Source organism: Brumicola pallidula DSM 14239 = ACAM 615, from assembly GCF_000428905.1.
In the GTDB taxonomy this organism is placed as follows: domain Bacteria; phylum Pseudomonadota; class Gammaproteobacteria; order Enterobacterales; family Alteromonadaceae; genus Glaciecola; species Glaciecola pallidula.
This window is the reverse complement of sequence record NZ_AUAV01000008.1, coordinates 1-57,671: the sequence shown is the minus strand read 5'-3', so window position 1 is coordinate 57,671 and position 57,671 is coordinate 1. Positions and strand designations below refer to the sequence as shown.

52 protein-coding genes and 1 pseudogene (1 of these 53 running past the window's edge) are annotated in these 57,671 nt (G+C 41.6%); 29 read left to right on the top strand and 24 right to left on the bottom strand.

The window, feature by feature from the left end; all coding sequences use genetic code 11:
• The 4 genes and pseudogenes from G399_RS0101875 to G399_RS19955 all read left to right on the top strand — a co-directional run.
• On the top strand, positions 1-663 hold the 3' portion of the coding sequence (locus G399_RS0101875; protein ID WP_006014135.1) for a Zn-dependent hydrolase. Its footprint begins 567 nt before the window's first position; the window shows 663 of its 1,230 coding nt (coding positions 568-1,230); its start codon lies off the left edge, out of view; the stop codon is at positions 661-663.
• 18 nt (positions 664-681) lie between these two features.
• Positions 682-2,112: an aldehyde dehydrogenase family protein gene (locus tag G399_RS0101870; protein WP_006014133.1), complete on the top strand. Its 1,431-nt coding sequence runs from the start codon at positions 682-684 to the stop codon at positions 2,110-2,112.
• A 139-nt stretch (positions 2,113-2,251) separates the two neighbouring features.
• Complete coding sequence (locus tag G399_RS0101865; protein ID WP_006014131.1) at positions 2,252-3,451, top strand: pyridoxal phosphate-dependent aminotransferase; 1,200 nt, start codon at positions 2,252-2,254, stop codon at positions 3,449-3,451.
• A gap of 93 nt (positions 3,452-3,544) precedes the next feature.
• A pseudogene (locus tag G399_RS19955) lies at positions 3,545-3,928 on the top strand (VOC family protein); the annotation flags it as partial.
• Here G399_RS19955 and G399_RS0101855 read toward each other — a convergent pair.
• From G399_RS0101855 to G399_RS0101810, 9 genes are all read right to left on the bottom strand, one after another.
• Entirely contained in the window at positions 3,923-4,246 is a 324-nt protein-coding gene (locus tag G399_RS0101855; protein ID WP_006014127.1) for a 2Fe-2S iron-sulfur cluster-binding protein, read from the bottom strand. The pseudogene G399_RS19955 and the gene G399_RS0101855 overlap by 6 nt on opposite strands.
• 2 nt (positions 4,247-4,248) lie before the next feature.
• Entirely contained in the window at positions 4,249-5,472 is a 1,224-nt protein-coding gene (locus G399_RS0101850; RefSeq protein ID WP_006014126.1) for an NAD(P)/FAD-dependent oxidoreductase, read from the bottom strand.
• Between the two features lie 210 nt (positions 5,473-5,682).
• On the bottom strand, positions 5,683-6,825 hold the full coding sequence (locus G399_RS0101840; protein WP_006014124.1) for an aromatic ring-hydroxylating oxygenase subunit alpha: 1,143 nt from the start codon (positions 6,823-6,825) through the stop codon (positions 5,683-5,685).
• A 103-nt stretch (positions 6,826-6,928) separates the two neighbouring features.
• Positions 6,929-8,302, bottom strand: a complete 1,374-nt coding sequence (locus tag G399_RS0101835) for a YjiH family protein (RefSeq protein ID WP_006014123.1) — start codon at positions 8,300-8,302, stop codon at positions 6,929-6,931.
• A complete protein-coding gene (locus tag G399_RS0101830; protein WP_006014122.1) occupies positions 8,299-9,279 on the bottom strand; it encodes a 2-hydroxyacid dehydrogenase in 981 nt (326 codons plus the stop codon). The genes G399_RS0101835 and G399_RS0101830 overlap by 4 nt, the downstream gene beginning before the upstream one ends.
• Positions 9,280-9,290: 11 nt before the next feature.
• Entirely contained in the window at positions 9,291-10,907 is a 1,617-nt protein-coding gene (locus G399_RS0101825; protein ID WP_006014121.1) for a 5-guanidino-2-oxopentanoate decarboxylase, read from the bottom strand.
• A gap of 94 nt (positions 10,908-11,001) precedes the next feature.
• On the bottom strand, positions 11,002-11,853 hold the full coding sequence (locus G399_RS0101820) for a hypothetical protein (protein WP_006014120.1): 852 nt from the start codon (positions 11,851-11,853) through the stop codon (positions 11,002-11,004).
• A 2-nt stretch (positions 11,854-11,855) separates the two neighbouring features.
• On the bottom strand, positions 11,856-13,469 hold the full coding sequence (locus G399_RS0101815) for a tetratricopeptide repeat-containing sulfotransferase family protein (RefSeq protein WP_006014119.1): 1,614 nt from the start codon (positions 13,467-13,469) through the stop codon (positions 11,856-11,858).
• 40 nt (positions 13,470-13,509) lie between these two features.
• Positions 13,510-15,945: a TonB-dependent receptor gene (locus G399_RS0101810; RefSeq protein ID WP_006014117.1), complete on the bottom strand. Its 2,436-nt coding sequence runs from the start codon at positions 15,943-15,945 to the stop codon at positions 13,510-13,512.
• Positions 15,946-16,241: 296 nt separating this feature from the next.
• On the opposite strand from G399_RS0101810, the gene G399_RS21155 reads away from it, so the two are divergent.
• Together G399_RS21155 and G399_RS0101795 are read left to right on the top strand one after the other, a co-directional pair.
• Positions 16,242-17,147, top strand: coding sequence for a LysR substrate-binding domain-containing protein (locus G399_RS21155; protein WP_006014115.1), 906 nt, complete (start codon positions 16,242-16,244; stop codon positions 17,145-17,147).
• Between the two features lie 23 nt (positions 17,148-17,170).
• Positions 17,171-17,965: a helix-turn-helix domain-containing protein gene (locus G399_RS0101795; RefSeq protein WP_006014113.1), complete on the top strand. Its 795-nt coding sequence runs from the start codon at positions 17,171-17,173 to the stop codon at positions 17,963-17,965.
• A 23-nt stretch (positions 17,966-17,988) separates the two neighbouring features.
• Here the strand turns inward: G399_RS0101795 and G399_RS21150 are convergent, their stop codons facing one another.
• Positions 17,989-18,540 carry a tetratricopeptide repeat protein gene (locus G399_RS21150; RefSeq protein ID WP_006014111.1) on the bottom strand — a complete coding sequence of 184 codons (552 nt, stop codon included), beginning with the start codon at positions 18,538-18,540 and terminating at the stop codon, positions 17,989-17,991.
• 8 nt (positions 18,541-18,548) lie between these two features.
• On the bottom strand, positions 18,549-18,686 hold the full coding sequence (locus tag G399_RS21880) for a hypothetical protein (RefSeq protein WP_006014109.1): 138 nt from the start codon (positions 18,684-18,686) through the stop codon (positions 18,549-18,551).
• 193 nt (positions 18,687-18,879) lie between these two features.
• Between G399_RS21880 and G399_RS0101780 the strand changes: the two genes are divergently transcribed.
• From G399_RS0101780 to G399_RS0101755, 6 genes are all read left to right on the top strand, one after another.
• Positions 18,880-21,213 carry a TonB-dependent receptor gene (locus G399_RS0101780; RefSeq protein WP_006014107.1) on the top strand — a complete coding sequence of 778 codons (2,334 nt, stop codon included), beginning with the start codon at positions 18,880-18,882 and terminating at the stop codon, positions 21,211-21,213.
• A gap of 161 nt (positions 21,214-21,374) precedes the next feature.
• Positions 21,375-22,358: an ABC transporter substrate-binding protein gene (locus G399_RS0101775; RefSeq protein ID WP_006014105.1), complete on the top strand. Its 984-nt coding sequence runs from the start codon at positions 21,375-21,377 to the stop codon at positions 22,356-22,358.
• Positions 22,340-23,113, top strand: coding sequence for an ABC transporter permease (locus G399_RS0101770; RefSeq protein WP_006014103.1), 774 nt, complete (start codon positions 22,340-22,342; stop codon positions 23,111-23,113). Before G399_RS0101775 ends, G399_RS0101770 begins: the two co-directional genes overlap by 19 nt.
• A 1-nt stretch (position 23,114) precedes the next feature.
• Entirely contained in the window at positions 23,115-23,861 is a 747-nt protein-coding gene (locus G399_RS0101765) for an ABC transporter ATP-binding protein (protein ID WP_006014102.1), read from the top strand.
• A gap of 175 nt (positions 23,862-24,036) precedes the next feature.
• Entirely contained in the window at positions 24,037-25,197 is a 1,161-nt protein-coding gene (locus G399_RS0101760) for a porin (protein ID WP_026843358.1), read from the top strand.
• A 190-nt stretch (positions 25,198-25,387) separates the two neighbouring features.
• The gene (locus G399_RS0101755) at positions 25,388-26,053 is read left to right on the top strand and encodes a response regulator transcription factor (protein WP_026843357.1); all 666 of its coding nucleotides are present in this window, start codon (positions 25,388-25,390) and stop codon (positions 26,051-26,053) included.
• A 38-nt stretch (positions 26,054-26,091) separates the two neighbouring features.
• Here the strand turns inward: G399_RS0101755 and G399_RS0101750 are convergent, their stop codons facing one another.
• The 7 genes from G399_RS0101750 to pedF all read right to left on the bottom strand — a co-directional run bounded on the left by G399_RS0101750 (position 26,092) and on the right by pedF (position 37,196).
• Positions 26,092-28,638 (bottom strand): hybrid sensor histidine kinase/response regulator, encoded by a 2,547-nt coding sequence (locus tag G399_RS0101750; RefSeq protein ID WP_006014099.1) that lies wholly within the window; start codon positions 28,636-28,638, stop codon positions 26,092-26,094.
• Positions 28,631-29,770 (bottom strand): nitric oxide-sensing protein NosP, encoded by a 1,140-nt coding sequence (gene nosP / locus G399_RS0101745; RefSeq protein WP_006014098.1) that lies wholly within the window; start codon positions 29,768-29,770, stop codon positions 28,631-28,633. Before nosP ends, G399_RS0101750 begins: the two co-directional genes overlap by 8 nt.
• Positions 29,771-29,866: 96 nt before the next feature.
• On the bottom strand, positions 29,867-31,987 hold the full coding sequence (locus G399_RS0101740; RefSeq protein ID WP_006014096.1) for a 4Fe-4S binding protein: 2,121 nt from the start codon (positions 31,985-31,987) through the stop codon (positions 29,867-29,869).
• Between the two features lie 118 nt (positions 31,988-32,105).
• Positions 32,106-33,626: an acetaldehyde dehydrogenase ExaC gene (gene exaC, locus G399_RS0101735; protein ID WP_006014094.1), complete on the bottom strand. Its 1,521-nt coding sequence runs from the start codon at positions 33,624-33,626 to the stop codon at positions 32,106-32,108.
• A gap of 303 nt (positions 33,627-33,929) precedes the next feature.
• A complete protein-coding gene (locus G399_RS0101730; RefSeq protein ID WP_006014092.1) occupies positions 33,930-35,726 on the bottom strand; it encodes a PQQ-dependent methanol/ethanol family dehydrogenase in 1,797 nt (598 codons plus the stop codon).
• A 173-nt stretch (positions 35,727-35,899) separates the two neighbouring features.
• Positions 35,900-36,769, bottom strand: a complete 870-nt coding sequence (locus tag G399_RS0101725; protein WP_034895822.1) for a substrate-binding periplasmic protein — start codon at positions 36,767-36,769, stop codon at positions 35,900-35,902.
• A complete protein-coding gene (gene pedF / locus G399_RS0101720) occupies positions 36,762-37,196 on the bottom strand; it encodes a cytochrome c-550 PedF (protein WP_006014089.1) in 435 nt (144 codons plus the stop codon). Before pedF ends, G399_RS0101725 begins: the two co-directional genes overlap by 8 nt.
• Before the next feature lie 163 nt (positions 37,197-37,359).
• Here pedF and G399_RS0101715 point away from each other — a divergent pair, with 163 nt between their 5' ends.
• The 6 genes from G399_RS0101715 to G399_RS0101690 all read left to right on the top strand — a co-directional run bounded on the left by G399_RS0101715 (position 37,360) and on the right by G399_RS0101690 (position 42,825).
• Positions 37,360-38,538, top strand: a complete 1,179-nt coding sequence (locus tag G399_RS0101715; RefSeq protein ID WP_148277465.1) for a type 1 periplasmic-binding domain-containing protein — start codon at positions 37,360-37,362, stop codon at positions 38,536-38,538.
• Positions 38,539-38,612: 74 nt separating this feature from the next.
• Complete coding sequence (locus G399_RS0101710; RefSeq protein ID WP_006014086.1) at positions 38,613-39,614, top strand: PQQ-dependent catabolism-associated beta-propeller protein; 1,002 nt, start codon at positions 38,613-38,615, stop codon at positions 39,612-39,614.
• A complete protein-coding gene (locus tag G399_RS0101705) occupies positions 39,614-40,342 on the top strand; it encodes an ATP-binding cassette domain-containing protein (RefSeq protein ID WP_006014084.1) in 729 nt (242 codons plus the stop codon). Before G399_RS0101710 ends, G399_RS0101705 begins: the two co-directional genes overlap by 1 nt.
• Positions 40,342-41,115 (top strand): ABC transporter permease, encoded by a 774-nt coding sequence (locus G399_RS0101700; protein WP_006014082.1) that lies wholly within the window; start codon positions 40,342-40,344, stop codon positions 41,113-41,115. The genes G399_RS0101705 and G399_RS0101700 overlap by 1 nt, the downstream gene beginning before the upstream one ends.
• Before the next feature lie 98 nt (positions 41,116-41,213).
• Entirely contained in the window at positions 41,214-42,404 is a 1,191-nt protein-coding gene (locus G399_RS0101695) for an iron-containing alcohol dehydrogenase (protein ID WP_006014078.1), read from the top strand.
• A complete protein-coding gene (locus G399_RS0101690; protein ID WP_006014077.1) occupies positions 42,397-42,825 on the top strand; it encodes an acyl-CoA thioesterase in 429 nt (142 codons plus the stop codon). Before G399_RS0101695 ends, G399_RS0101690 begins: the two co-directional genes overlap by 8 nt.
• Here the strand turns inward: G399_RS0101690 and tmpT are convergent.
• The 3 genes from tmpT to G399_RS19940 all read right to left on the bottom strand — a co-directional run bounded on the left by tmpT (position 42,805) and on the right by G399_RS19940 (position 44,461).
• Entirely contained in the window at positions 42,805-43,449 is a 645-nt protein-coding gene (tmpT, locus tag G399_RS0101685; RefSeq protein WP_006014076.1) for a thiopurine S-methyltransferase, read from the bottom strand. The two genes, G399_RS0101690 and tmpT, sit on opposite strands and share 21 nt — an antisense overlap.
• A 76-nt stretch (positions 43,450-43,525) precedes the next feature.
• A complete protein-coding gene (locus tag G399_RS0101680; protein ID WP_006014075.1) occupies positions 43,526-44,131 on the bottom strand; it encodes an acyl carrier protein phosphodiesterase in 606 nt (201 codons plus the stop codon).
• Between the two features lie 60 nt (positions 44,132-44,191).
• Complete coding sequence (locus G399_RS19940; RefSeq protein ID WP_006014074.1) at positions 44,192-44,461, bottom strand: DUF1294 domain-containing protein; 270 nt, start codon at positions 44,459-44,461, stop codon at positions 44,192-44,194.
• Between the two features lie 58 nt (positions 44,462-44,519).
• On the opposite strand from G399_RS19940, the gene G399_RS0101670 reads away from it, so the two are divergent.
• Positions 44,520-45,356, top strand: coding sequence for a phytanoyl-CoA dioxygenase family protein (locus tag G399_RS0101670; protein ID WP_026843355.1), 837 nt, complete (start codon positions 44,520-44,522; stop codon positions 45,354-45,356).
• Positions 45,357-45,634: 278 nt separating this feature from the next.
• On the top strand, positions 45,635-46,816 hold the full coding sequence (locus G399_RS0101665) for a benzoate/H(+) symporter BenE family transporter (RefSeq protein WP_006014070.1): 1,182 nt from the start codon (positions 45,635-45,637) through the stop codon (positions 46,814-46,816).
• Positions 46,817-47,009: 193 nt separating this feature from the next.
• On the opposite strand, the gene moaB is transcribed toward G399_RS0101665, so the two are convergent.
• Complete coding sequence (gene moaB / locus G399_RS0101660) at positions 47,010-47,522, bottom strand: molybdenum cofactor biosynthesis protein B (RefSeq protein ID WP_006014066.1); 513 nt, start codon at positions 47,520-47,522, stop codon at positions 47,010-47,012.
• A gap of 143 nt (positions 47,523-47,665) precedes the next feature.
• On the opposite strand from moaB, the gene G399_RS0101655 reads away from it, so the two are divergent.
• On the top strand, positions 47,666-48,244 hold the full coding sequence (locus tag G399_RS0101655) for a tRNA-uridine aminocarboxypropyltransferase (protein WP_081585841.1): 579 nt from the start codon (positions 47,666-47,668) through the stop codon (positions 48,242-48,244).
• 128 nt (positions 48,245-48,372) lie between these two features.
• Here G399_RS0101655 and G399_RS0101650 read toward each other — a convergent pair whose 3' ends face one another.
• Positions 48,373-49,248, bottom strand: a complete 876-nt coding sequence (locus tag G399_RS0101650) for an EamA family transporter (protein ID WP_006014059.1) — start codon at positions 49,246-49,248, stop codon at positions 48,373-48,375.
• Positions 49,249-49,376: 128 nt separating this feature from the next.
• On the opposite strand from G399_RS0101650, the gene G399_RS19935 reads away from it, so the two are divergent.
• The 8 genes from G399_RS19935 to G399_RS0101615 all read left to right on the top strand — a co-directional run bounded on the left by G399_RS19935 (position 49,377) and on the right by G399_RS0101615 (position 57,287).
• Positions 49,377-50,834 carry an aminotransferase-like domain-containing protein gene (locus G399_RS19935; protein ID WP_006014057.1) on the top strand — a complete coding sequence of 486 codons (1,458 nt, stop codon included), beginning with the start codon at positions 49,377-49,379 and terminating at the stop codon, positions 50,832-50,834.
• A gap of 355 nt (positions 50,835-51,189) precedes the next feature.
• Positions 51,190-52,143 (top strand): prolyl aminopeptidase, encoded by a 954-nt coding sequence (gene pip / locus G399_RS0101640; RefSeq protein ID WP_006014055.1) that lies wholly within the window; start codon positions 51,190-51,192, stop codon positions 52,141-52,143.
• A gap of 109 nt (positions 52,144-52,252) precedes the next feature.
• On the top strand, positions 52,253-52,324 hold the full coding sequence (pqqA, locus tag G399_RS22835; RefSeq protein WP_081585846.1) for a pyrroloquinoline quinone precursor peptide PqqA: 72 nt from the start codon (positions 52,253-52,255) through the stop codon (positions 52,322-52,324).
• A gap of 71 nt (positions 52,325-52,395) precedes the next feature.
• A complete protein-coding gene (gene pqqB / locus G399_RS0101635) occupies positions 52,396-53,313 on the top strand; it encodes a pyrroloquinoline quinone biosynthesis protein PqqB (RefSeq protein ID WP_006014053.1) in 918 nt (305 codons plus the stop codon).
• Positions 53,314-53,478: 165 nt separating this feature from the next.
• A complete protein-coding gene (gene pqqC / locus G399_RS0101630; RefSeq protein ID WP_006014051.1) occupies positions 53,479-54,234 on the top strand; it encodes a pyrroloquinoline-quinone synthase PqqC in 756 nt (251 codons plus the stop codon).
• On the top strand, positions 54,231-54,506 hold the full coding sequence (pqqD, locus tag G399_RS0101625; protein ID WP_026843354.1) for a pyrroloquinoline quinone biosynthesis peptide chaperone PqqD: 276 nt from the start codon (positions 54,231-54,233) through the stop codon (positions 54,504-54,506). The genes pqqC and pqqD overlap by 4 nt, the downstream gene beginning before the upstream one ends.
• The gene (gene pqqE / locus G399_RS0101620) at positions 54,496-55,632 is read left to right on the top strand and encodes a pyrroloquinoline quinone biosynthesis protein PqqE (protein WP_006014049.1); all 1,137 of its coding nucleotides are present in this window, start codon (positions 54,496-54,498) and stop codon (positions 55,630-55,632) included. Before pqqD ends, pqqE begins: the two co-directional genes overlap by 11 nt.
• The gene (locus tag G399_RS0101615; RefSeq protein WP_006014048.1) at positions 55,629-57,287 is read left to right on the top strand and encodes an insulinase family protein; all 1,659 of its coding nucleotides are present in this window, start codon (positions 55,629-55,631) and stop codon (positions 57,285-57,287) included. Before pqqE ends, G399_RS0101615 begins: the two co-directional genes overlap by 4 nt.
• Before the next feature lie 43 nt (positions 57,288-57,330).
• On the opposite strand, the gene G399_RS0101610 is transcribed toward G399_RS0101615, so the two are convergent.
• The coding region (locus tag G399_RS0101610; protein WP_026843353.1) for a response regulator transcription factor at positions 57,331-57,671 on the bottom strand (341 nt) is incomplete at its 5' end.

Sequence of the window (57,671 nt, the reverse complement as noted above, 5' to 3'; positions counted from 1 at the left end):
ATAGAACAAGGGCCTATTCTGGAATTAATTAATAAACAGATAGGTGTGGTTAAAGGCGTACAGGGAATGCGCTGGTACGATTTAGTGATACATGGGCAACCGGTGCATGCAGGCCCGACCCCTATGGATCAGCGCAAAGACCCAGTGAAAGCAGCAGCGCAAATTATTGCTCAACTGTATGCGCTCGCAGATGAATATGCACCTCAAGCAAGGGCAACCTTTGGTGATATCAACGTCACTCCGGGTTCGCGTAACACAGTGCCAGAAACATTAACGTTAACAGTCGACTTACGTAATCCTAATCAGGGTATATTGCAACAAATGGATCAGAAATTTAGACAGATTTCTAAGCAAGTTTGTGCTGCTTGTGATGTCGATTTTGAAATTTTGGATGAGTGGAATTCACCTGCAGTTGAGTTTGATAAAACCTGCATTGATGCAGTTCGAGAAGCGGTTGAAGAAACGGGCATAGCCTACGAAGAAATGTTCTCTGGCGCGGGCCACGATTCTGTCTATGTCTCTCGAGTTGCCCCTACATCGATGATCTTTGTGCCGTGTGAAAAAGGAATTAGCCATAACGAAGCTGAAAATGCCAAACCCGAAGACATTGCTGCAGGTTGTCAGGTTTTATTAGGCGCGGTATTAAAATTAGCTGCTGAGTAACGGTAAGTGTGGTGTTAAATGAAAAAATTTGAACAGCTTTATATTGATGGTCACTGGGTAAATAGCCACAGTGACGCACAACTTGAGGTGATAAATCCTGCTAATGGTGAACTCTATGCGAGTGTGCCATCTGCCGATGTGCAAGACGTAGATAATGCCATTAGAGCTGCAAGTAAGGCATTTAGCTCTTGGTCTGAACAACCTGCTAATTTCAGAGCTGCGATTATTAACGAAATAGCCGACGGCATGCAAGCACGTATCGATGAACTCACAGAAGTGATAGTAGCATCGATGGGTTGCCCCCTTTCTTTGGCTTCTGAAATACAAGTACAGGGCGCTATTGATGCATTGCGCAGCTTCGCACCTTTAGCTAGTGAAATGGATAAACAGCAGGTACACGCTAATCATATTGTTGTTACTGAAGCTGTTGGCGTTTGTGTATTAATCAATCCTTGGAATTACCCTTTATCGCAATTAGTAGGTAAGTTAGGTCCAGCACTGGCTGCAGGTTGCACCGTGGTAGTTAAGCCCGCTGAACAAACACCGTTGCAAGATTTGATTTTAGCTGAAATTATTCATCAAAGCAGTCTACCACACGGTGTATTTAATTTATTGACCGGAGTAGGCAGCCAAATTGGTGAAGCGTTATGCAGCCATGCGTTGGTTGATATGGTGTCTTTTACCGGCTCAACCTTGGCGGGCGTAAAAGTGGCGCAAGCAGCCGCACCAACGGTAAAAAGAGTGTGCCAAGAACTGGGTGGGAAATCACCTTATATCATCGCTCAAGGTGCCGATTTGGCTGCCGCTGTGCGTTATGGTGTAGAAGACGTGATGTTAAATTCGGGGCAAACATGTTGCGCGCTGACGAGAATGTTAGTACCCGCTGAACAACTAGCTGAAGTTGAAGAGATAGCCAAATACGCTGCTGCAGAATGGCAGTTAGGCGATCCGATGTTAGCCGCCACAAATATGGGGCCACTTAGTTCTAGGCAACAGCAACAACGCGTATTGAGCTATATCGAAAAAGGCATAGAAGAAGGCGCTAAGTTACTCTGCGGTGGCACACAACTACCTGAAGCATTGCGTAAAGGGGCATATGTGATGCCCACAATTTTTTCGGATGTCAGGAATGATATGATTATTGCTCAGGAAGAAATATTTGGTCCCGTGTTATGCATTATTCCTTACCAAAATATTCAACAGGCAATTGAACTAGCAAATGAGACGCCATTTGGCTTGTCATCCGCCGTGTTTGCTGCAAATCAAACTGCGGCAATTAACATTGCCAGCAAATTACGAGCCGGTCAATGTTATATACAAGGTGCTCTATTCAATACTGATAGTCCTTTTGGTGGGTATAAACAATCGGGTAATGGTCGAGAGTGGGGTCTCGAGGGACTAAAAGAATATACAGAAACTAAAGCCATGCTTATTAATGCTGCTGATTAACCTCTATTGGCTTCTATTAGCATCTATTGGCCTTTATTAGCTTGTATTAGCTTGTACTGGCCGCTTTTAGGTCATATTTATTGTTGTCGCTTTGCCTTAACAAAATCACTATTACTTCCGGTAAACAGGAATGCACACTATGCGTTATGCGCCACTCACTCAAGCTATTCAAGGCGAAACTGTGGATGCTTGGGACATCCATTTTAAAGCAACATCCCTCAAAGAACGCGATCCAAGCGTTATTATTTTAAGCATTGGCGATCCCGATTTCGACACACCTGCCTCTGTAGTCGACAGTGCAATAACTAGTTTACGCAGCGGCGATACACATTACGTTGAAATTGAAGGACGTGGCTGTTTACGTGAAAAAATTGCCGCTAATCATCAAGCGAGTTCTGGTCAAACAGTCACAAAAGACAATGTCATCATGTTAGCAGGAGCGCAAAACGCTTTGTTTGCTAGCTCTTTATGTATTTTAGAGCCGGGAGATGAAGCGATTGTATTGCAGCCCAATTATATTACATACGAAGCGTGTATTGAGTTAACTGGCGCTACATTAGTGCCGGTTGCGATGGATACGCAAAATCATTTTCGTTTAGACAAAGCCACTCTGAGCGCTGCCATCACGACGCATTCCAAAGCTATTTATTTTGCGACGCCAAGCAATCCAAGCGGAATGATGTTGCGCAAAGATGAACTGCAATTTATTGCTGAACTAGCCATTACGCATGATCTTTGGGTGGTATCTGATGAGGTATATAGCCACACTGTTTTCGAAGGTGAACATGTCAGTATCTCTGGCTTAGATGGCATGGCTGAACGTACAATCACCATAAACAGTTTATCTAAATCTCATGCAATGACGGGTTGGCGAGTGGGTTGGGCCATCGGACCAATAGAATTAATTAAACACTTAAGTAATCTGTCATTATGTATGTTGTATGGCCTACCGGGATTTGTCCAACAAGCCGCATATACTGCATTGACCGATCCCGACGCATTGGCAGAGTCTGAAAAAATGCGCCTAACTTACCAACGACGTCGAGACCGCTTAGTTAAGTGCTTTGCTAAACATCCACAGTTAAGTTGCATACCGCCACAGGCATCCATGTTTTTATTGGTCAATGTGAGCCAAAGCGGGCTTAACGCACAGCAGTTTGCCGACGCTTTATTCGAACAGAAAAAAATTAGCGTATTACCCGCTACCGCATTTGGTAAGTGTACCTCTGACTTTATTCGCATTTCTTACGTGGTGGATGATGTTCAACTGGAAGACGCATGTAATCGAATTGACAGCTTCATGCCGCAATTTTTACATTTGCGGACTCTGCAGCGGTGATACGTTCATTAATGTCATAAAATATTCCAACGCATTCAAAATACAAGATAACATAGTCACTTATGGTTTTTACAGAGTAAATAGGAGACTAATATGAGTCGTCATTTTGACCAAGCACAAGGCTTAATAGAGTATCACGATCCAGCTACCCATGAGTTTGTGTTTAATCAAACCATGTTTAGAATTAAAGATCCCGAACGCACGCTCACGTTTTATACTGACGTATTGGGCATGACGCTGACAACACGATTAGACTTTGATGAAATGAAGTTCACGCTATATTTTCTGGCTTGTATCTCACCAGAGCGTCACAGTGATTGGTCAAGGGATGACAATCAACGCATGGTGCAAACCTTTGGTCGCCCAGCTATGTTAGAACTTACTCACAATTGGGGTGATAAGAGCGACGACAGTGTGTCTTATCATAGTGGCAATGAGCAACCGAAAGGCTTTGGTCACATTGGTTTTGCATTACCAATCACTCTCTGGCACGTGTACCACTAGTCCATCATGTTCTTTGCTTAAAAATATCTGACAAGCCAGGCGGCTGTTTTCTTGCATATTATCAATAGCACCTTCTAATAGCTCTGTTTCCATATCATCAGCAAGGAGCATTTTATCTTTCCACTTGTCATCAATAAAACAATGGCAAGTTGCGCATGAGCAACAACCACCACAATCACCACTGATTTGTTCTATGTCGTTGTCTACTGCGGTTTGCATCAAACTGTCACCTTCATTGGCGGCGACGGTAATTTTATTTTTATCGGGTAAAATGAAGGTTATATTAAGCATAGTCATACTCCTGCTATTTCAGTGAAAGCACTATTAAGATCTTGGTTTTTGTCGGCCAGTATTATTTTGTTAACTTTAGGCAAATTATGGATATATTTACGACTGATCATAAATGATTTTGGCTGATTAATCGTGTCCACGGCAATTAGCTGGTTTTGGGCTAAATAGAAAACGGCCAGGCTTTTTTCTGTTTCTTGACGTATCACGATTTCGTCATAGCCCTCAGATAAACCAGCAGTTTGTAACTTGTCATCATACTGATCAGACCAAAACCAAGCCGTTGCAGAATAAGGCACGAACTGCCCACAAATAGCGGTGCTTGCGGTTTTTGCTTGATCCGTTGCATTTTGTACCGATTCAATACGTAATTGTTTTTGATAGACCGGATGGTAAAAGCTACTGCAGTCACCAATCGCAAAGATATTATGGTCTGAGGTCTGCATATACTCATTTACCCGAATACCGTTATTAACTTCTAGTCCGCATTGTTCAGCAAGTTGTTGTTCCGGGACAACACCAATACCCGCTATGACCATGTCAGCTTGGTAACGTTGACCATTTTGGGTCTCTACCGCTAGCACTTTATCAACACCTATAATTTCTGTCACTACGACATTTAGTTGTATATTGACCCCATGTGTAGTGTGTCGTTGAGTCAAATAATCACTCACCACATTACTGGTTATATGACTCAGAGGGCGGTCATGTTTAAGCAACAAGGTCACATTTTTACCTAATTTTTGCAGTGACGCTGCCACTTCTAAACCAATATAACCACCACCAATAACCACTACATTATTAGCGTGTTTTAAGGAATCTCTAATACCGATAGTATCTTGATAATCACGTAAATAATGCACCCCAGATAAATCACTGCCCGGCACGGTTAAACGACGAATAGACGCCCCTGTAGCGATAATTAATTTGTCATAGGATAGGCACTGCATGTCATCTAATGAGACGGTTCTCTGGTCTCGGTCAATATTAGTGACACGCTTACCTAACATCAAATCAATGTCTTTTTGTTGATAAAAAGTGTCGGGGCGCAGCCATAATTTTTGTTCGGGTAACACATTTTGTAAAAATGCTTTTGATAAAGGTGGACGTTGATAGGGCAAAACATTGTCAGCACTTATCAGTGTGACTTTGCCTGCATATCCCTGACGACGTAAATTAGCCGCTGCTTGCACTCCAGCGTGGCTGGCTCCAATAATAATACAACTCATGGCGTTAAGATTTCTCCAACTGTATCTAACAATGAGCTAAGTAAACGTTCAAACTTATCTACACCTTCATTTGCATCCGTATCAGGCATAGTCAAGACAGGAAAAATAACGTATTACATTGCTGTTTTTGCATTAGGTTATACGACTGATTAACAATATCGCTAGCGTTTTTCAGTAATCGGATATTTTCTAATCGAGTCATTGGAATACCTATTGAGCTGAAGGTTGAGCGCGCATTTTTTTCAGCCACATTTGATGAAATGTCATATTCACTTGATCCCAAGCTGCATTAAGATGGCCTTGGTTGGCTATCTCATTACTGCGAGTGACTTGTAATTTGTCAAGCAGTTCAATATCTTGCTGATTCACCTCATTTAGTATCTCATGTAAGGTGGTCTGCTCTGCTGCATATTCGTCACTTGCCGCCTCATCATTCACTACGTAAATACTTAATGATTCGGCTGTAGTGGTTTCGCCCATAGGTTTAATTACTATGGTTTGTACCCAACAAGGATCAACAAAGAATAATGTATTCGGGAAAATACCAAACCATTGCTGTGTTCCGCGCTTTTCTTGCGGTAAACCAGTAAAGTGTGGCAGTTGTTTAGCTGTTTTGGCCTGCTTAGCACTGGCACCATTGGCTAGGCGTAAACCCACAATATTCTCGGATAGCAGCAAATCATCTTGCTCGAGGACCGATTCTAAAGAGCATGCTTGAGAGTGAACAAAAGGAACATGATAACCATCAAGGAAGTTATCTACTGCTAATTTCCAGTTAACTTCACCGGAATAGTCGGTAGTGCTTATCTTACGGATATCATGTTGAGGATAAGAGGCTAACAACTCATCGAGTGGTTGGATAAAATCCCCAAAGGGTTCTGCTTGACCGTCAATATTGACAAAAATAATGTCCCACCAAATGGCAAAACGAACACTAATGAGGCTTTTGTCAGCTTTATCTTCTGCAGACATGACTTTATTTTCATTGCCAAAGTAACTCGGAGCGCTGAGCAGGTTACCGTCAATTTTGTAGGTCCATTTATGATATGGACATACAAGGCTGCGCTTATTGCAAGGTTCATCAACTAATGGGGCTCCTTTGTGGCGACATATATTGTGAAAAACGCCAATCTCACCATTTTTATTACGAATAGCAATTAACGAATGACCGGCGATTTTAACCGGCAGAATATCACCAGGCTTACTTATTTGTTGACCACAACCAATACTGGCCCAGCCATTAGTAAATAACTTTTCACACTCTAGTTGATAAGTGTCTTTGTCTTTAAATGCAGCAGCGGGAAGTCCGTGTGCAGTAATATGCTCGCTTGTAATTTGTGTTATATCGATCATGTTTGACTCCAAATTATTGATACTCATTTATCTATCGGGTATCTAATCACAGCTCAGCAATGCATAACATACGAAGAATGTTATGTTATTGAGTTTATTACGCCTAAAACAGCATATGTGCAATAACTACCAGTATCGGAAAAGCGATAACAGTGCGAATAATAAATATTGTTACTAGCTGCGTAATGGTTATCGGGATTGCCGAGCGCATTATCAAAATGGCGGTTTCGGCGAAGAATATCAGTTGTGTAAGTGACAGTCCGGCGAGCACAAATTTAGTGATAGGCGAGTTTAAATTACCCGCGATGATAGTGGGTATAAACTGATCCATTAAACCGATAAATAGGCCCGGAGCAGCCAGTTCAGCTTCTGGAATATGCAACAGCTCTAACAACAACGACAGCGGATAACTAATCGTTTGCAATATGCTTGTATTGTAATAAACCGCTAAGGTCAAAAACTCAATGGTCATGGCTGCTGGCATCATCATCAAGTAAATATCAATCATTGACCAAAAGCCTTTTTTAATTGATTTAGCTGGCGATGGAGAGCTCGTTGCTGTGGCTATTGCTCTATGAGCGGCCCATTTTAAGCGACTCTCACCGCTAACAACATCTTCGTTAAGTTGTTTGCCTTTGCCGTCGTAATATTCATCTTTAAATGACGATAATGGGGGTAGTTTAGGGGTAATAACCGCGCATAGAATGCAGATAAACAACATACTGGCATACAGTTGTAAGAAGTAATCTTCTAAGCCAGCTATTTGTGCTGTCAGCAATACAAAAGGAATCGATACAACTGAGAAGTTGGTCGCAATAACTGCAGACTCTCGTGTACTGTAAAAACCCTGTTTGTATTGATAGTTAGTCATCACTATAGCAATACTCGACGACCCAACCCAAGACGTTAATGTGTCTATAGTGGCTCGACCTGGTAAGTTAAATATTTTTTGGAAACCTTTTTGTAACAAGGTGCCGATAAAGTCTAATAACCCGTAGTCGGTCAAAAAAGGCAAAAATAGGCAGCCGAGACCTATTAATAAAAAAATCGCACCAGCCACATCAATATAGGCCGTGACGCCGGTTTCTTTAGCGATCACCCATGCTGGACCTATTTGGAAAAAAGTCATTACTGAGGTCACTCCTCCAATAATGGCGAGTGCGGTCCACAACCAATGAGAAGCGATAAATTTTTCGCTCCAAGGGAGTTTCTGAGCAAATGATTTAGGGCTTAAATTATAAATAATAGCGACTACTGCTCCGATAAAAAATATGCCGCAGGTGAATATTTTCATATCCTCAGCAATCAGCTGAGTGAGCAGTTTTGATACCAAACCAAGACTAATTGTCCAGGTGCCTTCATGTACAAAAGGCACAAGGAAAAAGGCGATACCGAATAGCGAACAGCCGACTAATTTTAGCCATGTCACTAAGGTAATAGATTGTTCTTTTTGGATGGCGTAGTCGTTTTCTATCATGATGAAATACCTCGTGGCGAGTTCACAGGAGTTACTGGTTTGTTATTGTTCAAACAACCAATAATATTGTCTGCAACGAGATTGGTCATTGCGGTATAGGCTTCTCTTTCAAAGTTGGCGAAATGCGAGGTTAAGGCTACATTTTTAGCGGTAATGTTATTGACTTTATCTGTGTACACATCGAGTCCAGCACCATGCAATTGGCCCGCGTTTAAACGGCAGATCAAGGCTTCCTCGTTAACTAGACCGGCGCGGGCAGTGTTGATTAATACTGCGTCGGGTTTCATTAGAGCCAGCATTTTTGCGCTGACTAAATCATAAGTATGTTCTGACAACGGCATGTTAACGCAGATGAAATCGGCGTTACTCATTAATTCTGCGAGCTCTACTTTTTTCGCGTTGACTGCTTGCCCCATTGCTTTATTTAGCGATAGATCATAATAGATAATAGTGTTGTTAAAGCCATGATGCATCATTTGCGCGACTCGAGAACCGATTCGACCCAAACCAATTATACCGGTAATTTTATTGCGGATAGAGACGGCTGTCGGGCGTTGAAAAGATGGCGCCGGATCGGCTTTCATTGCTTTACGTTCTGCACTTAATGCTGGAATTTGACGAGCAATAGAGACGAGTAAAGCGACGGTCGCTTCAGCCGTCGCATGAAATGCTTCCTCGGTAGGGGTGTTTGTTACTTGGATCCCTTTTTCTGCCGCCGCGACAACGTCAATATTAGAAAAACCAATGCCATAGTTGGCAATCAATTTGACTGTTGAAGGCATTTTTGCGATTAAGTCTGCGTCAATATCATCTTCTGTATGGGTTAATATCGCCGCGACATTTTGCATTTTTTCGAGCAACTCAGTCCGGTCACAAATATCATCTGAATCTGCAACGATTAATGTGATGCCGGCTTCACTCAGGCGAGCTTTTAACAGTGATGAGTTGAACAAGGGACGAGTAAGAAAAACATTCATAGTATAGTCCTCTAAAAGGCATACCCGCAATCAAGAGCAGATTCATCTAATTCAATTAAAAAGGGAGCGCCATGCGATTTTGCTTTAGTTAGGGCCGCCTTCAATTCTGCCAAGCTATCGGCATGAGTGGCTTGACAACCCATCGCTATGGCTAAGGCCACATAATTGGGAGGAATAATATCGACGCCCGTTTTCTCAACCTTTGCATCATCCATAAAACGTCGAATTTCGGCATGGCCTTGGTTATTCCAGACGATATAAATAACCGGGATATTGGCATCTACTGCACTAATAATTTCATTTAAACTGAATTGGCCACCACCGTCACCAGTTAAGCCAATAACCGGTAAGTGGGGAGCACCAATAGCCGCTCCAATCGCCGCCGGAAATGCGTAACCTAATGTTCCATAGCCCGTTGTTGAATGAAAATAACGGGCTGTATGACTCGTTTCGTAATACGCTTGAGCGTAGTAAGCAGGCTGTGTTGAATCCCCTACAATTATACAATCACCTAAGGTTTCGGTAATGGTTTTGAAAAAGTCGCTATACGCAGATTTTTTCATGTCTTGGGTGTCGGCGCGTAATTTGCTGCAGCGTGCGTAAACTGGATCGGTATTGCGGTGACTGTTTATTGGCAATTGTTTGTTTATTGCGTCTAATGCTTGCTGGGCTTCCGACATAATTGGTAGCGTTGGTTTGTGATTACGCATCAACTGTGCGCTATCAATGTCAATACGAATGAGCTTGCCTTGTATGTTCAAATCGCCCAAGAAGAAAAAGTCATAGTCTGTTTCGGCAAGTTCAGTGCCCACTGCTAATACGACATCAGCCTGCCTTTCAATTTCTTCGCGGATTGCTGGATGTGATGGCGTTGAGCCTATTGCTAGTGGATGATCAGGCGGCATTATACCTTTACCATTACAGGTGTTTACTACCGGCATATTTAGTTTTTCAGCTAAGGTTTGAGCCACTGAATCCACATTTTTAGCACCGCCACCTAAAATCATTATAGGTCGTTTAGCTTGGCTTAATAATGTAACCGCTTGTTGGATACTGCTGGCTTCTGGCGCAGGTGGTTTAGGCATTGGCCATGGTTGCATATCTAAGTGACTGGCATCTTGCGCCAATATATCAATCGGGATTTCTATGTGCACTGGACCCGGGCGTTGACTGCTAAATATGGTAAATGCTTGTGCTAGCACTTTGGGTAGATTGTCTACACTGAGCAAAGTATGACTGAATTTAGACACTTGCGAGGTAATGGCTAATTGATTAGGAAGCTCATGTAATCGCCCTTCGCCCATTGCCAATTGTTGAGTACGATTAACCGATGAAATAACCAGCATCGGGATCGAGTCCTGCATTGCTTGGCCCATAGCGGTGATAATATTCGTCATGCCCGGCCCGGTGATGATAAAACACACCCCAGGTTTTCCCGTTACGCGTGCATAACCATCAGCCATAAATCCAGCGCCCTGCTCATGACGTGGCGTAATATGTTTAAGTGTTGCACCTTTTAGTCCCCGATATAACTCTATGGTATGCACCCCTGGAATGCCAAAAACTGTATCGACAGCATATGCCTGTAATAATCGAGTCAGTGCTTCACCACATGTTTGTTGTAACATAAAAATTGTTTACCTTTGTATTTCGTAATAATGTAAATTTTCGTTTGCATAAATAAGTCTTATAACAATTTATTGTTAATAAAGAAGCCTACGTTTACTTAATCGCTCGCTGCCAGAGCTGCTCTGCAGTTTCTTTCATCACCAGTGCTTCCTGCCAACGATCACTCAATTCTTCTCCGTCGGCCGCGGTAATAGCGTAAACAGGAGGACCCAGTTCACACACGAAAACGCATGCATCTTGGCTTTCTTTACCATGTCGACTAATCCAATTGTCGAAACCTTCTGACCACCACTGTTGAAATAATTCAAACCAAGGTTTGTTTTGTGGGAACAAAAATGGAATTTGCACTTGCTCTCTTGAACCAACACGGCCATGGAATGCTTCTGCACGGGTAAGAAACTCAGAGATACGTTGATTAGCGAGATCATGTAAAGGTAAATAATACTCTTGGTTGACTAAGGTATGCGATAAGTCTGCGACCATCAATAATTCAGGTACTTGCTCCATTAACTGCAGGGTAAATAACAAGTCGTTGGTCATGCAATTACGGTGGATCTCTACGAGAGAGGTAATACCCGCCTTCTCACTTATTGCCATCCATTCTTTGGTTATGGCAGATATTTGCTCTACATTCCAAGCTTCAACTTGACCTATGATGGCAATGAAACGGGGTTTGATTGGTTGGCTAGAGGCAAATTCGATGATGTCTGCGTAATGCGCTGAATTTTTTACAAAAGCGTTATAAACTAAGTCTAAGCCATGTTCCTGCATTAGAGGCATAGCTTCACTGATGACGTCTAATGTATGGTAACCAATATCAAAACTCACGCCTTTAAATCCGGCCGCTGAAATTTTCTTAATTTTCTCTTCAAGGCTCAATTCAAAACCATCGGGTCTCTTATATTCCATTGCCCACATAGATTGGAAAACATCTAGTTTTGGCATAATCAATCCTTATTGTCGTTCGGCTTGATGCCGTGTTTTGCAAAGGTATCCAGTAACGGCGTTAGTTGTGTTTCGAATTTACGCCATAAATCAACGGAGCGGCTATAAATAGGCTCCCGCACTTGGCTCGCACTCGCTGTTTGGCTAGCACTGTTATTTTGGTGAAAATTAAGACACTCTGGATCCCAATCTAATTCGCAGAACGCCAGTAATTTGCGAGTTTGCTGTTCTTGGGAAGTCACCAAGTGCTCATATTCTATGCTGTATATTTGCTCTGGAAAACGTGACTTCCATTGCAGCATTAATTGATTGTATGCTGCGATGAAATCAGCAGTGTCTTTCAGGCAGTATGAATATTCGTAACCACGGTCGAATAACATTTTAAAATTACTCAAGGCTGCATCAAAGGGGTTGCGATTAACATGCACAATTTTAGCATTAGGAAAAGCGTGAAGAATTAGGCCGCAATACAAAAAGTTGTAGGGTAGTTTATCCACAAAACTGGGTGCTTCATTGACATAATTATTAGCTAATTGCAGATAGCGTGATGCCAGATCTTTCAATGTTTCAGGCGTTAAGCTTTTTACTAAATTTTGGTCGAGTCCTTCTAACCCGGCAGCGATGGGTTTACCCCCAGCTTCAAGCAATGCCATTGGAAAAGCGTTAAGCTCGCCGCCGCTGACTACCTTAGAATGACTTGCAAGAATACGTTCCACTAGGGTGGTGCCGGTTCTTGGTAAACCTACGATAAAGATAGGTGTTTGCTCATGAGTTTCAGGAGGGGATGGATGTAATGCTGGCTGAGCATCAGAAAACTCAACCACTGTTTTCATTAATCCCAAGTCTTGGGAAATATTATAAGGGCGTTGTTGACGTTTTATTGCGGCGCCTTGGCTATAGTGATCGAAAGCTTGGTTATAATTGCCGATGTCTTCATGTATTTTGCCAATCGCATAGTGCAGCATGATGTGACCATTGTCCCCAGACGTTAGTTGTTGCTGACATCTTTCGAGCAATTTTATTGGCGCTTCCGACGCCTTAAATCTACGTAATTGCGACAGGCTATAACATGCTTGGTAATTATTGGGTTCTAGTTCAATGACTTCGCGATGCAGCTTTTCGGCACCGGTAATGTCCCCCTTAAAACGCAACAAAGCGGCTAATTGATTACGACTACTTAAACTATCAGGCTGTATTTTTAACGCGTTTGAATGGGCCAATACAGCAAGATCAAGTTGATTAGCCATGTAACGCAGCTCGCCGTATTTATTCCACTGTTGGGCATTGCTATGCACGTTTAATAAATCGCTCGCGCTATCAAGTGCTCTGATCGCAGGTCGAAAAACCTGTAAGTGCAAATAACAGCCAGCTAGCTGAAAAACATGCCAAACATTGTTTGGTTCACAGTCAATGGCCTTCAATATTGCATTGATGGCCATTTTATTTTGCCCCGTGCGGATGCTTATTTCAGACAGGTCTGACCATAGCTGCGCATCGCTTGGATATTTTGTCAATCCATCAGTACAAATACTAGCCGCTTTATCAATATTATTTGCGGCTAGGCTTGTCTGCACCATTTGATGGTAGTCTGAGTTGTATTGATTCAAAATATCCATTCTCATCTATGCTTAAACTTTATTAAAAACGGTTATTACCTTAGAACTTATAACTAATAGAGGCACCGATAGTGCGCGGACGAACGCGGTACAATTGGTCACCCAGCTGTGTTGTGCTGTATTGTTCCCCAGCCTTCACTTCACCTGCAGCAGCATCGATAATATATTTGCCATCACCGTCAGAAGCCGTCGCATCATCTGCATTAAATAGATTTTCTGCGAATACAGTGAAGGTCCAGCTGTCGACGTCAAATTTAACGCTGGCGTTCCATAACGTTGAGGCGGGGATCTCGTCATATCCTACCTCATAAAAAATTGAGGGTTCAAGAAAACCAGTAGTAAATTCCGCTTTGTATGAAACACCCAGTTGAGCGCTCATCACAACATCTGCAAACTCTTTTCGATAATGCAGTGAGCTAATAAACGTAGACTCCGGAACGCCAGGTAACGCTTCCCCCTCTGCAGCGCCAAAGGCACCATCAGGTATAATAAAATCTTCTGTCAGCTCTGCATTGGTATAGGTGTAACCAACGTTAAGTTTTAGGTCATCCGTCAATCTTGTGTTTAGTTCAAGCTCAATTCCTTTAGATTCCGCGCTTTGCGCATTGATCATAGCTGGAAAACCGCCCGCCGGTGATTGTACTAACAGAATTGGGTTTTCCCAGTCAATGTAATAGGCAGTTGCACTGTAATAAAGCGAACTATCCAGTAGGTTACCTTTGATCCCAAGCTCATAGTTGGTGGTTTTGTCGGGTTCAAAAAATAGGTAATCGTCACTTTCGCCAAAAATGCCTGTGGTTGGTAAGCCATTAGCACCACCATGACGAGTACCTTGAGAAATATTTAAATAAACCTTGGTATCAAGATCGATATCGTAAGCGGCATTGAAACGATACAGCAAATCACTGAATTCTTTTTCATCTTCACCAGCTGCATACCCTCGAGGATCGATACCGGATGACGTTGTATCACCACAAGCGAAGAAACCCAGCGTGGTATTCCAAAATGTTTCACATGCAGGTAACAGTACTTCTTGTTTGGCATAAAAATCTTGTTCAAAATAACGCAGGCCGACAGTGATGCTGAGTTGATCTGTTGGATAATAAGTTAGTTCACCAAATATTGCGTAGTCTTCAAACTCAGTTTCTTGTATGTTGGCGTAACCAACATCTGTACCCACAGGGTTGGTGATGTTAAAAGCGGCATCTAAACCATATACATAATCATAAGCGTCAGCGGAAAAATCCACCGAGTTGTAATACACGCCTAACAACCAATCAATATCATTATTAGTTGACCCGGTTAAACGAAATTCTTGGGTGATTGTGTCAGTTTTATAATTTTTCTTACCGACAATGACTTCAGAGGCCGGAGATATTCCGCCAGTGTAACCGTAATAAGAGACATAATAAGGTCCCCACCAAGTTGAATGACCATAGTTATAACTTTGGTCGTACTTGCTTTTTGCTTCGTTGCTGGTAATCGAAGTAGCCGACGTTAAGTCAGCAAAACCTAAGTCATGCTCTATTACCAATGAAGTAATACTGGTTTCACGTTCAAATTTTTCAATAATTTTAGCGGCAGACTGATAGCCTTCTAACCCTTCTGACGTAGCTGAAGAACCGTTTACATTGTCTTTCTGCATATTGTAGGTAAGCAACACTTCGGTTTTGTCGGTAGGTAACCAACGAGCAGACAAGCGAACCATAGATACGTCTTCATCATTAATATCTTCAGCACGTAAATATTCGCCGGTTGGTTGCAGATTTCCATCTAACCCAGCAATATAATCGCTATCGATGTAACCTGCATTTTCAAGCTGTGTAACCACAGCACGAACCGCAAAATTTTCACTAATAGGTACATTTAAGGTGAATTCAAGGTCATGGTTTAGACTTCCAGCCTCATCAGTGGCGGACATTTTTGCTTGGGCTTTGCCTGACACTTTGTCAAATTCTGGTTTATTCGGAATGTAACGCAAGGTTCCACCCAAAGAGCCTGAACCATACAAGGTCGATTGTGGGCCTTTTAATACTTCAACTCGATTCATATCGCGTAATTCAAGATTAGCAAACAGGGGAGTTTCACCTAAATAAACGGAAACAACAGGATCCGTTGTCATGGCAAAATCTTCTTGAGCACCGCCAGTAAGATTAAGGCCACGCATAATAATCCCTGAAGATATACCATTTTTACCACGGCCAACGTCCGTTAACGTTAGGCCTGGTATAGATCTGGCTAAGCTAGAAAAGTCTGTAATACCGGCATCTGATAACGCTGTGCCACTATAGGCTGAAATACTATACGGTACTTCCTGAATGCTGGTTTCGCGACGAGTAGCTGTGACTGATATTTTTTCAATATCGTTTATTTGAGGCTTTTTGGCGTCAGTAGACTCCGTTTGTGCCAAGCTGTATAGCGGAGAACCGAAACAGGCGCAGCACACTGCGACTTTTAACTTGCTTAGTTTGAACATCACAATACTCCGTAGGATTAAATCTTATAGTAACTATAATAAGTGTGTATTTTGTTAAGCTGAGTTGCATACTATTAATTTGGGTTTTAACCCGCAAACGACCAAAATTACTGGCGGTATTCCAAAATGTAATGGTTTGTGAAATAATCTCCAGACTGAAGGAAGAAATGTTTTTATGTTCTGATGGTAAGTCTTGATGTATTTATCAAGGGGCAGTGTTTATGCTGCAATCAGCAAGTACTCTAATGAAATTGAGCTCGTAGAACAAGTTCGTGTTAATGGCTAAGGTGCGTTGAGTGAAAGGAAAACTTCCTAGTATTATTTCTTTACAGTGTTTTGATGCGGTTTGCCATCATTTGAATATGACTTACGCTGGTGAGGCTTTGTTCTTGACACAAAGTGCAGTTAGTCGACAAGTTAAAAATCTTGAAAGCTTAATTGGCAGAAAGCTTTTTTATCGACAGGACAATCAATTAACGTTAACTCCTATCGGTGAGCAATATGCTGAAGAGGTACACAAGATATTAAGCAGTCTTCGTGCGGTCACTCAAAAAATATCCTCTAACACTAAAGATACCAAAACTATTAAATTAAAAGTGGTGACCGAGCCCACTTTTGCAATTGCTTGGCTGATGCCGAAATTACACGAGTTTTATATTAATTACCCTGATATTGAAATTGATTTAGGCACCGATTTCGAAGCCGTTACCCGCAATACTCGCCGTTGTGATTTCGCTATTTTATGGGGAAATGGTAGCTGGCCTCATTATTACGCTGAACCATTACGCCACGATACATTTTTGGCTGTTTGTACTCCTCGGTATTTAAGAGGTAGAAAACCAGTAAAAACGATGCGAGAGGTAGCAAATTTTGATTTCATTCATCAAAGTAGTGCTATGTCGACCACCGATGAGTGGTTTTTAAAAGCAGGCATGACTGAAAAAGAAATATCTATGATCGGTGGGCAACACTTTGACTATTTCATTTATTTATTACAGGCAGTGAAAAACAATATTGGAGTATCAATACTCCCTGAATATCTCGTAAAGGATGCAATTATAGAAGGTGAATTAATTGTAGCCTGCGAAGAGAGTTTAAAACCGAGTCAACGATTCCATATACTTTATGATAAAGAAAGACAGGATGATTATGCCATTCGTCAATTTAGAAAATGGTTGTTGAGTCATAAAAATGATATGTAATTTATATGCAGGACAATTACCTCATGTCTACTAATAGTTTAACTCATCAGGTGGCCTTAATAGACGCTTTGGGCACAAACAATTTTTTTTCAGTGCTGGTCAAGCTATTTGAATCTCAGTTACCGGTAGATAGTAGCTCGGTTATTTTTTATAACAAAAATATGCCACCCGAGTTGCTGTTTGCAAACTTACTTGAGCATGAAGACAAGATTTTTTACGCAAGTTTTCTCGATGGCGCATATGTTGCTAGCCCCGCTTATCAAGGCTTCATGAATAATTATGCTGATGGCGTTTATGCTTGGTCTGAATTGATGCCAGACGGCTTCAAAAATTCACAAATGTACGCGTCTTATTACCAGCCAAGCGGTATCGAAGATCTAGTTTATTTTTTCATTAATAATGACGAGTTCGGTTTTATTCAATTTTGTCTTGGTCGACATTCTCCTAACCCAAAATTTAGCCCCGTTGAGTTAAGCCTATTCGCAACGAGGGGTCTGTTGGTTACTTCATTAATCCGCAAGCATGTAGCATTCACATTGCAGCAACAGGCACAAGAAGTGCTTCCTTTGTCTTCGGTAGTCTCAGAACGAGTAAACTATTTACTGGATAACTTTGAAGCGGAAGTATTGACGCGTAGAGAAAGACAAATTGCTAAATTAGTGATTACTGGACATTCATCACAGTCAGCCGCAGACAATTTAAATATTTCTCCCGGCACAGAACGAGTGCACCGCGCAAAGCTATATGCCAAATTGAAATTACGCTCAAACTCAGAACTCTTTTCCTATTTTTTGGATCAACTCACTCGACTTTACTAAAAAACCTTTAGTATCTATCAATTTCACGGCAACATTTGCAAAAATATTCTCGCTTCTGGGTGATTTTGTAAGCGCGCTTTTTCTAACCATTGACGCGCGTCTTCAAGCATTTTAGCTGATGGTGGTAGTTCGGTTCCGTAGTTGGTTATGAGCATTACGCCGAGATTGAATTGTGCATCCGGATCCCCTTGTTCGGCAGATTTACGAAACCAATCAGCCGCTTGTTGGTTGTCGCGAGGAACCCCCGCGCCTTGTTCGTAGGCGGTTCCCAAATGAAGCTGTCCTAAGCGATCTCCAGCCTCGGCGCTGAGGCGATACCATTGAACCGCTATTTGCATATCACGAGGAAAACCAAGTCCGTTTTCATACAAATTGCCAATGTTGTTCATCGCGGTTGTATTGCCTTCATCAGCAAGTTCTTTCCAAAGTTCATAGGCTTTTTCATAATCGCCCATTTTGAACACAGCGTAAGCTTTTAAAGCGCCAACCCCGGTGTTCTCTGCATGCACGCTACCTGAAACACAAAAGCAGAATATAATCACTAGCGAACAAAAACTGTTTTGGATGTAACTCATAAAAACTCCTATTGTAAAATTAACTGCTTACCCACTTTATATTCGCGATACGGATGACCATTATTATTAAATGGAACTGCCCTGCAGGCCATTACTTTCGCCATGGTATTTAATCGGCGATAAAAGCATGGTTGCTCACTGTCCATATAGTACTCGTTTACTGTTTCATCATTAGTTATAAATAATTCATACCTTAGTAGTAGTCCTATTGGTCTTCTCCATCTAACCAACTGTTATTACTTGTTTTATTACTATTTATTAAATGCTCATTATGCATATTTTATTGTAATTTTAAGCCAGTTTCTTTATCTTAAAAGCATAGTTAACAGGGATAGAAATATGATAAAACCATGTTTAATAGGCTTACTGGTTATTACATCTTTTGCGAACGCAAATACAGATCAAAATACACTGGAAACAATCGTGATTACTGGCAGCAGCCCGCTGAGTAAGTTGTCAGATACGCAGTCCATAATTGGGCAAACTCAGATACTGACGTCCGACCAACTGCATCGCTTACCGTCGCGTTCATTGGCTGAAATCATGCGTAACCAATTGGTTAGTGTGAACATTAATGACGTACAGAACAATCCGTTTCAACCCGATGTTCAGTACCGTGGTTTTACCGCCTCTCCTTTATTGGGATTACCGCAAGGTCTATCTATCTACTTAAACGGGACCCGTGTTAACGAACCCTTTGGTGACACGGTTAATTGGGATCTATTACCGTTAGAAGCATTAGATAATGTTTTATTATTTTCGACTTCAAACCCTGTCTTTGGTCAAAATACCTTAGGCGGAGCGATAGTGTTGAATACTAAAAATGGGTTCAGCTATGAAGAGACGGCAATTGACATCTCAGTAGGTCAATATGGCCGCAAAGAATGGTCATTACAAAGCGGCATGAACCAAGGTAATTGGGGGCTCTATATATTGGCAAATCAATACCAAGAAGATGGATGGCGTGATTTTTCCCCCAGTGAAGTTAATCAATTTTTCTCTACCCTATCGCACCACACTAGCGATTCACAGATTGATCTGACGTGGCTGCATGTTGACAATGAGTTGCTAGGTAATGGGGCTATTCCAGAAGCGCTGCTAGAATTTGAGCCTCGCTCTGCTGTGTATACCCATCCGGACCAAACTAATAATGAATTAAATTTTATTACGCTTAATATAAATACCTCCTTAAATGACTCTCTTGATCTGATCGTTAATGCATTTTATCGAGATAATGAAACCCAATCAATTAACGGCGATGACAGTGATTATGGTGCTTGTGAACTTACGCAAGGTCTGGTTACTTTATGTGATTTAGAGGATGATAACGAGCCGCAAGCTGTTAATTTTGTAGGATATGAGGGCTTGGCCTTTAGCCAAATTAGTGACATTGATGCCGATGAGGTTGATGGCACTTACAATACTGGTCGTGCGCGCACTGAGAGTAGGGGAATGACAACGCAATTAAGTCAGCAATTTAAGCTCGGGGCACGGCCATCACAAACTATTTATGGTGTGGGTGCTATTCTTGCTGGTATTAATTATCAAGCCGATAGTGCCTTTGGGATTTTGGCTAATGATACAGCAGACGACTCTCGCGTAGTGATCCCATTAACCGGTTTATTAGATGATGAGGCTCGGGTGCGTTTAGATGTTGATACAACTGCAACGTTTGCGTATGTGTCCAATGTGACGGAACTTAGTAGCGCGATGACCTTGAATATAGCGGCACGCTATAATCGGGATCATATCCTAATGAGGGATTTGATTGACCAAGGGGAAGGTTCATTAAATGGCGATCATCGCTTTACTAGTTTTAATCCAGCCATCGGTTTAACGTATGCCATTTCTGATGTATCGAGCTTTAATCTATCCTATGCTCAAGCGACTCGAGTTCCTAGCCCCGCTGAGTTAAGTTGCGCCGATGAGGACGACCCATGTCGTTTACCGAATGGATTTGTAGCAGACCCACCGCTTAACAAGGTGGTTACGCGTACCTTGGAAGCTAGTTTTGTGGGTTCACTCGATACACTATCTTACAATGCCACTGTGTTTCATTCACAAAGTGAAGACGACATTATATTTCAACAAGCAGGCACGACTTCTTCTCGTGGTTATTTTATCAATATCGACAAAACTCAACGACTCGGTGTTGAATTATCGGTCAGTCGTCAATTTGATCAATGGTCAACAAGTGCGTCCTACAATTATCTCGATGCGACCTTTGAATCCGGTTTCACGTCGTTTAGTCCTATGAATCCACTGGGTCCAAATCGTCAAGTATCCGCCGGTGACACAATCCCAGGTCAACCTCAGCACCAAGTAAAATTACGCGGTGTTTATCACCACTCAGATAGTCTGAACATGGGTGCACAATTTATATATGCCAGTAAACAATACTATCGTGGTGATGAGGCGAACGAAAACAAACAAATTGGCGCATACAGCTTAGTCAATATATTTTCAGAATATATTGTTAATGACCGGGTAACCTTTGCTTTGCGTGTGGATAATTTATTCGATAGTGACTATGACACCTTTGGCACTTATGGCGAAGCTGATGAAGTACTGGAAGATATCTATCCGACTATTGATTCACCCTATTTCATTGGTGTTGGACACCCCAGAACAGTCTCAATCAATGTCCAATATAAATTTAACTCGTCACCCTAAAGAGTGAGCTACTGATAACAACTCTCTGGTGGACAAGCCACAGCCTTAGATTGCTTGTCACCATCTATTTTTAATGACAAGCCAGCGTGGAGACACCTAGCATGAAACATAATATTTATTTAATTAAGCGACAACTACTTCAGGTTTATAGTAGGTACTGCGTGTTTTTAATAACGCTCGCCATATTTGCTTTGCCTGTAAATGCAGATACTGCTGACGAATTGCCTGTGTTGAAAGTGGGGGTGTTGCAGTTTGGTACTATTAACTGGGAAATGGATACGATTGTGCATCATGGATTGGATAGCGCTAATGGATTTAGTCTCGAAGTTCATAATTTTGCCAGTAAAAATGCCTCAGCCGTTGCTCTGCAAAGCGGTGCAGTGGACATTATATTGAGCGACTTATTTTGGGTCAGTCGCCAGCGTTCGCAAGGTAAAGCCTATGTATTGATGCCTACAACAAAAGCGTCCGGAGGCGTATATACCCGGGCTGATAAAAGCATTGCGCAATTACTTCGAAATACGAATCAATCAATAGGTGTCGCAGGCGGCGCAGTAGATAAAAATTGGTTATTGCTGCAGGCGTATGCAAAACATAATAAAATGGATTTAAGCGCCCACCTAAGTCCCAAATTTGGCGCGCCTCCATTATTAAATCGTTTTATGCTGGCCGATGAGTTAGACGCCATTATTAATTTTTGGCATTATAATGCGCGTCTCGAAGCAGCGGGTTACCGCTTAGCTTTGTCCGTTATGACGATGCTAACTGAGCTCAACATCAGTAGTGATGTGCCTTTATTGGGTTGGGTATTTGCACAAGATTGGGCCGCGCGGGAACCTGATTTAGTCAAAAGTTTTATGCACGCATCTATGGCAGCTAAACAACGACTGGTAACTGACGCTGGCGAATGGGAGCGTATTCGAGGCTTAACCAAAGCTGAAAGTGAGCAGGTATTTATGATATTAAAAGAGCAATATCCACAAACCCTCTTAAGCCAATTCGGTGCTGATGAAATTGCTGCAACTAAAGCCTTATTTGATATTTTCGCTGACATCGGCGGACACGCATTGATGGGGCAGGTAGATGTATTTGAACCTAATATCTATTGGTCTGAAGCTGAGAAAGTATGGCAAACGAAGCCGTAAATCCGCATACAATGCCCATTGCACCTGTGTATATCAAACTAGGTGTATTTGCGTTACTGATGGCTGTGTGGCAAGGGTTCGCCATGTTATTGGACGTGCCTGACTTACCATCACTGACGCAGACCTTACAAGCTCTTTATTATCATACACATGAAGGTGATTTGATTAATAACGTGTTGATTACCCTCGCCCGTGTGTTGATAAGCTTTATACTGGCCATGCTGATAGGCAGTATTTTTGGCATTGCGATGGGTTCGAAAGCTTGGTTTAACAATATTAGTGAAAGTTTGTTGATTATTTTGTTGAATATACCGGCTCTAGTTGTCATTATTTTATCCTATATTTGGATTGGTTTGGTAGAGGCCGCAGCAATTTTGGCCGTGGTGATTAACAAGGTGCCCACCGTCGCTGTCATGTTGCGTGAAGGTGCACGAACTACTGATACAAAACTAGCCCAAGTTGCTAAAGTCTACCAACTATCTTGGTATCGTTTTATGCGCGCTGTATATCTACCTCAGTTGTATCCCTTTTTCTTAGCAGCTGCGCGCAATGGCTTATCTCTGATCTGGAAGATCGTTTTGGTTGTGGAACTTTTAGGACGTAGTGATGGCGTAGGCTTCGCCTTATACAGTATGTTTCAATTCTTCGATATTGCAGGCATTCTTGCTTACACGATGGTATTTATTGCCGTCGTATTTGTAATTGAATTGGTGTGTTTTAAACCCTTTGATTTACGTATCCAACGCGGGCGATAACATGAGTTCAGTAGACCTTACAATTAATCAATTGTCTTACTCCGAAGATAACGGCTCTCAAACCATAATTGATCACATTGACCTTGCAATCAAAGAAACCGAATTTATCTGCATTGTGGGTCCGTCAGGCTGCGGTAAAACGACATTACTTAACACCATTGCGGGCTTATTAAATAGCCCAAATGCCACCGTTAAGTTTAGCCAAGCCGACATTCGCTTAGGATATATTTTTCAAGAGCCTCGTCTGATGCCATGGCTAACTTTACAACAAAACATTGAATTAGTATTGCCACAACCAAATCCGCAATTAGTCAAACAGGTGCTCAAAGAAGTTGGCTTATTGGCATACACACAGCATTATCCTAATGCATTATCTGGTGGCATGTTGCGGCGCGCCAGTATCGCCCGTGCTTTTGTGATCCAGCCACAATTATTACTCTTGGATGAACCCTTCGTGTCGCTTGATTCACCAACCGCAATGAAATGCCGAGCACTGCTGCTTAACATGGCTAAGCAACATCAAACAACCATCGTATTCGTTACTCATGATGTCAATGAAGCGCTTTATATGGCGGATCGTATTGTGTTTTTATCTAACAGCCCGTCGACAATTATTCATGAGTTAGTATTGAACCGGTCAGCTCAACAGCACTCAGGTGACTACGAATCGCCTCACCAACAAGCACTTAAGTCTGCATTATTCAGCCAATATCCTAAAATTTTGGAAGGGACGCTGGCAACGAGTTAGTACTTCCGTTGTATTTTATTCATCCCTAAGAGCTACTCATTTAGGATATGTCTAATTAACTCTATAAATCAGCAATATGTGGAATTCATAAGCGTGTTTATTAATCGTAATCTTTGTTCAAAATATAACAAACACACATTCGGACACTATTATGGACACTATTATGGACACTATTATGAAACCTACTTTAACAAAAAGTCTTATTGCCACGGCCGTATTAGCAGCTTCTTGGCACGCCAATGCCGCGGTTGAAATTTATAATAAGGATGGCACTACCTTCTCTGCAGACGGCTTAATTAACATCTTTTATGTCAACAGTAGTATTGAAGCAACCGACATAAGCGGTGCCGTATCGGACCGTGATCAATCTCGAATTAAAATGGGATTTTTGCCTAACAACATTGGCTTTAACTACGGTAAGCAACTAGATGATTTGAAAATTGAAGTACGGTCTTCATTTTGGGTAAGTATTAACGATACTGATCTCAGTCGCGGTGCAACAGCCTTGGGCACGAACTCATTAATAGATGTACGTCAATTTTATGCAAAATTGTCCGGAGATTGGGGTTCAGTGACCTTAGGTAAAGACTTTGGTTTATTTAACCGCACCAATATTTTAGGTGATGAATTACTCTTAGGTTATGGGCAAACGTCGGACACGTTTGGATTAGTCGATGGCGGCAACGTCTCATTTGGTAACATCTCCACAGGTTATTCGTATCCGATGCCCAAAGCACAGATCACTTATCGAACCAATGATATGAACGGTTTTAATGTGGCCGTTGGTGTAATGGACCCAAGTAAATCCGCTGCAGATTCATCAGAAGACACACCACGTGTCGAATTTGAAGCTTCGTATACTACCGAACTTAATAATGTGGGGGTCAAAGGTTGGCTGAATGGCTTATCGCAAACGAGTGAAGTACAGGGCATTGAGCAAGACCAATCTGGATTAGGATATGGATTAAACGTCAAATTCTCTGGTTTATCGTTGACCGCATCTGGTTATTCTTCGGAAGGTGTCGGATACGTTGCTGGCTTAGACAATATCGTTGGCGCTGAGTCGAATGAGTCCGACGGTTCTTTATTACAAGTATCTTACACCACAGGTGATAATCGTTTTGTGATTTCATCAGGTGAAACCGAAAACCAAGATACTGCCAATATGGCAGCGGGTATCACTACCCACAAAAACGTTGCATTGGGATATTTTAGAACGGTTCGCCCTGGTATTATCATGGTTGCCGAATTTAACAATACCGAGTCTGAAAACTCGATAACTAGTTTGGCAGAAGATAATAAGACTTTCTCGATTGGTACAGTTGTGACCTTTTAAACGCCACTCTTATCTCTCAACACATCAGCGTGTTGAGACATTATTAATCATCTGCTGTGGGTGTTAGGAATAAACACCCCGTTTTGTAAATTAACACAAATAATTTTATGCAACTTCAGTCTTAGTTTGTTAGCAGTTAAGATAAATCATGTTACTATCACGATAGTTAAAAAATTGTAAATCGGATGTTATGTACAAGATGCTAATAGTGGATGACCATCCTATTTTTAGGCAGGCCATCTCGGGGATTATATGTGATCGATTTGCTGGTTCGGTTTGTTTAGAAGCAGATTCGCTAGAGGCATCTCATCGTATTATCAAAGAAAACATGGACTTTGATTTGGTTTTATTGGACCTCAATATGCCATGCACTGCTGGCTTGAGTGGTTTATTAGAATTACGCAACGAATACCCCACCATACCAGTCGTTATAGTTTCTGCGGAAAGTGAGAAACAACAAATATTACAAACCATTTCATATGGTGCTGTGGGATTTATTTCGAAGTCTTCCAGTATAGATACCATTGCTGATTCTCTCGAATCTATTTTTAACGGTAATGTTTGTTTGCCATCCGATTTGATCCGCGCGCCTAATTCGGCACCAAGTAGCAAATCCAATAAAAGCTTTGAAATCTCACCTGAAAAAATGCAGTTACTCACTCGCAAAGAATTGATAGTACTCAAATACCTCAATCAAGGTGAAGCTAATAAACACATTGCTTATGAAATGAATATTTCAGAAACGACAGTGAAGTCACATGTGTCATCAATCTTAAAGAAACTCGGTGTCTCAAATCGGGTGAAAGTAGTCATAGGCAGTGCAAATATTGATTTTGATACCTATCTCAAACGCTAAGTAAATACTAACAAAGCGGGTCCCTGTTAATGACATTGCTAATCACGAATGCATTGCTGCATAATCATTCTTAGTTTGAGTGGTTTAACCGGTTTATTTAATAAGAAGATGTTGTTTTCTTTACATTGCTCTCTTAATTCTTGTTTATAGTTTGCTGAAATCATAATAGTGGGGATCGCTACAAGCCTGTTTTTATTGATTTGTTGTGCCACCATTATGCCGGTTTGATCATTATCCAAATGATAGTCAACCAGTAACAAATCACAATCATCATGTCGGAGGTCAGCTAACTCGCTTAATTCATCGTATGACCCAGCGGTGATCACCTCACAACCCCAACGAGTCATCAATAGGCGCATGGCATCACATATAGCCAGATCATTATCTACCATCCATACCTTAGCACCTAATATCTGACTGCTCAGTATGGCGCTTTGGTCTCTATTTGACACCATTGAAAGGTCTACTTTCTTTATTGGTAGTAAGATAGAAAAACAAGACCCTTTACCCAATTCCGATTTAACACTGATGCCGTGATCGAGCACTTTTGCCATTTTCTCAACAATCGCAAGACCCAAGCCCAAACTATGCTGTGCATGCACAGCGCCTTTTAAACGCTTAAACTCTTTGAATATTTCGTGTAAATTCTCTTGCGCAATACCATCCCCTGTATCCCAAACTTGAATTTCAATGTTATCTCCTCGACGCCGACAACCTAAGGTTACTTTTTTACCTTTAGCATACCTGATAGCGTTGGATAGGTAATTACGTAAAATTCTGGCCAATAACAGGCTATCTGACTCAACGTAAACAGAGGTCGGCACAAAACTGAAATCTATGAGGTGTAGTATAGATATTTTTTGATAGTCCCCCGATATATTTTCTAACAAAGAATTCAAGGCAAATATTTGTTTATCCGGATTGACTAAACCAGCGTCAAGTTTGGATATATCAACTAAGGTAACGATCAGGTTTTCCAGATCATTTAATGAATTTTTAATTGAATTGAGTATCGGCCTTTCAGTCAGTCCAAAGTCATGAAACAGCGACTCAGCAAATAGTTTTGCTGCATTCAAAGGTTGCAATAGATCATGACTAACTGCCGCTAAGAATTTGGATTTAGACTCATTCGCTAACTCAGCAGAACGAATGGCGTCAGATAGCCTAAGCTGGGCGGTTTTGCGACTTTCGACCTCTTGCTTCAAATCCAAAGTGCGCAACAGTACTCGCTCCTCAAGTTCTAAGTTTGCGCCCTGCAGGGCATGAGCAGCAAGAATTCGCTCTGTAATATTGTTAATCAACACAAAAAAACCGACCACTTCACCTTGCTCAGAGATATTGGGAACATATGATTTAAGCAAGTAACTTTCGACTCCATCGTGATTAAATTCACGACTCTCAAATGTCACCGTTTCGCCAGATAACACACGACTTATAAACACATCTAGCTGTTTATAATCATCGAATAAATGGGTTTCCTCCAACGCCTTGCCGATAAGTTCAGAGCCATCTTGCCCATACCATTTGTTATACACTTTGTTAGTAAACACAAATCGTTTTTTATTATTTACATAAGCAATCATTGCAGGAACATTATCAGTAATCGTGCGTAACCAGATTTCACTTTCTTTTAAAGACAATTCATATTGATGTTGTTCGGTAATATCTGCCAATGTAATAATACTTTTTCCATCCGCTAAAAAGTGCCGCCTCACGTCAATCACAGTGCCATTTGGTAACTCTTGAATGTGCACGTACTTGTTAGAATTAGTTAACAAGGATAGCTCCGTAATAGCCGTAAAATCCTGCAATTGACTGACTTCTTGGATGGTCTTCGTGCTTAGTTGACAAAAACGTTCAAACTGAAGATTCCAGACTTCCGGACTGTCATCTTCATTAATTAATAATACGCCTTGGGATAGATTATCAATCAGACTTTGCAATAAGGCATTTTTCTCAGCAATAGCGATTTCAAAACGTTGCGATTCAGCTTTTTTAATGTGAGTAATATCAGTAAATAATATGACCACACCGCCTTCTTGGGTCTTGCGCTCTTTAAGCTGATACCAACGATCGTTATTTAGATGGTAAACCGAACTTTGTTGATCATCGTCAGCCGTGATACTTAAAATAGTGCCTTTTAATTTACCTAACGATTTTAGTCTATTGTAATTAGATCCTTCTATTGGACTGAGTTCTGAATTTTTCCAGAAGCGTTCAAAATTAGAATTTTGAAAAATGATATTGCCGTCTTGGTCAAGTAACACGAAGCCATCGGTGATACTTTCGATTGCTTCGACAAATCGTTGTTTAAAAATATTAGCGGCTTTATTCGCTTGCGATAAGCTCTTATTGAGTCGCTGTAATTTTGATAGCGCATCATTAAGCTCTTGCGTTTTTTGATTGACTTGAACCGTCAGATTCACCGACCTTTCAAAGGATGAATAGGGTACGTCGTTAGTGGCCCCTTCCTCGACTCTGAAAATTAATGCGTCATTAATTTTCGTTAGTTTTTTATTTTCATTTTTTAAATAGTCAATCTCTTCATCCTTGGATGAAAACCTATTTAAGGCGTCATTATTCATAGGCTTCTTCACTAATGTACACACCGGTAAAGGTTTGATTTAAATGCAGTCCATTTATATGTTCGCCGTACGCGTTAAAACCCACCAGGTTAAACTCGGATTGAATAGCGTGGGTTTTGTCGATTACACCTTTACTAACGGACGCTATACGACGCAAGAAACAATCACAGCCCATCACCATATGCGGCGAACCGAGACTATTACGTATTGATTGTAATTTCTTGAGCAGTGGCATATTAATGTCAACTAAGGATACTTCATTTAAGACAATACCTTTATCGACTGCACAATAAAAAGATAAGCTGTAAAAGGCTTTGTTAACTCGTTGAATCGAGCGAATGTAATAATCCCTGCCTATTTTGACTGCCAGTGGATGCAGTGAAAATACTTCGGCATCCAATTCATCTACGCTGAGGCCCATCAATTCTGCATATACCGAAGCGGCCGGTTCACCATTAATTTCAAACACTTGGCGTGTTCTCGCATCAGCATCAGTGACCACTAACTTACTTCTACATTGATCAACATGGTTGACCGAAAATATAGAAAACTTTTGTTTGGTATTGATAAACATCACAATCGCTGCCGATGTTCGAAATTTACCATCATAAAATACGTGGGTCTTATTGCCATCCAGTCCAACGCCTGCCGAGCCGCCAAAGTGCGGAATACCATTGGTAAAGGTATCTAAGTTGGTCAAAAACACTTCTTCTTTGGCTGATAATCCATCCACTAAGGAAAAAATAAAGCTATTCGAATCAATGTGTGCCAGTGCCTTTTCAGCGATAGATTCACGTAGAGAATTAATTGTTTTTTGCGCGTCGAAAGTAGAGAACTCAGTCAGGTTTTCAATTAACGTAGATTGAATAGCAAAACAGCTATCATGAAAACCCACAGCAACAATGGTGTCGGTTTCATAGCCCGCACCATTGAATTCGCCAGCGGTTGTGCAGCCAACACATTCATTATCAGGAAAGTGTGAATTAATGGCGTCGGCTAATAAGCTCAAATCAAATGACGAAGCGCAATAGAAAATAATAGTGGTCATCAAAGATAAATCTAATTGAGCTTTAAGCTCACTACATGCTATTTGAGGGTCACTTGCAGAACTAATTGCACTCGTACTTATCATAAATAAATGTCCATATTTTAAATTGCTTTCTGTTGGCTTGAGTTGGTCAAGCGATTCCAAATAATTAGCTAAACACTGTATCAGAGTATGTCAATTCTACTCAACATTACTGACAAAAATGCTAGCCTCTTTGCCTAAGGGCCGCTTCCTTTTACCTTTATATTTATCAACCACACAAAGAGTCGGATTTTCAATGGTAACGACACATTCTAAACACTGTACGCATTCAGAATAATTGATCTCGCCGGTTTTCTCGATGGCATCAATCTCACACTTTTTGGTCTTACATAATTGACAGGGACTTCCACATTCCTTGCGGCGACGTAACATTTTTAGGATCGGGAATCGGCCAATAATCGCAAGACCGGCGCCAAGCGGACATAAATAACGGCAGTATACTTTATGTATTTTCATACTGAGTAACAATAGAAAGACGGCATACAGAACAAACGGCCACGTTCTAACAAATTGTAAGGTGATCGACGTTTTGAAAGGTTCAATTTCAGCAAGTTTCGACGCCAAATTTAGTGACACAAAGGAAGTACCAACTAGACCGACTAAAATGACGTATTTAATGGCTTGGCCAAATTTATGATGTTGCGGTTTTATTTTAACTTGTTTAATACGCAGTTTTTTAGCCAGCATGCCGGCGAATTCTTGCAAGGCACCAAACGGACATAACCAGCCGCAATATAATCCACGGCCAAAAATAAATAACGATATAAAGACAAAAACCCATAAAATGAAAAGCACGGGATCTAATAAAAACACTTCTATTTTAAAGTCATCATAGACGGCTAATAGTAGGGTAAATATATTAACAACGGATAATTGCCCTTGTGCATAAAAGCCAATAAAAAAGAGCACAAACAACAAAGACGCACCGCGTATTGCATGCGTTAATCGCGGGTGTTTTACCACCGATGTTTGCTTGATAAATAAGACCGTCAAACCAATCAAATATAAACATGTTATGCCAATAATCATCGTTCTATCTTGCCATATTCTTATCCATAACGGCGTAGGAGCAACCTCGATTGCGTCAGGATTTAGGATAAACATATCACTTGATAAATTCACACTGTAAGGAAATATGAACTGCTTAACATCAATAAAAGACGCATTATAGTTTATACCAAGTCCCACATTCATCGCTCGACTTAATTCAAAACCTGATTGAGATTTTAAACGCAATACATGGATGTCTCGATAATCAGGCATGGTGGTGATAAAGCTAGGTTTGTTATAACTGTAAAAGTCGATGTCCCTAATATCGGTTGGCAGTCCACTTTGGGTTAACGATAATCGGCTTGGCACTGTTTGTGGAATAAATTCATCACTGACGTAAGAGTAATCGCCATTGCTCAAGACCATAATGGCATGCTCACCGGGCTTAAGTTCTTCTTGTAGGCGCCCGAATTCGGCTTCACCCAGTAGATTTTTACCAATTATCGGCACACTAATAAATGCGATATACAATTCCACAAATTGTTCAGAATCTTGATCCACCGCTTTAATTGCTGATACCACTTTACTGGGTAAGGTGGTATCTGACAGTAGGGTTTCTCTGGCTATTTTCCAAGAGCTGATTAACTGTCTGTCAACTAACTCAGCAAACGTCAACGTAGCAAAGTAATCTGGTTTAAGCATCATATTGCTCGGGGCAATGAAACCATCGAGTTTTGCTCGCGCTACTTTCAACGCAGAAGTAATAATGGTGTCATTCACCACTAATACCGACACAGTGGCTTTTGTCACACCATCAAAATAAGTAGTATTAGGCGCACTTCGATCGCGACTATTAATAATGTAGCGCTCTTTAATTGAATGATTTTTGTACTGTGCTACAAACTCTAGTAAGGGAACGCCTCCTAAGCCATAGATAAAGATTGGTTCATTATGCTCCAGTATAGATAAACCAACCATCACGCCTTTGGGGTCTATGCCAATTAAAATATTAATTGGGTCGCCTGAAAAACCGATGAAATTGGTAAAATCATTGGTCTCAAAGATATAACCCAATAATTGATTAAGTTGATACACAGGTAAAACAGGTACGTCAATCTCGGGTGGGCCAATGCGAGTTGCGGTTGGAAAGATTTCTACTATTTGTTGTGGAATGTCGGTTACGTCACCTGGTTTTGCAGCTGTGGTGAAGCTAATAAAAAAGATTAATATCGATATACATAAACCGAGGTATGTTGTTTTTATGTACATAGATATAAACCTTTTAGCCAAAACGTGTCAAAAAGTTACAGCATTATATAATGACAATGCGCAGATATTCACAATGATGGAGGCATCACGCCGCCATCATTGCACAGCATATCAATGCTTAGAAGAAACCCAATGGGTTAATATCATAGCTTACCAACAAGTTTTTAGTCTGCTGATAATGATCGAGCATCATCTTGTGGTTTTCACGACCAATTCCCGATTTCTTGTAGCCGCCAAATGCAGCATGCGCTGGATATAAGTGATAGCAGTTGGTCCACACTCGACCGGCCTGAATACTACGGCCCATTCGATACGAACGATTCATATCACGCGTCCATAGACCGGCGCCAAGACCAAATTGAGTGTCATTGGCAATCTGCAACGCTTCTTCTTCAGTCTTAAAAGTAGTCACCCCTATTACCGGACCAAAAATCTCTTCTTGGAAAACACGCATGGAGTTTTTACCCAGAAGAATAGTTGGCTGAATATAATAGCCTGAATCTAACTCATTACTAATACGCTCTTTTTCGCCACCAATGACAACGTTGGCGCCCTCTTTACGACCAATATCAATGTAGCTAAGTACTTTTTCGTATTGTTGACTTGACGCTTGTGCGCCAACCATTGTGTCGGTATCTAGTGGATTACCACGAACAATTGCTTTGGTTTTGGCTATAACGCGCTCCATAAAGGCGTCATAGATGCTTTCTTGAATTAAAGCACGTGATGGACAAGTACACACTTCACCTTGGTTAAAGAAACCTAGAACAAATCCCTCAGCACACTTATCAATAAACGCATCTTCCTGATCCATGATGTCTTCAAAGAAGATATTCGGTGATTTACCGCCAAGTTCTACTGATGAAGGAATTAGGTTCTCTGCAGCACATTTTAAAATATGTTCACCGACAGGTGTCGAACCCGTAAATGCAATTTTAGCAATTCGTTTTGATGTGGCTAGCGCTTCACCTGCTTCTTTACCAAATCCATTAACGACGTTAAGGACACCGGCTGGTAAAATATCTTGGATTAACTCAAGCATAACTAAAATACTAACGGGCGTTTGCTCAGCTGGTTTTAATATGATGCAGTTACCGGCAGCTAGTGCAGGTGCTAATTTCCACGCAGCCATCAATAGCGGGAAATTCCATGGAATGATTTGGCCAACCACACCCAGTGGTTCATGGAAGTGATAAGCAACTGTGTGCTCATCAATGTCGGACATAGTACCCTCTTGAGCTCGGATACTGCCCGCGAAGTAACGAAAGTGGTCAACAAATAAAGGCAAATCGGCATTTAGCGTTTCACGTACTGGCTTGCCGTTGTCCCACGTTTCTGCTATCGCCAGTAATTCAATATTTGCTTCAATACGGTCAGCGATTTTAAGTAACATGTTTGAACGCTCGGTTACCGACGTTCGTCCCCAACTATCGCGCGCTGCATGTGCTGCATCTAATGCTAGCTCAATATCTTCAGCAGTAGAACGTGGAATTTCACAAATGGTACTGCCGTTGACAGGTGAGGTGTTGGTGAAATATTCACCTTTGACAGGTTCTACCCATTTGCCGCCGATAAAGTTAGCGTATTTTGCTTTAAACGTGAGTAAGGAGCCTGCACTCCCTGGATTTGCATAGATCATAAGTGCCTCGGTTGTATCGTTGAATATAGGTAGTTGTTAGCTGATGCAAACTGCCCATAAGTGCTGATAGAAATCTGCATCAATAACAATTAAAGAATAAAGTATCATTAATAAGGTTGCGCTCATTTGAAGTTTAGCGCTATGACTCGTTGGATTTAAAAACTTCCTACTTTGGTATGATCTTTTGATAAATATATAAATGGCGTCTGGTCGACTGTGCACTTTAAAAAGCGCTTTCATTTAAATAAAAAACCCCAGTAAAATCATAATTTTACTGGGGTTTTTAGTGTGCTTTTAGCTATATTAGTTCTTTGCTATCGAAGAAACCTCTGCGTATTTTTTCGGTAACTTAAATGTCCAAACACTGCCACCTTGGTTTAAGTCCTTGATGCGTTTAGCGACTTCGCCACCCCATAGAGGAACCGCACCACCCCAACCAGATAAAACAGAGATGTATTGCTCACCATCCATTTCCCAAGTTACAGGTGAACCGACGATGCCCGAACCGGTGTTAAACTTATATAGTTGTTCACCCGTCTTAGCATTGAAAGCTAACAAATACCCTTCAGGATTACCTGTAAATACTAAGTTACCTGCCGTCGCTAAGACGCCACCCCATAGCGGCGCATAATTATTGTAGCGCCATACTGTCTCGCCGGTTTTCGGGTCAATAGCACGTAGTACGCCGATATACTCTTCATTTAAAGACTGTATAGTGAAGCCGGCACCTAAGTAAGCAGCGCCCTTTTTATAAGCGACTGGCTCATTCCATATTTCCATTTCCCACTCGTTCGAAGGCACGTAAAACAAACCTGTATCTTGGCTATATGCCATCGGCTGCCAATTTTTACCACCTAAGAATGATGGAGCGGTCATAACTGAAGAGCCTTTATTGCCATCAGCCGATGCCATTGGGTTACCTGGACGATGAGCTTCGTCATAGATTGGTTTACCATTGACGTCTAAGCCTTTAGCCCACGTAATTTTGTCTACGAATGGAAAGCCACGAATAAAGTCGCCATTCTCGCGATTTAAGACATAAAAGAAACCATTACGGTCTGCTGTTGCTGCCGCTTTAATTGTTTTACCTTTATCGTCATAGTCAAAAGAAATGACTTCGTTAACACCATCATAATCCCAGCCATCATTCGGTGTGGTTTGGAAATGCCATACAATTTCGCCTGTATCTGGATTAATTGCTAAGCGTGATGATGAGAAATAATTATCACCGGGGCGTAAATGTGAGTTCCACGGTGAAGGGTTACCCGTGCCAAAGAATAACAAATCGGTATCGACGTCGTAGGTGCCGCCTAACCAAGGAGCCGCACCACCTGTTTTCCATAAGTCAGCAGGCCAAGTTTTGCCTGGTGCACCACCAGAAATGCCGTTTTCTAATTTCTTACCATCTTTGACTAAATAGCCCATATGACCTTCAACTGTCGGACGTTCCCACACTAGGTCGCCGTTAGTTGCATTGTAAGCGCGTACTTTACCGACAACACCGAATTCACCACCTGCAATACCGGTAATAACGTTGCCTTTGACTATAATCGGTGCTGCAGAAATAGAGTATCCGGCCTTATAATCTTCAACGGTCTTTTTCCAGACCACTTTTCCCGTGTCTTTATTTAACGCGACTAGTTTAGCGTCTAGCGTACCGAAGATAACCAGATCACCATACAAAGCAACACCACGGTTAATAACATCGCAGCAAGGCATAATGCCATCTGGCAAACGTGCGTCGTACTGCCATAATTCATCACCTGTTCGAGCGTCAATAGCGAAAACGCGCGAATAAGAACCAGTAACAAACATAACCCCATTTTTGATCATGGGTTGTGATTCTTGGCCACGTTGTTTTTCACCACCGAGTGAGAATGACCACACCGGTCGAATATCTTCAACAGTCGACGTGTTAATCGTTTCAAGCGTGCTATAACGCTGACCTTTTAAACCCATTCCACTTGTAACAACCTGATCAGTTGATAGATGATCCTGCGAAATATCTTCGTCAGTGACTTGAGCATGTGCTGTATTAGCAAACGCCAAGGACACTAACACAGACAATGAAAGGGCCTTCACTTTACCGTTTTTTAACATTTTCATTTCCTCGTGAAATTACAATCGGTGTTTGTTGCACCGTGTTACTGGTTATCGTGGCATACCCTTATCAAAGTATGTCGATACTAAGTTATTCATAATACTAAAGGTCTTATAAACGCAAGCCTATCAGACCCTCGAGTGAATTCTTTCATCCATTAGGATGAGACTTATTACATATAATAAGCTGGCTGTTCGTAAGTGGAGTGATGTGTCTTAAATATATCAGCCATTGTCTGATCCTTAATCATGGCGGTAATTATGTCGCCTAACTCGTAAGCTAGCGCTCTATAATCATTATGCACCGCGAGCCCAATATCCCATTTTTGTTTTCCTATCAAAGGAAATGCATTTTCAGCGAGTTGATACTGGACCTGATTTAAAGTGTGATGCAGGGCCGTGATTTGTGAGCGTAATCCCATAACCGCATCTACCTCACCTGCTTGCATGCCTCCCACCGCTGCAACAATAGTAGGAAACTGGTGAGTGTTTTTACTCATACTGCCACGAAACGCTGAAATGAGATAAAACTGTGGAATAGAATCTACTTCAACACCCACTGGATGATATTGAAAAACAGCCATTGTGGACACTTCCTCAATCTTCTGTTTATTGAATACAATCTTCCATGTTTCAGTATGATAGGGTGCAAACATGTGAACGAGTTCATGCACTAGCAAGCCAACATCGTCACGCTTTTGTGAATAAACCTTGTCATAAGGAACACGCATCATGACGTCAGCTTTAGTTTTATCCAAAAAATGGCCTTTCCATATACTATTTCTTAAATCATCTTCTGTGGTTTCACCCGCTGTAATCCATTTTAGGCGTAACTCAACTTGTAGCGTTTTAGCAATGTGTCGTGCAATATCAATATCAATTCCAACGGCCACGCCGTCTACTTGCGCAGAAAAGGGGGCATAATCTCTGTACACCGCAATCACTATTTCCTTCGCTTCAATGATATCCTCTAGTGAGCTGGCTTGCACTTTGCAGCACAAAACCGTGATTACCACATATAAACAAGCTACTATTTTACTCATTGGCAGTAAGAGACTCCACATATGAGCGCACCGCCCATAGAGCTTCTTGGTTTAAGTGCTCATTCATCTTCGGCATATACACAGCGCCATTGCGCACGGCACCGTTTACTACCCGTTCGATATACCACTCATCGCCGTCAAAGTCGGCCACCAACTCACGCAAGTCAGGTGCAATACCACCGCTGATCGCTTGCAAGCCATGACAACGTGCACAATTTTGCGCGTAGGCTGACTCACCGACACGAATGATTTCAACTTTGACCTCGCCTCCGAGCTCACGATAAGGATTGGTATCAACCCATTCTTCGCCTAATGTAGGCAACGTTGATGTATCGATTGATTGCGGTGTTACGGCACCATGCGCCAGAACAGCGGCGGAAAAGACCAATGCGGTAGCCATAGTACTCAGCGTTAATATTAGTTTCATAAGGAAAAATTCTCGGTTCATTAAAAAGTAGACTGAGTGTAAAACTTAACAAATTTAATGGCCTCGACGAACGCTACTTTAGCCTAACCGTCCCCCCTCCTTTAGTATGAGATTACATATTTTTTAAGGCAAATGGCTTTTATTTTGTTACAAAGAGGGATTGATGTTTAACTTTCGGTACCGCATGAGATATATTTTGTCTGGATTCGTTGCTGCGTGCTTGGCATTTGATGTCATGGCCAGTCAATTGTCTGTTCCCATAACTTACATATCCAACCGTGTAGAGCCGAGTTATGCAATTAACGATTTATTAGTTAGGCCCGAAAATGCTGGCATAGCGGGAGCCGAATTGGGTATTGCTGATAGTAATACGACCGGAAAGTTCCTAGACCAGCGGTTTGTTTTTCTAAGCATTGATTTGGCCAAGCAAAAAAATAGTAAGATTAATTGGTCGGAAATTCTTCCTGCGCCCACTTTGCTACTGGTTGATCTGGATACTGAAACCTTATTTGAATTACTAGCATATAATAGCGGTCTCGTAGCGCCACATTTAATCATTAATGTCAGTGCGCACAGTAACGTGTTGCGGCAAACAATCTGTTCTGAGTATGTCTTTCATACCGCACCTAGTTATGCACAAATTACCGATGCCTTAGGACAGTGGTTACTGGTTAAAAGACTGGATAATATCTTTTTGATTGATGGCGACACCCCGCAAGACACGGAATGGCTTGAATCCTTCAAACGCACTGCCAAACGCTATAAACTGACCATTAGTACAGAAAAAAAATGGTCATTCAACAGTGACTTGCGCCGCACTGTAGGGCAGGAGATCCCACTATTTACGCAAACGGCGCGACCATATGATGTGGTTGTCGTAGCCGACACACATCAACGTTTTGGACAATATATACCTTTTAATACATATTATCCGCGTCCCGTTGTCGGTTCGGCCGGTTTAGTCGCCAATACATGGCACCCCAGCATCGAACAATGGGGCGCCAAACAATTACAGCATCGTTTCATGACCCTGCATGACCGTTACATGCAGCATCATGATTATGACAGCTACGTTGCGATCCGCGCCATTGCGTATGCCGTTCAGCAAACAACGTCAATTGATCCCTCAGTATTGAGTTCTTTCTTACGCGGTGACAAATTTCAATTAGCCGCATACAAAGGCAGAAAACTGACATTCCGTAATTATAATGGTCAACTAAGAATGCCAATTGAACTAACTCATCCACTTGGGCTGGTATCACGTTCGCCGCAAGTTGGATTTATGCATCCCTTATCAGAGCTCGATACACTGGGTTTTGATAAAAGTGAGGTGTGTCAGTAATATGTATGAAAGATGTGTACATATCGCGTCTATAAAAAGCGTCTATAAAAAGCGCTTATAAAAAAAGGAAAACTATGCGACCTTCGATATTATTTCGGCCCAGTACTAAAGGTTTATTGCTTGCTATAGTGCTGACAACTGGCTTCATTTCAACGCTCAGCGCGTCTACCGAGTTAGCTTATGTCACAAATGAAAAAGACAACTCTATTTCGGTTGTGGAGTTAGATACGTTCACGGTAATAAGGACCATTCCAGTCGGAGACCGGCCTCGCGGTTTCATCTTTAATCATGACCAATCATTGGCTTATATCTGCGCCAGTGATTCAGATCGTATTCAAATATTAGATGTTGCGACCGATAAAATAGTGGGTGAACTACCCTCAGGTGAAGATCCAGAAACCATTGCATTACACCCAAATGGGACGACCATTTATACCGCAAATGAAGACGATGCATTGCTCACGGTAATCGATATACCCACGGCACAAGTCATTAGTCAGATTGATGTAGGCGTCGAGCCAGAGGGATTAGCCGTCAGTCCAGATGGCAGCAAACTAGTAGTCACCTCAGAAACCACTAACATGGTGCATTGGATAGATACTGCCACAAATACTAATTATGCTAATAGCTTAGTAGGTGCACGACCTCGTTCAGCAGTATTTACCCAAGATAACCAACAACTTTGGGTTTCCTCCGAAATCGGTGGACAAGTAACCGTGTTTAACGTTGCTGACCAGTCGGTCAAACATGAAATTACCTTCGCCGTAAAGGGGATCCATAAAGACCGAGTGCAACCTGTCGGTATTGTATTAATGAAATCCAAACCCTTAGCCTTTGTTGCATTAGGACCAAGTAATCATGTGGCCGTTATTGACACTAATACCATGCAAGTATTGGAGTACTTATTAGTCGGACGCCGAGTTTGGCAGTTAGCATTTAATCAAGATGAGTCACTGTTGCTCACAACCAATGGCATCAGTGGCGACATCAGTATTATTGATACGGACAAGCTAAAGACGATCAAATCTGTCAAGGTTGGTCGCTATCCATGGGGCATTAGCGTGAAGTATTTATAATGAGTATTGTTATTAATAATATTGATTTTATGTATCGTAATAAACGCGCATTAGCCGACTTGTCGTGTACTCTGGCACCCGGGTTTAACGTGCTATTAGGGCCAAATGGTGCAGGTAAAAGTACCCTTCTGAATTTGTTGACCGCACAACGACCAATGCAACGCGGCAATATTCATTTTGATGGTGTGGATATACAAAAAACGCCGCGCCAGATAATGCAACAACTAGGCGTTGTCTTTCAACAGACCACCCTCGACTTGGATTTGTCTGTATTCCAAAACCTCACCTATTTTGGCGCCTTACACGGAATAAAGGCCCGCGTTGTGCTTGAACGAATTACGCCGGTGTTAACTCAACTAGGCCTGATTGAACGTTTACATGACACCGTTCGCGACTTAAACGAAGGGCATCGTCGACGAGTTGAAATTGCGAGATGTATGATCCATCAACCCCGCTATTTATTACTAGATGAAGCTACCGTAGGCTTAGATGTAGATAGTCGCAAACTAATTATAGAACATATACGTCTGCTTGCTCAGCAACAAGCGATGACTATTTTGTGGACCACACATTTACTCGATGAAGTGCAAGAGGACGATCCCTTGTACATTCTTAATCACGGACAATTAATTGCTCAAGGTAAGTGCGAAGCATTGTTGAGTGAGCATCAACAAGACTCTGTATTTGACTTGTATCGCTGGTTAACTCAACCACAAGGACTGGTTTAATGTCGATTTATATGACTTGTTTTTGGGCTATATTAAAGCGTGAAATATTGCGTTTTTTTCATCAACGTTCGCGTTTATTTAGTGCTTTGGTGCGCCCCCTATTATGGTTAGTTGTTTTTGCTGCCGGGTTTCGTAGCGCACTAGGTATATCAATCATGCCGCCATATGAAAGTTACATCTTGTACCAGGAATACATCGTACCCGGACTGTGCGCCATGATTATCTTATTTAACTCAATGCAAACCTCCCTATCCATGGTTTATGACCGTGAAATGGGCAGTATGAAAGTGTTATTAATGAGTCCCATTTCACGCAGTTTCTTATTGTTTTGTAAGCTCATTGCCGCCGCGTGTTTGTCTTTATTACAAGTAGTCATCTTTTTATTACTGGCTAATTTAGTTGATGTTGACATTCCATGGTGGGGTTTTATTTATGCGATACCGAGTATTTTTCTGAGTGCCTTCTTTCTAGGTGCATTGGGCTTAATGTTGTCTAACTTTATAAAACAACTAGAAAACTTTGCTGGAGTGATGAACTTTGTCATATTCCCAATGTTTTTTCTCTCAAGTGCATTATATCCATTGTGGAAAATGCAAGAATCGAGTTTGTGGTTATATTGGATTTGCCAGTATAACCCCTTCACATACTGTGTTGAGATGATACGTTTTGCGTTATATGGGCAAACGAATATAAGCGCAAGTATCATTATTATCAGTTGCGTGATTGTCAGTGGGAGTCTTGCGGTTGCTAGCTTCAAACCAAGGAAGATATAAATGGCTATATCGTAATTAGTCAATAATTTTGTGCTAACTTAGTGACACCATCAGGTGATTGTGGAAATATAGTAACGTCGTGTTGATAAGGATAAACAATGAAGTCGTTCGTATTTTCTAGTACCAAGTCCATCATTAGTGAAATAGGTGTTATCTCAACAATTGCTGAACTATGTCATTCGCTGAATATCTTGCGACCTCTCATAGTGACCGACCAAGGCATTATTGATAACGACTTAATAGCACCTGTGATAAACGCATTTAATAATGCTCAAATGCAATATTGGTGCTTTGACAAAGTGGTTGCCGATCCGCCGGAAGCAATTGTGGTCGAGGCTGTAAAATACGCAAAACAGTCAAAAATAGATGGTGTTATTGGCCTCGGTGGCGGCAGCTCACTGGATACTGCAAAACTAGTTGCGTTGTTAGCTAATTCAGATGAGAGCATTGCCGACATCTACGGCATCGACAATATTAAAGCCAAACGATTTCCCTTAATACTTATTCCAACTACCGCCGGCACAGGTTCAGAAGTAACCCCGATCTCAATTGTAACCACCGGTGCAACAACTAAAACAGGGGTTGTGTCAGCCGAGCTTTTACCCGACATAGCATTATTAGATGCCAGCCTAACAATCAGCCTACCACCGCACATAACAGCTGCCACTGGTATCGATGCAATGGTGCATGCTATCGAAGCGTTCACCAGCGCGATCAAAAAAAATCCATTGTCCGATATGTTGGCAAAAAGCGCGCTTGAATTACTTTCTAAAAATATTGTTGAAGCAACGTTTAATGGCGAAAATCTAGAAGTTCGTCAGGCCATGCTGCTAGGTTCGTGTTTGGCTGGACAAGCATTTGCGAATGCACCTGTCGGCGCTGTGCACGCAATGGCATATCCGCTAGGCGGCCAATTCCATATTGCGCATGGCCTAAGTAATGCGTTGGTTTTACCTCATGTCATGACCTTTAACAAAAGCCATTGTGCTGATTTATATGCTGAACTCGCAACACATATTATGCCTGACAGTGGCAATGATAATGATAATGATGGTAATAGTAGCCTACAGACTGCCGAGCACCTCATTCACTTCTTGCACGAATTAATAGCCAAACTACAATTGCCCCAGTCATTGGCCGAATTAGGTATTCAAGAAAAACACATTGATCCACTGGCAAACGATGCGCTGGCGCAGACGCGCCTTCTCATTAATAATCCAAAAACCGTTTCGCTTGAAGACGCCAAACAAATTTACCTCAATGCACTCACCGGAAAACGTAATGGCTAACCAATACCTAACTGATTTTGCCTACCACCTGCCTATTGCCACAAGGTGGATGGACAATGATATTTACGGCCACGTGAATAACGTACATTATTATTCCTATTTTGATACGGTTATAAATCAATTTTTAATTGAAAAAGCGGATTTTGACCCTGGGACTAACAGTCAAATTGGTTTTATGGTGAGGTCGAGCTGTGAATACCTAAGCCCAGTGTCTTTTCCGCAAAAGCTCACCGGGGCTTTTAGAGTTGAACGCGTAGGCAGCAGTTCTGTAGATTACGCTGTTGGCATATTTAACCAAGATAATATTCTCTCTGCTATCGGCTATTTAACCCATGTTTTCGTTGACCGTCACACCCATAAACCAACGCCAATAGCAGGAAGGTTGCTTCAGGCTATAAACTCAGCCATGAGTGTTAAATAGTAAGTAAACGCCCTCAAAAACCTCATCTTGTGACCGAAATCCACCTGCAATTTTACCTCTATACAATTGAGTTATGCTGTAATGATGTTGGTAAATCTGATGAATAGTCTGGCTCGTGACGCTAAATGGGGGGCCCGCAAACAGTGCCTGATCGTAATCATAAGTAAGCAAAAACTGCTTGTTGGTATTGCTTATCATGCGTAAATGTTCGCTGTATTTATGTCGAAGTGGCTCCGGTAGCGCGACTAAGGCCCCCCTATCAAAAACGCCATCAATATCGCCGACGTCACTTGCTGTTAAGGAAAAAAAGTCACCAACATAAACAATCAAATTGTCGGCAGAGTAGCGTAATAATGGCCCGTGCGATTCAATTAGGGGGTCAACACCTAACTCTGCAAATAAGGCTTGCACGGCGCTTTCATTTAGTTCAATCGCAACAATCGCGTAACCTTTTGATAAAAACCAGCCTATATCTTTTGTTTTTCCACACAAGGGTACAAATACACGCGCTTTATCTGGTAATTGCCAATGCTCAAAGTATTCTTTTAATAAAGTATTACCCTCGCTTTCGTGAAAGCCTATTTCATTTTTTTGCCAACGACGATGCCAAAAATCAAGTTCCATTTAGTGATGCCTTTTCATTTTTTATTCTTAAAAGTAGTTTTTAATATTGTTTTTAGTAAGCCCTTTGTGTGTCTAATTAAACACTTATTTGAACCTTCAGTACCTTAACCTTAGCATGACTGAATGCGATTAATTCAGGATAAAAACTCAAAAATCTGCGGTGTAATTCATTTTCATTTTGTTGAATAAACTGTGTCGCTTCGTGCGCAAATATGACTCTATTACTTAAACGCTTTTCAATATGCAAGAATGAACGTTCACAGCTTTCAGCATACCGATAATCAGACAACCAACGATAGCGTAATAAGCCTAGGCGAACTTGTTCAAATCGGTCACCAATATTATCTGGGTACGCTTGAACTTCATCATAAAAATGCGCCAGTAATTTATCTAATTCACGTTCGCTGAAACGAGCCCAATTCGCACACAACAAATGGTCAAAATAAATATCAATGACCACCCCTGACATACGCCGAATCGATTTTGGAAACAAACGCCTGAGTGCTTTCACTTGGGCATGACTATCAGTAAAGCTGTCAATTTTGCGGTGTAGTCGAACACCCAACTGATGCTCATTATTCAGATGCGAGAGGTCGCTAGCTTTTACAAAATCACCAAAAAAATTTCCTAACATACTCGTGTCTGTGATGTGAGCGAGATGAATATGCGCTAAATAATTCATACTTCAATGAGCCCCTAAAAACCAAATGCAAAAAAATAAACTGCAAATAAACCGTCTTAATTAAAGCGGCCCCATATTGTTTGGTATCAATATCAAGACCGTCTCACCATAATGTGACAGTGGCCAGCCTAACACTGCTAAGTTAATAACCACAGTAAACCAAAATATCACTCTAAAGTCTTGTTTCGATGATTTATGTCGCAGTACTTGTTGTGCTAATGCTGCTCCGAGACAACCTCCAAGCAATGCCAACAAGTGCAATGTGCTCTCGGCGTTCGCAAGACTTTGGTTTTGCTTTAAATTTATCGTGAAATTAGCAAAAAAAGTCATTCACGTGATAATCTACAAACTATAGATGGTAATAATAACAAAAATGAGAAAAGTGACGATGCTCAGCAATAAACAAAAGCAACGCTTTGAACAACAGGGGTACTTGGTCCTTGATGAGTTATTTAACCAGCAACAAATAAATACGCTAAAAGCAGCGGCGGGTAAAATTGTTGATGACTTTGATCCACAATCGACACGTTCGGTTTTTTCTACACAAACTGAGTCTAATAAAAATCGCGACGATTATTTTCTTGATTCCGACGACAAAATACGCTGTTTTTTTGAAGAAGATGCATTCTCACTCGATGGCGAATTACAACAAACTAAAGCGCTTAGCATCAATAAAATCGGTCATGCTTTGCATGTTTTATCGCCTGAGTTCGCCGCATTCAGTCAGGCAAAAATAATTGCTCAGATAGCTGAGGATCTAGGTGTGGTTGCGCCAGAAATTCGCCAATCGATGTACATATTCAAACAACCTAAAATTGGTGGTGTTATTCGCTGGCATCAAGACGCCACCTACTTTTTTACGACACCACAGTCGGTAGTGACTTTTTGGTTTGCAATTGAAGATGCAAATATTGAGAACGGGTGTTTGCAGGTCGACAAACAGGGGGCTGACTTTGTACTCAAAGAACAGTTTAAACGCTATGCGGATAATACAACCGAATTGTTGGCACTGGAAAACGTCGATTGGCCAACTCAAGACCGAGCATTACCATTAGAAGTGAAGGCCGGTTCATTAGTTGTATTTAATGGCGCGTTACCGCATTTTAGTGAAGCGAATCGCTCAAATAAATCACGCCACGCCTTTACACTGCACCTTACCTCCGCACAAGCCAAATATGATGAGCTTAATTGGCTGCGGGCGAAGCCGGTTAGAATACATTCATAGGGTAATCGTCCCTAACAATAACTGAAGCTAAAAGTAGAAAAGTCCCGTGCACTTCACGTAGGAAATCCGACATGAAAACATCATGAGATCCAGAGGGCCAAAACCAGTGTGGTTGGTTTGATTGTTCGGATCCGTGTAAAAGTAGCGGTTGTGTTAAACATGTTAATCCCTTGAAGCATCTTTGAACAAGAATGGTACGTCTCAATGATAGCGTGAATACCGCAATGAGTGCTATCGTAAAGGTTGTATTCCAATCAGAATAAGAACAAACCTCGTTTATGCTATTGAACATCAAAACCATCATTCGGGATTGGAGTCTATCGGCCACAGTGTCTGGCTTTATAGCGGTGCTAATTGGCTTTGCCAGTGCAATGGCGATAGTACTTCAAGCCGGACAAGCTGCTGGTGCGTCACCTCAAATACTGGAATCTTGGATTTGGGCATTAGGTATTGGTATGGGCGTTGGATGCATTGGTTTATCGGCCTACTACAAACGCCCAATTATTATCGTTTGGTCAACCCCGGGGGCAGCGTTGCTCGCCACCAGTTTAATGGGCGCAACAATAGAGCAAGCAACCGGTATTTTTATCTTTGTCGCTATTCTTTCAATTCTCGTGGGGGTAACCGGCGCATTTCAGAAGCTCACCTCCTACATTCCTTTACCTATTGCGTCGGCTCTATTAGCTGGCGTGCTTTTTCAGTTTGGCTTACAAATTTTCACTTCCTTTGCCTTAAACCCCCTGCTTGTTGGCATAATGCTGAGCATTTATCTACTCACAAAACGAGTACTACCTCGTTACGCTATTGTTTGCGTATTTCTAGTTGGCATAATTATCACTATATTTCAGGGCCAACTTGCTACTGAGAACCTAGCTTTCGAACTAACAACGCCTATTTGGGTAAGCCCTGAGTTCGATATTAATTTGTTGATTGGTATCGGCATTCCGTTATTTATTGTCACCATGACATCTCAAAACTTACCAGGCATTGCCGTTCTCAAAGCTAGTGGATATGAAAAACAATCTATTTCTCCTATCCTGACTACCGTTGGGAGTATTAACTTGGTGCTGGCTCCGTTTGGCGGTTTTACATTCAATTTGGCGGCTATTACCGCCGCTATTTGCACCAGTGAAGAAGCGCATCCCGATAAAAACAAACGCTATATTGCCGGCATTGCGGCGGGCATATTCAATATTATTGCGGGTTTGCTAGGCGCCGCTGTAGTCGCTCTTTTTGCTAGTTTTCCGATGGCTTTCATTGCGGCCTTAGCAGGCATCGCATTACTGGGCACCATCGCCAATTCGTTAAATACGGCTTTTGTCGAACCTGTATACCGAGAAGCGGCCCTCGTGACTTTTCTAGTGAGCGCTTCGGGTATCTCATTTTTTGAGATTGCGGCATCCTTTTGGGGTGTAGTATTCGGTCTTATTGTGTTGGCTTTTCAGCGACTTAAGCACTAAATTCAACGGTATTATAGTAAGTTATTGCAGACACTTGACTGTTCGCGGACGCGTTATTAGTCATGAATTAAATAATTACTTGGTCCAATCTCGTCAATGCTGCACAGCGGTAAGATACTTAAAAATGCCCGCGGATCGGGTTCAAAAGCCGAAGACATTGGCATCTCACTTGAGCAACGTTGTTCAGAATCCGCTATTTGGTCCATTTTTCAGTTAAATGGCCAACAAAGTTGCATGGGCGATACGTGCTATTAATTTGCTTTTCAATAATGTTGCTCCATGCCATTTTGCAAGCACCGGTCGAACCGGGAACACAAAAAATCACGGTATTATTGGCCAGTCCAGCCAACGCTCGGGATTGAATAGTTGACACTCCAATTTCGTCTAAAGAAAGCGACCTAAACACCTCACCAAAACCTTCAACATGCTTATCAAATAACACTGACATTGCTTCAGGTGTTGAGTCGCGACCCGAAAAGCCAGTACCACCGGTCGTTACTATGGCGTGAATATTTTCATCCGCAATCCAAGCTGAGGTAACTGCGCGTATTTTATAAACATCATCGATCACTATTTGTTTATCCGCAATAGAATGACCAGCGTCAGTCATCGCCTTAACCAAATAATGACCTGATGTGTCGGTTTCTTCGTTGCGGGTATCTGAAATCGTCAGCACCGCTATATTTAAATAGGTTTGTTCGCTCATTATTTAATTCTATATACTGTTACCTAGTCGATGAGTATAGCCTAAATGCCAATCGCATTTTCTACAACGGTTTTATGCAAAAATAACCCCAAACGTTAAGTAAATGTAGTTAAAAGGAAGCGTCTACTTTGTTAAAGCGAGCAATGTGCAATAAATGCGAATACCCGCTTAAAACCTGTGTTTGCTCAGCAGTTAATCAGATTGAAAATAAAATCGAGGTTATTATTCTTCAGGATAAAAATGAAGTGAATAATGCCAAGAACACCGCCCGTTTAGTGGCATTGTGTTTGACTGATATCAGCATTATAAAAAGCGACGATACCACTAGGTTGACACAATTACAGAATTCCTGCTTATCCGATCCAAGGTCTTTTGCGCTATTTTTTCCGTGCAATAACAGTCACGCATTTGAACACCATTTTCCAAACTTACAAAATAACAACCTTGGCACCAGCACCGCAGTTAAACATTTACTTTTCATTGATGGCACTTGGCGTAAAGCAAAGCGCCTTTATTTAAGTCATGAATGGCTACAAAGCCTGCCCAGTTTTCACTTCAACGAACCGTTGGAAGGAATGTATCGTATCCGCAAAACCAGCATTAATAATGGTATTTCGACACTTGAAGCGGTTGCATACGTGGTATCGAAAACGGACGACATTCCGAGTAAGCCATTGTATGACTTATTTGAAAAAATGCAGTCATTCTGGCCTTCAAATTAATACAGTGCTATTTTGAAGGTACTTGCAGGTGGCAGTTACAAGGCGCCAGCAACTAAATTTAGCTAGCGACTCAATTTTGTTAGCGACTACCTCAAACTTTTCAAGTCAGTTTCCCTCGCTTGATGGATTTATATTTTACACACCTCAGTTTTCCTAAATTGCCACTGACTAATAGCTAAACCACTCAATATTAGAGCAAAAGAAAGTAACTTCATTGGCGTAATATTTTCATTATAAAAAATAACACTGCCGATTAGACCAAAGATTGGCGTCAACAGTGTGAAGGGGGCCATAGTTGATAAGGGATATTTAACGGTAAGTTTATTCCAGATCCAATAGCCGAGCAATGTAGTGGGATAAGCCTGAAATAAAATTGAAAAACAAATCTCTGAATTGAGCTGTGTAGGTAAATCTATAAAGGGCTGAGACCCTTTTGATATATAAGCAAATATGATTAATGGTAAAGGTGCAAACAACATGCCCCATACGCTAAATGCGAATACGTGTTGGGTCTTTGAACTTTTAACAATATACGCCAGCAAACTCCAACTAAATGCAGCAATTAGGGCAAGGGGTAGGGCTTTCAAGGGAACAGAACCATCATCAACTAAAAGGCTTGCCAGAAGGCCCCCAACAGCAAAAAAAGCGCCAATAATTTTATTGACGGTAATTTTTTCCCTAAGCAAAAAGTAGCCTAAGGCTAAACTGGACATAATACTCATGTTCATCAGTAGGCCCGCCATTCCGGCTGACACACCAAGAGTGATAGACCATACCATCATTCCCCAAACGCCCAATCCAAAAACGACGCCATAGGCTATAAGATACGTAAGCGCCTCAGGGGGTCTGCGAATAAAGAAAATGGCAGGAAAGACTGCGAATGTAAAACGCAGCGCAGTGAGCAATATGGGGTCCATCTGTTCCGCTCCCATTTTGATTGCAGAAAAATTAAAACCCCATAAACACATTAACGCGATACTGATGCAGATATCTTTTTTGCTCAAGAAACACCCTTACATTTCAAAATGTCGAATAATTAGATAGGGTATTATGGCTTGATTCAAAAAAAATAACAGATACAATATATTACAATTAAAAGAGTACAAAAATTTGTATAAGCAAAATGTAATCTATGAAATATAAAGCCATTGCTGAACAATTTATTGCTGATATTCAAAGTCAAAAGTTACGACATGGTCAGCGCCTACCATCCTTGCGACAGCTAACAAAGCAGCTAGGCGTTAGCATGACCACTGCTCTAAACAGTTACCGAAGTCTGGAACAAACTGGGTGGGTTGTAACCCACCCTAAATCAGGTTTCTTTGTTTCGACACCACTTAGCCGCAGTGATATCCCGCTACAACCGCAGTTTCGAAGTAGCGCAAAACATATATCAACCATCAAGGAGTCGGGTGGCTACCAGAATGGTGTTTTGATATCTAGCCCATTTGGGATAAGTCAGCTATGCCCCACTCATATCCCGTTGTTGTCATTGCAGAGGAGCATCAAACGCACAGTAAACCGGGGTGACATGTTGCTGCATAATTATCCTGATCCTCAAGGTATCCATGAACTGCGTCTCGCCATAGTAGAGCATTTTAATGTTAGTGGATTTGCCATGGCAGCTAACGACATTTTTATCAGTATCGGCTGTATGGACGCGGTGCGCACAGCATTATTGGTCACCACTAAACCCGGAGACGCGGTTGCGGTCAGTTCACCTTGTTTTAGTGGTTTACTCAAATTACTCTCCGTTATGTCCCGCAGAGTGGTTGAAATCCCTTGTAATTCTAGCGGTTTAGATTTATTGCAGCTTGAACATAAATTTAAAAATAAGGAGGTTGCAGCAGCATTATTTAGCAGCTCCTCTATGAATCCACATGGGATCAGTTTGTCAATCTCTCAAAAGCAGAGACTCGCGGCTCTGGCCAATAAATATCGTTTACCTATAATCGAAGACGATATTTATGGTGAGTTAGGATACGACAGTACCTTTGGTCTCCCTGTAAAGCACTGGGATACGGATGGATATGTACTTTGGTGCTCTTCAGTATCTAAGACACTAGCGAATGGACTGCGTATAGGATGGTGTAATGCCGGTCGATATCTTTCGGCTTGCGTTGATGTCTCCGCTACCGAACGTTTAGGCCAAAATGGCCTCATGCAGGCTAGTTTGGCCGATTTTATAAATTCAGGCCAATATCGAAAGCATCTTCAATATATTCGCAAAGTACTGCTAAGCAATGCTTGTGCATATCGACATATACTCTTGCAGAATCTACCCAAAGGTTCAGCGGTCAGTATACCCACCGGTGGCCTGGTCCTTTGGATCCAAGCGCCTGGACTGGATAAGATTAAACTGAAAGCGTTTACTGATGACGCACGAATTGATATCACGTTTGGCGCACAATTTACTACACGAAAGTTATATCAAGATTGTTTTAGACTGAACATTGCGTGGGAGCTTTCCCAGATGCACGATCCAAAACGCACAGTAGAGCAAGCTTTACTCGAACTTATATCTGGTGTGCGCAATTGTGTCTTTGATAATTCCTCAGGGGCACTTTGTACAAAAAATGCCGAACACTAAACGTAAACTAATTTCAGCTATTTTAGTTCCGGAAAAATACCGTTCCTGATATTTGAGTTTACCTTTATAAGACCATAATAATCGTTACTTTTGAGCCAGAGCAATATCATAATTTACGTTATACACTTCTTTTAATGCATTAATAATCTGAATTATGTCATCCTGTGTAAAGATAGCTTTGCCACTTTTTAATGAATGATGGTTCCATAAACAAGGGAGTAATCATTTTAAAAGTCTACACAAAACGAAAATTACAGCACTATAGCAAACACTATAGATAGTGCCCTCGTATCGTATTACTATGGAAGTATCGAAATACCGTTTTATCCATAAATTTATTAATAGGCGTATATTTTTGCATTCACTCTATCCCAAAATTGAGCCATTTGATCAACAGCACCTTAATCGGGGTTCTCTTCATCAAATATACATTGAGCAGTGCGGCAACAAAAACGGCATTCCTGTTGTCTTTTTGCATGGTGGACCGGGCGCCGGCTGCAATGAACAACATCGTTGTTACTTTGATCCCGCTATTTATCACATTATTTTATTCGACCAACGGGGCTGTGGGCGTTCCATACCAAAGGGCGAATTAAGCGAAAATAACACCGCAGCATTAGTTGAAGATGTGGATGCTATTCGTGAGCACCTTGGGATCAGCCAATGGTTAATCTTTGGCGGCTCATGGGGCGCTACTTTGGGCTTGATTTATGCGCAAAACTACCCTCAGCGCGTCTCCGGCATGATCCTGCGAGGCGTCTTTCTTGGCCGCCCACAGGACATTGACTGGGCATATAGCAGCAGAGGCGCGGCTCAACTATTGCCGCAGGCTTGGCATAATTTAGTCGAGAGTCTGCCCGTTGAACTGCAGCAAAAACCACTGCAACACATTTACCAACAGTTGATAAATAGCGACGAAGCAATAAGCCGGGATATGTTCTTTAAACTCCAGCAGTGGGAGTCAGCGATATTAAATATTCAGCCATACCAGCCTCCCGGTGAAGATGCGACGATAAATAAAAATCCAGCAATAATACAAATTCATTACTCAGTAAATAATTGTTTTATTGATCAAAACCCTATTTTAAAACAAATTGATAAAGTGCGTGATATTCCGATGCAAATTATACACGGGCAGTATGATTTTGTTTGTCCAGTAGAACAAGCGTGGCTGCTGTCACACTATTGTCCAAAAGCTAAATTAAGCGTGATTAATACGGCAGGACATCTGGCTAGTGAGCCCTTAATTATTGATGCATTGATTGCAGCCACTATCGCTTTTTATGAAAAATTGTCGGCTCAGCATTAAAAAATTCGTCCCATATATTAACGATACTCCATCTAAAGTATGATTTCTTTCAATTTGTGCCTGAATTAAGGTAAGGTTTCGATTTAATTATACTAAAAGAGGAATGATTATGTGGACTAAACCAAAATTTGAAGAGATGCGTTTAGGTTTTGAAGTTACAATGTATATCAGCAATAGGTAATACATTTTCAAGAATAATGCGACCTTCGGTGACACTATACCGAGGGTCTTTTTATTTTATGCAGGGAAATTATGCAAATTTTAATTTTAGGGTCGGCCGCTGGTGGTGGATTTCCGCAGTGGAACTGTCACTGCTCAAATTGTAAAGGATTCCGAGCAGGAACAATTAAAGCGACACCCCGGACACAATCGTCTATCGCTGTCAGCCCAGACGGTGAAAACTGGGCGTTAATTAATGCCTCACCTGACATTCGTCAACAAATTAATCAATCTCCACAATTATGGCCAGAGCACGGCGCACGAGGCACTAACATTCGTGGCGCCATTCTAACCGATAGCCAAATTGACCACACCACAGGTTTAATTACATTACGAGAAGGCCTACCACTTGCTGTCTACTGTTCTGAGGTTGTGTACGAGGATTTAACCTCCGCATATCCGCTGTTTACTATGCTTAAACATTGGCATGGTGGTCTCACATTTAGACCTATCGGGTATGAGCAAACGGATGCATTTAATGTCGACGGTGTTGAAAATATCGAGTTCGTCCCAGTGACTATTGAGTCAAATGCGCCGCCTTATTCTAAGTACCGAGACAAAGTGGTTGCAGGTAACAACATTGGACTCAAGATTGTGGATACAACCAGCGGCAAATACCTTTTTTACTTGCCTGGTATAGTCGAAAGCACACCTGAAGTCGAAAAAATATTAGCCAATGCAAGCTGCGTATTAATTGACGGTACACTGTGGCTTGACGATGAAATGATTGCTCAAGGCGTGGGCACTAAACTTGGATCTCAAATGGGACATATGCCGGTGAACGGTGACTTTGGCACTGTCGCATTACTCAATAAATTTGATATTGAACGCAAAATTTTAATCCATATCAACAACACAAATCCGATCCTCAACGAAGAATCACCGCAACATCAATTTGTGTTAGACAATGGTGTTGAAATAGCCGTTGATGGCATGGAAATAACAATATAATCGCGTTTGATTAGTCAACCGGGCGAATAATTCAGACGACAAGCTTCTCAATGAGGTGGTATTACCAAAACAGTCAGTTAATACTGCATCATCGTTGTCATCGCTAAAAATAAACAAGAATGTGTGTTGGGTACGTAACCTAAAATACTCAGAGGTACTTTACTTATGAAACAACCGTTGACCATAGCGCAATTTGAAGAACAGCTTCGCGGTAAAGGCGAGCTTTATCATATTTATCATCCATTCCATATTGCCATGCATAAAGGCGAGTGTACTCGCGAACAAATTCAAGGTTGGGTAGCAAACCGTTTTTACTACCAAGCCAGTATTCCTGTCAAAGATGCGGCCATTTTAGCCAATTGCCGTGATGTAGAAACCCGTCGTTTATGGATCCAGCGAATAATAGATCACGATGGTGATGCAGAAGATAAAACCTTAGGCGGTATTGAAGCTTGGTTACAATTAGGTGAATCCGTAGGACTAGATAGACAAGACATACTTGACGAGAAATTCGTTTTACCCGGCGTGCGCTTCGCTGTTGATGCCTATGTGAATTTCGCTCGAAATGCCACGTGGCAGGAAGCCGCTTGCTCTTCACTTACAGAAATGTTCGCGCCAAAAATACATAAGAGCAGATTAGAAAGTTGGCCACAAAACTATCCTTGGATTGAGCCACATGGATTGCAATATTTTCAGATGCGATTGTCACAAGCAAGACGCGATGTTAGTCATGGCCTGAGAGTAACCCTAGAACACTTTGTAACACGCGATGAACAAGACCGCGCATTAAATATTCTACAGTTTAAACTGGATATTTTATGGAGCATGCTCGACGCTATGACCTTAGCTTATCAACAGGACCGCCCGCCTTATAAAGGCTTGATAGCTGAACCAATTTACCATAAGAGGATCCTTAAATGATAAATTCGTCTCTACAGCCAAAGCTCAATCCCATGTTCCGACTGCAATGGGAGCAAGTACAGGAGTGCTACGTATTATTATATCCGGAGGGTATGGTTAAGCTTAACGGCAGTGCGGGAGAAATAATGCAACTTATCGACGGTAACAACAAAGTGGTTGATATCATCAATACATTAAATGATAAATTTCCTGACGCTGGTGATTTAACCGAAGATATTTACGAATTTTTAAGCGCAGCAGGTGAAAAAAAATGGCTTTATTATGAACAATGAAACCCAAACTAAGGTTGGGCCACCCCTTTGGTTGTTAGCTGAACTGACTTACGACTGTCCGTTGCATTGCCCTTATTGTTCCAACCCGACGGACCTTGGTGATACAAAGGATGAACTCAATACCCAGCAATGGCTAGATGTATTTACCCAAGCCCGAGCGATGGGTGCAGTGCAACTGGGCTTTTCAGGTGGCGAGCCTTTATTGCGCAAAGATTTAGAGCAAATGGTTAAACACTCTAGAGAATTGGGCTTTTACACCAACTTGATCACATCCGGCATTGGCCTAACTGAAAAGCGTATTGCCAAGCTAAAAGTAGCTGGCTTGGATCATATCCAGATTAGCTTTCAAGGTGCTGATCCTGAAATGAACGATATTATTGCAGGACGCGGTAATGCCTTTGATCAAAAATTCAAAATGGCGCAGTCGGTCAAGGAGCAGGGCTATCCAATGGTGCTCAATTTTGTTATTTCAAAACAAAATATCAGCCAAGTTGAAGATATCATGCGCTTAAGCTGCTTATTAAAGGCTGATTATGTCGAACTAGCTACGGCACAATATTATGGCTGGGCATTTGCTAACCGAGATCATCTGCTACCTTCACAAAAACAGATGGTAGATGCAGAAAAAATCGTAAACGAATTTCGTGATAAACAAAATGGTAAAGGACCTAAGTTCTTTTTCATTACGCCTGATTACTTTGAAGATCGTCCCAAAGCATGCATGAATGGCTGGGGCAGCACGTTTTTAACCATCGCACCGGATGGTAGTGCGCTACCGTGTCATAGTGCCAAAATGCTACCGCTGAAATTTCCTAACGTGAAAAACAAATCTATCAGCCATATTTGGCAGCAAGATTTTGCGTTTAATCGTTTCCGTGGCGATAGCTGGATGCCAGAGCCTTGTCAAAGTTGTGATGAGAAAGAGAAAGATTTTGGCGGCTGTCGTTGTCAAGCCTTCATGATGACCGGTAACATGGACGCGACCGACCCTGTGTGCAGTAAATCCCCTGATCATCATTTAGTTCAAGAAGCGATTGAACTAGCAAAAAACCCGAAAGAGCCGATCTTTGAAAGAGTAAATCAACGTAATTTTAAAGGCGAGGACATTGTTCGCATAAAATTATGACCTTTTACCGGCACGCTTGCGGTTTATCACAACATAATATAACGGCAGAAAAAGGTTTTGCCGTGTTAATTGTGGTAGACACTCCTGCGCTAGATGATAGTGGTGTTAGCCATGCGGTCGAACACTTAGTCTTTCGTCGCAGTGCGGCCTTTGCTCAGCCTGAATCTTTATTTCAGCTTACCGCGCTGACCGACTTGTCTATTAATGCCTCTACCCACTGCAATAAAACCTACTATCATTGCCAAAGCCAGTCCCTGCAGTCTTGTTTATTAGGGCTAAACTATTTACTCAATGGTTTACTTGCGCCAGTCTTCGTTGCGCAAGATCTACAGCATGAAATTTACCATAGCGATTGTTACGGCGTTATGCACAGAGAACTGAGCTTTCAGCAAGTTCAGCAGCAACGTGTTGTTGATCGCAGTGATACCTCGGAAAAACGATGTTATCAATATGGAGGTGATATTGAGCTAATCTCGCAATTAAGCCAAACAGATGTGACTCAATATCATAGAGAATATTATCAAGCGCATAAGATGCAATTAATTACCGGCAATATTGAATCGACGTTGGTGGCCTCATTACTCAAATCGATTAAATACACAGACCAAGTCGGTGCAGCATACGTACCCAAAGTATTACCGAAAAATAGTCATTATGAAGAGGATAAACAGTTATTACGTTGGTGGATTGATAGCCAGTTTTACGCATATTTTTCAAGCAATTACGAAAACTTAAGTGTATTGATTAAGAGCTATGACAGCGAATTGGTATTACCGCAATTTAATCTAAACAACAAACAACAATTTGCTCTCGACGTTATTGCCCCTTTTGGCTGCTGTGAAAAAGCCTTGTCTGGCGCTTTAGATACTTATGTTTTAAAAAACACTGATGAAATAGTCACTAAAGAAAAAACACAACAATACAAATTCTCACCTGAAATCGCTCATCTATTTACTCATTACGGAACACTCAACCCTGACTCTGCTGTGGATTTAACCCCCACACCTAAAACCCCCACAATACCAACTGTTGGGCGTGGTGAAGCTTATCTTTTGCAGAAACAACCCGTAATCAAGCAAATTAAAAGCAAGCAAGTCAAAAGCAATAAACCAATACCGTTATCACCTGTTAAAAATAGAATATTAACGCAATTATCACAGCACTTAAGTGAGGGTAAATATCAGCAAAGCGAATATAAACACCGTCCCTTACCAACAATATTTACGCCTTTACTACGGCAGGCTGAAGAAAAACTAAACCAACATCAAATAGCCAAGGTGTTTGATCAAGACCACTGTCTTTTGCTCATAAGTATTCGTCATGAAGAACAGGAACTTGGCATACTCACTAGCTTTATTATGAACGCATACCCAACATTCCTTTCCTCTCGCACGCAAGGACACTGCTACGCTATTGCCAGTCACTACATACCAGAAGATCGGCACCTTGTCTTTTATAGCGCCTTTGATGTAGCTCCTAGCCTTAAGTTAACAATAATAACAGAGACGCTGCAGATGCTAAGTCAGGATCTACCATTCATTACCACAAGTTTACCCTTAGCAAAGCGTAAACTTGCAAATGCTGATGTTAATGATATTTCAGTTCAGGCTATTGCCCAGTTTATTTCGAATACTATCGCTACTAATCATGCATAGAAAACGGCTTAAATAACGCGCATCACCTTGCACCACATATAGTTCATAACCAACCTTTCTGCTTAGCAATGCGAGCAGCTTCAATTCTATTTTTAGCACCTAATTTTGAAGTCGCTTCAGATAAATAATTACGCACAGTGCCCGCGAACAAGAAAGTGAGATCTCCAATCTCTTTGCTTGAATGACCTTCTAATGAAAAACGTAACACTTTACGTTCATTTTCGCTCAGCGGGTCATCGACAGCCCATGCCTCTGTGACTAACTCAGGCGCAACAATTATTTTGCCTGCATGAATTTTTCTCACTGCATCGGCGAGCGAATCAGAAGGCGCATCTTTGATTGACATCCTCCCCGCCCTAAAGGGCGGGGATCCCTGCGGGTGAA

Excerpts from the sequence above, each read along its gene's own strand:
- G399_RS0101615 (WP_006014048.1), top strand. The coding sequence starts at position 55,629 with ATGACCTTTTACCGGCACGCTTGCGGTTTATCACAACATAATATAACG.
- G399_RS21150 (WP_006014111.1), bottom strand. The coding sequence starts at position 18,540 with ATGAGTTACATCCAAAACAGTTTTTGTTCGCTAGTGATTATATTCTGC.
- pqqD (WP_026843354.1), top strand. The coding sequence starts at position 54,231 with ATGATAAATTCGTCTCTACAGCCAAAGCTCAATCCCATGTTCCGACTG.
- G399_RS0101740 (WP_006014096.1), bottom strand. The coding sequence starts at position 31,987 with ATGTACATAAAAACAACATACCTCGGTTTATGTATATCGATATTAATC.
- exaC (WP_006014094.1), bottom strand. The coding sequence starts at position 33,626 with ATGATCTATGCAAATCCAGGGAGTGCAGGCTCCTTACTCACGTTTAAA.
- G399_RS19940 (WP_006014074.1), bottom strand. The coding sequence starts at position 44,461 with ATGACTTTTTTTGCTAATTTCACGATAAATTTAAAGCAAAACCAAAGT.
- G399_RS0101680 (WP_006014075.1), bottom strand. The coding sequence starts at position 44,131 with ATGAATTATTTAGCGCATATTCATCTCGCTCACATCACAGACACGAGT.
- G399_RS0101755 (WP_026843357.1), top strand. The coding sequence starts at position 25,388 with ATGTACAAGATGCTAATAGTGGATGACCATCCTATTTTTAGGCAGGCC.
- G399_RS0101850 (WP_006014126.1), bottom strand. The coding sequence starts at position 5,472 with ATGAGTTGTATTATTATTGGAGCCAGCCACGCTGGAGTGCAAGCAGCG.
- G399_RS19935 (WP_006014057.1), top strand. The coding sequence starts at position 49,377 with ATGAAATATAAAGCCATTGCTGAACAATTTATTGCTGATATTCAAAGT.
- tmpT (WP_006014076.1), bottom strand. The coding sequence starts at position 43,449 with ATGGAACTTGATTTTTGGCATCGTCGTTGGCAAAAAAATGAAATAGGC.
- G399_RS0101835 (WP_006014123.1), bottom strand. The coding sequence starts at position 8,302 with ATGATAGAAAACGACTACGCCATCCAAAAAGAACAATCTATTACCTTA.
- G399_RS0101690 (WP_006014077.1), top strand. The coding sequence starts at position 42,397 with ATGGCTAACCAATACCTAACTGATTTTGCCTACCACCTGCCTATTGCC.
- G399_RS0101780 (WP_006014107.1), top strand. The coding sequence starts at position 18,880 with ATGATAAAACCATGTTTAATAGGCTTACTGGTTATTACATCTTTTGCG.
- G399_RS0101870 (WP_006014133.1), top strand. The coding sequence starts at position 682 with ATGAAAAAATTTGAACAGCTTTATATTGATGGTCACTGGGTAAATAGC.
- pqqC (WP_006014051.1), top strand. The coding sequence starts at position 53,479 with ATGAAACAACCGTTGACCATAGCGCAATTTGAAGAACAGCTTCGCGGT.
- G399_RS0101820 (WP_006014120.1), bottom strand. The coding sequence starts at position 11,853 with ATGCCAAAACTAGATGTTTTCCAATCTATGTGGGCAATGGAATATAAG.
- G399_RS0101700 (WP_006014082.1), top strand. The coding sequence starts at position 40,342 with ATGTCGATTTATATGACTTGTTTTTGGGCTATATTAAAGCGTGAAATA.
- nosP (WP_006014098.1), bottom strand. The coding sequence starts at position 29,770 with ATGATAAGTACGAGTGCAATTAGTTCTGCAAGTGACCCTCAAATAGCA.
- G399_RS0101730 (WP_006014092.1), bottom strand. The coding sequence starts at position 35,726 with ATGTTAAAAAACGGTAAAGTGAAGGCCCTTTCATTGTCTGTGTTAGTG.
- G399_RS0101710 (WP_006014086.1), top strand. The coding sequence starts at position 38,613 with ATGCGACCTTCGATATTATTTCGGCCCAGTACTAAAGGTTTATTGCTT.
- G399_RS0101750 (WP_006014099.1), bottom strand. The coding sequence starts at position 28,638 with ATGAATAATGACGCCTTAAATAGGTTTTCATCCAAGGATGAAGAGATT.
- pedF (WP_006014089.1), bottom strand. The coding sequence starts at position 37,196 with ATGAAACTAATATTAACGCTGAGTACTATGGCTACCGCATTGGTCTTT.
- G399_RS0101670 (WP_026843355.1), top strand. The coding sequence starts at position 44,520 with ATGCTCAGCAATAAACAAAAGCAACGCTTTGAACAACAGGGGTACTTG.
- G399_RS0101795 (WP_006014113.1), top strand. The coding sequence starts at position 17,171 with ATGTCTACTAATAGTTTAACTCATCAGGTGGCCTTAATAGACGCTTTG.
- G399_RS0101865 (WP_006014131.1), top strand. The coding sequence starts at position 2,252 with ATGCGTTATGCGCCACTCACTCAAGCTATTCAAGGCGAAACTGTGGAT.
- moaB (WP_006014066.1), bottom strand. The coding sequence starts at position 47,522 with ATGAGCGAACAAACCTATTTAAATATAGCGGTGCTGACGATTTCAGAT.
- pqqB (WP_006014053.1), top strand. The coding sequence starts at position 52,396 with ATGCAAATTTTAATTTTAGGGTCGGCCGCTGGTGGTGGATTTCCGCAG.
- G399_RS0101695 (WP_006014078.1), top strand. The coding sequence starts at position 41,214 with ATGAAGTCGTTCGTATTTTCTAGTACCAAGTCCATCATTAGTGAAATA.
- G399_RS0101715 (WP_148277465.1), top strand. The coding sequence starts at position 37,360 with ATGTTTAACTTTCGGTACCGCATGAGATATATTTTGTCTGGATTCGTT.
- G399_RS0101760 (WP_026843358.1), top strand. The coding sequence starts at position 24,037 with ATGAAACCTACTTTAACAAAAAGTCTTATTGCCACGGCCGTATTAGCA.
- G399_RS0101815 (WP_006014119.1), bottom strand. The coding sequence starts at position 13,469 with ATGGATATTTTGAATCAATACAACTCAGACTACCATCAAATGGTGCAG.
- G399_RS21880 (WP_006014109.1), bottom strand. The coding sequence starts at position 18,686 with ATGGACAGTGAGCAACCATGCTTTTATCGCCGATTAAATACCATGGCG.
- pqqE (WP_006014049.1), top strand. The coding sequence starts at position 54,496 with ATGAACAATGAAACCCAAACTAAGGTTGGGCCACCCCTTTGGTTGTTA.
- G399_RS0101770 (WP_006014103.1), top strand. The coding sequence starts at position 22,340 with ATGGCAAACGAAGCCGTAAATCCGCATACAATGCCCATTGCACCTGTG.
- G399_RS0101825 (WP_006014121.1), bottom strand. The coding sequence starts at position 10,907 with ATGTTACAACAAACATGTGGTGAAGCACTGACTCGATTATTACAGGCA.
- G399_RS0101665 (WP_006014070.1), top strand. The coding sequence starts at position 45,635 with ATGCTATTGAACATCAAAACCATCATTCGGGATTGGAGTCTATCGGCC.
- G399_RS0101765 (WP_006014102.1), top strand. The coding sequence starts at position 23,115 with ATGAGTTCAGTAGACCTTACAATTAATCAATTGTCTTACTCCGAAGAT.
- G399_RS0101655 (WP_081585841.1), top strand. The coding sequence starts at position 47,666 with ATGTGCAATAAATGCGAATACCCGCTTAAAACCTGTGTTTGCTCAGCA.
- G399_RS0101855 (WP_006014127.1), bottom strand. The coding sequence starts at position 4,246 with ATGCTTAATATAACCTTCATTTTACCCGATAAAAATAAAATTACCGTC.
- G399_RS0101705 (WP_006014084.1), top strand. The coding sequence starts at position 39,614 with ATGAGTATTGTTATTAATAATATTGATTTTATGTATCGTAATAAACGC.
- G399_RS0101810 (WP_006014117.1), bottom strand. The coding sequence starts at position 15,945 with ATGTTCAAACTAAGCAAGTTAAAAGTCGCAGTGTGCTGCGCCTGTTTC.
- G399_RS0101840 (WP_006014124.1), bottom strand. The coding sequence starts at position 6,825 with ATGATCGATATAACACAAATTACAAGCGAGCATATTACTGCACACGGA.
- G399_RS0101830 (WP_006014122.1), bottom strand. The coding sequence starts at position 9,279 with ATGAATGTTTTTCTTACTCGTCCCTTGTTCAACTCATCACTGTTAAAA.
- G399_RS0101725 (WP_034895822.1), bottom strand. The coding sequence starts at position 36,769 with ATGAGTAAAATAGTAGCTTGTTTATATGTGGTAATCACGGTTTTGTGC.